Here is a 44,521-nt window from a genome sequence, read left to right on the forward strand (position 1 = left end):
CAAAAAAGCAAAATATCAGTCGAGCCATAAAGTGGTTCATCTCATGACGCCGTTCGGATGTTCCCCACTCCGGATTGTCTTTCAGTAGCTCAACATAGAGCCGGTTCAACCGACCTGTCGCACGGATATCAAAAGAACTGTCTCTTACCTGCTTAACTGTCGTGATGCCGGCAAGTGGCAAGAAAAAACCAAAGTGATTCGGGAAATCCTGATAGGCACAGACAAGTGGTGGCTCATCGGAATCAAGTTCCTCCGCCTGAAAATCCACTCCGTCAGTAGCAAGAATATATCGGGCTTTCCCCCTAGTTGTTGCCCTGCTTTTTTTCAGCAAAGCAAGGGTCTTGGAAACTTCGCCAGGTTGAGCGACCGCGATATGAATGTTATTCGTTTGCAGGACACCGCCAAGGTCCGACTTATTCGATTCGCCTGAGCGCAAGCGTTTGATTGTCGTTTCCTTGTTCCCGAACGCCCGCAGGAAGGCGAACGGAAACTCATCTTTATCAAACGGTTGGATTGCCAAATCGGAAACAGCTGCTTCGATCTCTACCGGGTTCATAATACCTTTCCTCCAGTCTAAGTACTGTGCCCGACATGAAGCCGTAGTGCATGCACTACGGCGATGGCAAGGCTATTAGAAAATGCTCTCTATGAACGAGAAAGAGCGTCTCCTCATCAATATAATATCAATTAAAATCCCATTACGTTCTTTGCACTTAATGCAAGTTCTCTGTAAATTATAACATACGAATCAAAAGGAGCGGTAAATATATGGATCAGCAATAGCAACTTATTATGAGCCCAATTTTTCGCCGTCACTTATGGTATGGTTCTCCTCGTATGAACTCAACCAATCCTATCTGTTAGTTGACTAACGGCAGTTTTTAAAACCACCACACTAAGTTAGGGAATAGCCCCCTCATCACTGAAGGGGTCCCTGCTGCTGCTCTTTACGTTCAAAATGATGATGCAGCCTATATAGGCAAATTTCCTTCGTCCACCGGTGCAAAATGGATCGATGCTCGGGAGCAGGTTCAATTCTTAGACTAAACACACCATCTTCGAAGCGGGTCATACTTCCTTTAGCCGAGCCCCATTTCGTCATTGGCATCCGCTCGATTAGCTGGCTAACTCCAGTCTCATTGTACTCCCAGAGTCGTTTCGAATCCTTATCGGAGAAATCGATTCTTCTCCGGTATTCCTTTTCCATTAGGTATTCGTGGAAGAATGGCGCTACTTCCTGAGGAGTAACTGATTCTGCCCAATGTTCGGGCCCACGCTCGAGCATATAAAGGAGCACGATCATTTTATAACTCTTGGTCATAGCGGTCTTCTCGACATCACGTATCCAAGCCTCATATTGATAATAAATCTCCTTTTCTTCCTTCGTTAAGCATTCGGCCCAGGGGAGAAAGCCGAAATAAGAACCGAATTCATTCCGATATTCCCAGCTGTTCGAGCTACCATGAAGGTGAAGTTCCAAATATGTAGGGATTCGACCGAACTCATTCTTGAGATCCAGGAAAGAACGGTGCAGACGCTCACAATGCGGCAGTTTCTTACGGCTTAGTTCATCCAGAAGGTTAACAACAGATGTCTCCAAATGGAGTTCGCATCCATCTGGCACAGTCGGGATGATCGGTTCCTTTGCCGTTTTCTTTCCTTCACCGTCATTTGCGAATAATCGAAGCTTCACGTCCGCATTACGATAATTTCCGATGAGGTCAATGATTGTGCAGTGCGTCTTTCGCTCCGATAACCGCAGCCCCCGGCCAACCTGCTGCTCGGCCTTTGCATTCATAGCCAGGTTCCACTCCATCCCCATTCTCATGGCGGACATGGAGAAGTTAGAGGAACCGACGATAAGGAGCCCTTCACCGTTTTCGTAGTCAAACAAATAGGCTTTGGGGTGAAAGGAAGTTCCCATACTGCGCCATAACCTTGCCTCCAGTCGGGTATCGATATCACGTAATGCCTGCAAACCTTCAGGCTGCGTAACGAATCCCCAGCGAGAACCTTTACTTCAGCTCCCCGTTCGATCGCACCTTTCAAATGCGGCGCCAATAAACGCGCTCCCGACTGCATAACGAACGAAGTCATAATATAGATTCCTGAAGCATTCTGCATCCCGGTAATTAAATCATCTGCTAAGTTTTCCGTAATCAGTTTGACATTAAGCGTTGTCGTCGACATCGATTAGATACACCCGTTCCTGGAATCCGCCTCGAGCTTCCGCCTTCTTCTCTCTCAAGGCTTCAAGCTCTTCCCATGTTGCTCCATGTACGACCACCAATGCCCGGATAACCTCAAGCATATCTGCAAGTTCTTCCAATGACTCCTTTGAACTATCAGCGGTAAAGTATTCCTCCGACTCTTCTTTAAGCTTTATGATCAATTCTTTCTTATACTCTTCCTCATCCAAGATCCGTGTGCGAAATTCTTTGCCTGTAGCTTCAATTACTTGGGGAATCAGATCCCGAACTAGCTTATTGTAAACCGGCATAGATTCTCATCCTTTACATGGTTAATTATGTATCTGTATTGTATCATATCAGAAAATCCCTTGAAGAAGGCTCCCTACGTGTAATGAGGAAAAACTCAAATCGTTACAAGCGCAATAAGTAAAACCACTCCTCTTAAGTAAGGAATGGTTACCGTGAATCAAGACACTAGTCTTGTAGAATCTATTTGGTTTATCATCTAAGGGCTCAGCCTTCTCACACACCTGGAGTCAACGAGCCTGAATCCTGCAGCAGCTCATCCAGCCACAATTCCTGATGCAATTTCACGCCAGAATACAGCATAGCATCCCCTAGCTCCTTATCCCATACTCCTATAGACTCCCGCAGTTTCGACAACTCCAAAATGTGAGCGATTCTTTGTTCCTGATATAAGATATAATCAAGATAATCTTCACATTTCACCCATCAAAGCGGAAATTACAATAAACGAATGGGAGTGATCACAATGCAATGGCGTGAGGTGCGTTCGATTTATCCCGATCAATATGTCTTGTTAGAAATCCTTAATTCACATACCGAAGACAACATACAGTACGTTGACGAGGTTGCTCTTGTTCGGGCCATTCAAGACCCTTCCGAGGCGACCAAAGAGCTTCTAGCGTGCAAAGACAACAACATCGTCTACCACACGGGCCAAGAAGAAATTGCTATCGAATTGAGAAAGCCCCCTTTCTATAGGAATCGCTAGCATGCTAATTGATTATGTCGCGAATCTGTTGCAAGCCTCTATGACGATTCGTTTTCACCTTATATAAAGCACACCACCAGTTCCTTCAATCATCTTTCGTTGCCCAGCCATCAAAAAAACGCACCTCCTTGTGGAGATGCGTTTTTCACTGGAATTTCATATGCAGCAAACCGCATGTGCTGCAACTTTTCAGATTATTCCGGGATATTCCCGCCAGCCACACGGTCCCCGGAATTGCCCGCCGGGTCGGTAACATTATCATCCTCGCCGGCATGAATGATCAACGAGCGTCCCAGCACCGAGTTCGGCTGGTTCTTTTCGAGCGTGCCATGCTGAATGATCGTCTCCGCTTCCACGGTGCCGTCTGCGCCCACGACCAGGTTCGGCATGTCGCCGACATGGCTTCCTTGCGGATTCTCTAGGCCATGATGCTTGTGGGTTGGATTAAAATGCCCTCCGGCAGATTTAAAATCCGTTCCCTGAATTGCATTCTCATGCACATGGAACCCATGCTTGCCTGGAGTGAGGCCGGATGCGGTAATCTTCACCCTCACCCCGTCATGGATCTGCTCCAAGGTAGCAGAGCCAACCGGCTCGCCCGCCGCATTGTACAGCTTGACTACAGGCTGCCCCAGGGATTCTTTCCTGGAAGCCTCGCCCCAGTACACGGGTTGGTTAACCGGATCTGAAACCATGCGAGCTGGCGCATCGCTGCTGTCGGTAGGAATCTTAGGATCCGAGGTCGCCGTCCCTTGTTTCTCAGATGGGCCGTCAGCGGTGGCGTTGTCCTTGCCGTTAACGAAGTGGCTTATTTTAGACATCGCGTGTTGAATCGTACCTAAGGTTCCTTCGGGATTCGCAGCAGCGAACATAATCCCTATAATCAGCAGGGCTCCGGCAAGAAACGCTCCAGCCATATATTTTAACTTGTTGGTCAACTTTTTCACTTCATCGCCTCCTGAATGATGATATCATTCATCTCCCAATCCCCTGATTTTATACATCCAAATCGTTATTTTATGGGATATGAGGCATTCAGTGTCGGTCAAAGAGAGGGGCTCGATGACGGCTTTAACGCCCCTCTGACAAAATAAGCTCTCTCATCCGATCCGTATGTTTGGCGGAAACCACATATACATCTTCTCCCCAATCTTTGAACCCGTAGCTGAACACACTTTCCTGACCCTCTTCCCCCAACCACAGCTTGATGGCATGGATCGGAGATTGCTGGGCATAGACGACCATCACATCGTAATCCGGGTCCGTACGTTTGGCATCATCCGGCTGCTTGCGGGCGGTACGGATCGCTTCCTCAAACGCTCTTACATCTTTCGCTTCCTTAAAGGACAACAGTGTATCCCCATTCATCTCGTCCCATGTCTCGAACGTTGAAATCCGAATCTCGGCAACCTTTTCATCAAGTAGCTGCATCGTCTCCCAACCGGGTTCCTTATCACAGCCTACCAATAGAGCCGTCATGTAAAGCATCATGATCATGAATAAGTGCTTCATTAAACCGTCCTTCCTTATCTATGAAAAATATTATGGGATGATCCCATGCAGCTTCAGCTTGTCTATTAGCATGGCTCTATAGTTCTCTTGGTCGTAAAGGGAGTTATTGATTAACTCCTTGTTCAGTCCGAGCTTGTTCAAGATCCTGTGCTCCAACTCGCGCCGGGCTTCCAATACTTGCAGAGTCCCTTCGACGCCTTCCAGACCGTGATGTTTGCCATAGCCCTGTCCAGTGTAGTAATGAACGAACCCTGTGGACCAATCCTCCGGGCGTTCCCGGATGGCCTTGCGGAATGCGTATTCCAGGTCGTTCTGCTCAATGTAGAACAGGAGGGGATTTAGCGGAAGGGCCGCTTTTTCCAGCCCCAGCACGTAGTCCGTCACTTGATCTTCCGGCGCATCATGCTTCACCATACCGACGGTCACCGGATTCTGAATGAAACAGCACTCAAAAATCGCGACGGTAGGCTCATGCAGCGCCTGCTCGGCAAATGCCTCCCACCGATCGGTGATGAGCCACCGGTTGAGGTCCAGCGGGAGCTCGTAAATATCCTTTTTAGCCAACGAATGATAAAGGTCATCCGGAAAAGAAGCGCCATATTCGTTCTTCAGCTTCTGGTAGGGCAAGAGGTTCCAGCTGCCTTTTTTGACAGCCCGTTCGATCCATATTTCTTTAAAAGGGCCTGCGACTTCCAGCAACTGCCCGAATTCCTCTTCCGTCAGACACGCGGTTCCCTCATAATCCGCCGGGTGGTCTGTATCCCCCTCCACCACCAGCCGGGACTCGATGTTGTGCTCGGAAAGAATGGCATGAATCATACGAGACGTCGTTGATTTCCCGAATCCCGGCAAGCCCTCAACCATGATTAATTTCGTCTTCATTTCAAATCCCCTTCAAATCTCAAAAATGATTGCAGCTTCATGTATTCTGTGGGAGCCTGTGAATATCCTTTTCTCTATCTATTGATTAGTCCCAAATTAAGGTATGATAATGTTACTACTTATAGAGAGGTGTTCATACATAAATGAAGAAGACTTTAGCCCTTTTGTTGATGCTCGCTATCTTAATTCTCCCGTCACAGGCTTATGCCGCCCCGCCCTCCATCAAAATGTCGATCTCCGAGGTTAATAAGATATACTTTGAGGAATACAACAAGAGGTTAAAGGAAGTTAAGTCTGCTATACGGAGATATAAAGCTCCTGTGTGCTCCGATGTAATCACCCTCACGAATCAATCCAAGCAGCTGACAACCAAGTACAACAACCTCAAGAAGTCCAAAACCAGCAAAACGGAACTGAGTCAGATGAAGGCAACACTTGACAAGGCCAAGAAAAGTCTTAGTGAAGCAAAGAAAGTCTGCAATAAGGAAACAGCGGAAACGAAAAAAGAACTCAATGGACAAGTTAAAGAAGTTTCTTTAGCCAAAACTTCCGGAGTCAAGCTGAACGTCGACTCTTATAATAAAGGAACAATTACCAGCTCAACGTTCGATAAGGAAATACGCAGTATCGTGAAGCTTGTAGACGATGTTTTCACATACATTCTAGAGGATCTGGAGTAGAGCAAGCGGCAGGGTATACCCTGCCGTTTTTTTATTGAATATCGTTGAGCAAAACAAAAGACCATAGACTGTACCATCTACGGCCTTTCCCACACTAAACCTAACACCCTACTCCAAACTATTAAACTCATTCATACGCGCAAGTTTTACAAGTTCAGACTTTGGCCATCCGATTTCTCTCGATTTGACTCTGCAATATTTGCAAGAGCAATGAATCTTCCCCTTAGCAAACTCACCTGTAAACTTGGCATGCCAACCAAGCTGTTTAGCAAGCCTGCTCTTACGCTGGATCACTCTCCGTCGATGATGACGGTAATACGAACGAGTACGATTGTTGCCTTTGCTTTTCATTCCATCACGCCCCTTGGGATAAGGCCCAGCCTGCAAAGGCGCCAAGAGGGTTACGTCATCCTTTACAGGCCGAGCGTGATGAAACTGCTACATTGCACGAACACCATGGATCACCTCAACTGGATGTGATTTAAACCTGTATACTTACTTACCAACTCCGCCACTCTCTCCACATGCACCGTATGCGGAAACCTCGTCTTGAACCTGCTCCAAGGTACCGAAACCCACAAACTCGCCATATCCTTCCCTTAAATCCCATTTATCTAATTTAACATCAATTCCATCTACAGCTCTAAGCCTCTCCGCTAAACTATATACCCATTCTCATGCTGGGGCGTTGTCCAATATATGATATAAAAACAGCGGGTGGTCTCTCATTAATTTTTGTATTCATTTGATCCCCCTCTATCTAGTTTTAAGTTTAGGGATAATTATACCATAAGGAATTCATAGAATTCATAGACTACTACTCAAAGAGAATTCAATTATCCGTTCACAACAACACTAAAAATGTTTGTATCTCACCCCTCTCTATTAGCCATAAACAAGAAGATCTTGCTAGTAACCAAAGTTCATATATGTTACTTTATACTTAACTACAATCCACTAATTCCGGAGGTAAATATGAAGAAAGCACTAATTTTTCCTATTATTCTATTAGCATCATTTTTTTCAATTTTAATTCCCAAAACAGAAGCTAATGCCGCTTCAAACGTTGTGCCAAACAATGCTTATATATCTGATGAAATTGCAGTTTTTTTAGATGGTGAAATTCTTGTAACACGCGAAAAATCCTATACTATCGATGGAATTAAAAATCATGGAACGTATGTTCCTGTAAAGATAATTTCTAAGTTTAAAGACATAACGATAAACTACGCCAAGCCAATAACAGTTAAATCAAAAAAAGGAACATATAAAATAAATAATAGTAACTCAGTTTTATTAGACGGGGTCACTTATATAAAACTAGATTACCTTTATAAGATAACAGGGTACTCTGGTAAACATGAATATGAGCCTAATACAATTTTCCTATGGAGCAATAATGAGGGTAAAGCTAAATCAGATAAATTAATCTCTCAGATAAAACAAGTAAAGAATGACAATCTAAAAACTTTCATGGGCAAAAAAGTGTACATATATGAGGGGGAACAAGTTGGGCGTGTAATCGAGATTCTTCCGTACAGTGGAAATAGTGTAGCGTTTAAGATATTGTTGAATAATGGAAAAGTGATTGAAGAAATAGTAATTGGCTCAGAGCCTGATTCCTTCTGTAGTTATTTCTTGTATGAAACAATCAACTACATCTACTCAGGAAAATATTATTGGGCAGATAAAAACTATCTACCCTCGTCTAATCCATTATTAAATATAGAGAAGGTTTATTTCAAATCTGTAAAGATGAAAGGAAAAACCCTTCTCGTTGAAGCGAAAAGATCAAGTGGAGCAGCTGTCACTTTTAAGCTACCCTTTTATGATGATCCTGGTATAGTGATTAGAAATGGGTTTTATACTGTTAACCCAAAAAGCATTTATCCTAAATGGAGCGATGCCACTTGGAATAGAATAGTACAGCAAAAAATTGCTATTGGTATGAATCAAGATCAGGTATTGTTATCATGGGGAAGACCAAATGATACATCTTCTTATTCAAGTAATACATTAACAATGGATCAATGGATATATGGTGATACTTATCTCCACTTCTATAACGGAATACTCGAATCATGGTCAGATTACTAATAGACAACAGGGCAGTTTATACACTGCTCTTTTTATATTTATCTCCTTATATTACCTCATATTTTTTCGATGATTCGCTTAAAGGTTGCAACTTTTTTTCGTGTTTATTGCGCTAATAATAAGAACTTTATAAAAAATCTTGGTGTGGAGATGGAAATGCTGTGGAATTTTTTTATACCATCCCCCGTACGCTGGATGCAGACGTTTGTCAAACTTTAGCGATTGTTCGTATACCATATTCTACATTTTAATCAATACACTGGTATATGTATATGATACATAAAAAAGACAATGTAGCTTCAAGCCACACCGCCAATTTACTCACTTTACTGTTTTTACATCCCTCTTCTCAATGACATGTCGTATACGTAACATATCTAAGCCGTCTTGAAGATAATCCAATAACGGCATCTTAGCAAGCATACTGTATAGTCGATTAAATCCACTTTCAGGCCGATGACGGCCATTTTTTTGTTTCATCATTTGTTCTCCTATTCCATTCGCGATTGAATTTTGCCATTGCATGCACGTCCCTTATTATAGATCAAGGTGCTGCAGCCCGTACACTTGGATTACCGGAAAAAGACACAGCAAAAGGGCTGCCCGAATGGGCAGCCTTTGAACTTGTCATCCAACGCGGGTTGATCCCCACTCCTGTCCCAACTCGAACAGCAGGTTAGCGATCATCTCATGATGTGCCGCATGTTCTCAGCATGATACTCCACGTACGGCACCGTCAGCATCTGTATCGCGAGCAGTTACTCCTTCATATCGCTACTCTCTACTACTTGTGGAAATACCATTCACTCCACACCCTTCAACGACTCGATCATGTGAATCCGCGTCACTTTTTTCCGAAGCATGAGGTTGGAGAGGAGAGTCAGGAAGAATGCCAGCGCAACCGATGCCAGCATAATCACAAGGTTTAATTGATCCGGAATTTGCTGATGCGTACTCGAAAGCGCCTGGATTATGATGGAATAGACATAACCGCTGATCGGCAGGGCAACAATGACCGCAAAAGCGGTTAACAGCATGTTCTCAGAGAAGATCAGCCTGTGGGTTTTACGTTTGGGATAGCCTAATACCTTCAGGGTGGCAAGCTCACGATTCCTTTCATAAATGTTGATGGAAGAGATCGTGTAGATGGCGCCGAAGGACAGAATGACGGCACAGATGATAAACATGATGAAAATAAAGCTGTTTTGCTTCAGCATATATTGTGCTGATTTCTTCAGATCATCCTTGTCCGCAATAGCTTCTACCTGCGGGTCTTGTTCGAAGAAGCTGCGAACGCCCGCCAGATCGGCAGCGCTATGGACGCTCACTAACATAGAGGAAGGATCGTAGTCGATACCCAAACTCTTCATATAGCCCGGTGTGCTGTAGAACGACGGATTCGAATACTGTGTGGAGATATCCGTAACCTTCATATCAACGATGGTTTGGTTAAGCTCGGGTGCGGTGAATTGTAGCTGGATCGTATCCCCTTCTGCTATATGATACTGATCCGCATAAGATTTCGGTACCAGCACGCCATGATCTTCTAACGATAGGCGATTGCCTTGTTCATCATAAAAGCGAATCAGCTCATTATCCTGCTCCGTAACCACAAGCGAAGCATTTTCTTTGTTTTCCCCTTGGATGAGTTCCACCGGGTAGGTGGACAACCTATAATGGTCTGCAATGCCGGAGGGCAGTGCTGCCGGATCCGGAAACGATCCCATTGCATAATCGACTCGTAAATCATACGTATTTACCTCTTCGATCTGGCCAGCTACCTTGAGCAGGGCTGTCTGCGTGCCGAAAGCCGTGATCAACAAAACCGTACTGACCACAACGCCAACGGAGCTTGCGAGTGCTTTTTGTTTATTTAAGAAGATATTTCTTAGAATGATCTTGTAACTGTAAGGGAGTCGACTCCACATCCCAGGAATTTTCTCGATGAGCAGCCTCTTCATCTTCTTGGGTGGCTTCGGACGCATTGCCTGCGCAGCACGTTCTTGCAAAATCGCTCTACCGCTGAAATAGCAGGACAGCATGCCAAACGCACTGGAGCAGATCATCGGAGGTAGGAGCGTAAAGAACGAAAGGGAGAACGTCAGGTCAGGTAGGGAGTAAGATCTTCCAATCGACGTTGTTATGAGTGGAATGAACAGGGCGGCAGCGATGGCATAGCCCAGGATGGAGCCGATGACGCCTGTCAGCACGGGGTAGCCCATGTAATGCAGCATGATGCTTCTTTTTTTCACGCCTAATGCCTTCATAATGCCCACTTGATTTCGCTGGGAATCGATAATCCTCGACATGATTAGAAACAGGATCACCGCTTCAATCAAAAAGAGTACGATCGGGATCACCCTGCTCATCAGCTTGTTATTATGAATCGTTTGCTGGGTCTGGGAATAGTTGAAGGTCCGTTCTTTGCTAACCTGGCTTACATAAGGGAGTGACTGGGAATGTGCTTCAATGGCCTGGCCTAACTGGTCCATGTCGTAACCGTCCTTGGCATCAATCAGGATCTCATTGTAGAACAAGCCGCCTGCGATTTCAGGAATGGTCTCTTCGGGGATATAAGCGATTCCATAAGCTTGGTGGTCCTGGGTTTCGTTCTTCTTGGCATGCTCCACGTTCTCATTCAAGCCGCTGATCGTGAACGTCTTGTCCTTGTCATTCACACGGAGGGTGATGGAATCACCGACACGGTAATGATGCGCCTCGGCATAGTGGGAGTCCAACAGGATCTCATTCGGCTCGGCTGGCATCCTGCCCTCCATCATCCTGGACGTGTTGATTTCATTCGGTACAGGGATCGAATGCACCGTTAATGCAGTTTTATCATCTTCAAAAGCCTGTTCGGCCTGGACGGTATAACGCCCTTCGATATGTTGAATGCCATCAATGCTTCGTAAATCCGCCACATCCTCTGCGGAAATTTGACTGTAATAAACATTCAAGTCGCTTAGATTATGCTCTTGAAAATACCCCTTCGTATAGCCGCTAAGATTGTCGCTCAAGGTAACCAGCCCCGTGTAGAAAAAAGCTCCCACCGCGATGACCAAAACTATGGCTATGAATTGTCCCACCGACTGTTTCATGTCCCGTAATAATTTCAACAATAAAATCTTCATCACCACTCGATCCCTTCAACGCTTTGTTTGTGCTCATTGATCGTGATGCTCTCGATTCTTCCGCTCTTGACGCGGATCACTTTATCCGCCATCGGCGCGATGGCCGAGTTATGGGTGACCAGCACGACGCATGTCTTCGTTTCCTGGTTCAAATCTTGCAGAAGCTTTAAGACGGACTTTCCTGTTACATAATCCAGAGCACCGGTGGGTTCGTCGCAGAGGAGCAGCGCGGGATTCTTGGCAACCGCTCTTGCGATCGCAACTCTTTGCTGTTCGCCGCCAGAGAGCTGGGAAGGGAAGTTCTTCAAACGATCCATTAGTCCAACCTTTTGTAAAATATCTCGTGCATCCAGATGGTCCTTACATACCTCTGTCGCAAATTCCACGTTCTCCAGCGCATTTAAATTCGGAATCAGGTTATAGAATTGAAATACGAAGCCAACCTGCTCGCCGCGGTATTCGGTTAATCTCTTCTCGCTCCATCCCGTAATCTCTTGATCTCCAACAAACACTTGTCCCGAGGTAGCCGTATCCATCCCGCCGAGAATGTTCAAAATCGTGCTTTTCCCTGCCCCGCTGGCCCCTAAAATCACGACGAATTCCCCCTCTAATATGGAGAAGTCAACACCCGCCAGGGCTTGAATCGTCACTTCGCCGATTGGATAGGCCTTGGTTACCTTTTTGAATTCGATTAACGTCGTCACTTCGTACATCTCCCCGTATTGGATTTTCGGAAATAGCTCCATCGCCACTCCCAGTCTCTTATCTAGAACCATCACTGCCAGCTAACGCTAGTTACACTTTATATCCATCATATCCCATCTTATAGATGCCGCTTCCTGCAGCCGATGTATTTACGTATCGGTCTTCGGAAGGGTCTTTATCGCCGCAGCGTTATCCGCTGCTTCTCCTTGGAATTCACAATGCATAGCTTTAATCAAGCACACGCTGAACTACAGGGTATAAAAAAAGAAACTTCGGTATATCTGAAGCTTCTCTTTTATTTGACTAATATTCTTTTTCTACACGTTCAATCAGTTGTTTTAACTTCGAATGATCCTCTGGAGTTTCAATTTTGAAAGTTCCAGTGTTCTCTACAGAAATTTGAGGACCATTACCGAGCATTAATATTAATGTCGAGCCATTCTTCATATGAATTTCAAGATCACGATAATTAGCCAATGTATGCGGATTTTCTTCTATCGTGTTTGAATTAAGAATATTGACTACAGTTTCAATGTCCTCTCGTCTACTTATGTCTGCAGATTCTTGTCTCTTTGCTTCATAACTATAAACGGTAATACTAGAAACCTCCTCGCTATCTATCTTGAAAGTTGGTTCATTAGTCTCTTGGGGATTTTCAGATGCACTAGGTTTTTTGTCTGTTGAATGACTACAGGAGATTATTAGAAGCGGGATACTTAACAGGATCATTATAATAAGCACCTTGCTATTTTTTCTCATTATAAACCTCCATTTTTACGTTATTATACATACTAACGCATTAACAACTCTTAAAATTACACTTTGAAGAAAAAAGGCAATTTTAGTAAATCCCTTTTTTTTCTCCTTAGCAACAATAACTTATGGATTTCGGAATCAGTTCTTCTTAAAAACATATAAAAAAATGGCTGCCGAAGTTATTTCGACAACCGTTTTATTATAATCAGTAGGATCTCCGTATGATTGATGTTTAGGCTTACTTCCCAGACAATACTTTGAATGAGTTTGTCCACATCAATTGCTGAATCTTATACGATGAACGAGTCTATAAAAGCGTCTCTGAAGCCAGCGTAAATCCTTCAATCGCGACATCTTCGTCGACTTCAATCATGATGCAGCGTTTACCTTGGAAATTCACCTGTTTGACATACCTTAAATCCTGCGGGCTCACCGAAATCGTAGCTACCTTGGTTTCGATCTTAATGGATTTGGTAGTATACTTCGGCATGACGCTGGTTGCTTTCATCTCATAGTTCTTGTTGTCCACGATGGTTTCGAATGCCCGCTCCACCTTCTCGGTTGTCACGTCTTCTACGCCGCTTGCGTTCAGCACGCGCTCCAGATCTTTATAATCCAGCTTCGGAGGTTCTTCCTCCTTCGTCTCTTCGTTTATTTCGATCACCCGGTTGATTTCCTCGTACACCTGGGCAATGGTGGCTGAATCGAGCTGTTCGCCGGCCACTTCCTTGACGATATCCTCGAAGATCGCTCGCTCTTCAAGTGCCGTCACGGATCTCTCCCCGTTCAAGACCTGCTCGACAAAATGCGGATCCGGAAAATTCGATTTTCCCGTACAATACAAAATACGATTCACATCGGAATAATTGTCCGTCACGCTAGGATACAGGAATCCTTGCTCTGGCGCACTTAACTTGATAATCGGATCTACAATGACATTGTACTTGAACTCCCGCTCCACATAATCGAACAAGAGCGTCTTCCGTTGTTTCTCCGTAGAATTCATGCTGCATAAAATGAACGGATGGGCGAACACCTCGTTCTTCTCGCTCTCTTCCGCTTCATCGTTTCTCGCCTTGGTCGGCAAATAATACTGTCCCCGTACGAACGTGACCACCATATCCCGCTCATATTGGGCATCCTTCAGCATTCGATCCACCAGCATCAGCATCAAGTCCTGCCATTCTTCCGGATCACCCGACACGAGCGCTTGGTGAAGCATGACCTGCGCCGGTTCCTCCGCTGCTTCCTGGAACCTCAATTCGAACAATTTTTGATCCAGCTCGCCGGTCAGCAGTTTTTTGAAATTCCCCATGTATAACTCTTGCTTCTCCCGATCCACCAGCTCGAACGGCAGGCGCTCCCAATGATAGATTTCATTCGTTTCCTTTGTAATATAGACATTGAGAATATCGTAAATATTCATTAAATCGTGATCCAGCTTAAATTGCTTGCGTATATTGGCGACTTCTTTTTTGTTCATATCCGATTCGGCAGCTCCTTCAATATAATCTGGCTTAATTAGTATAAATTATTGGAACGCAAATTGGTAAGTGATCTTGGCTTGCATTGTCGTGCCTAGGGTCCATTTCCCTGTGGCCCTGATCCTTTATTGTGGCATATTTAAATATCTGAGTCGAGGATGTTCCTTGAAAAAACATTTGACTTCACTGTGTGTATTTTCCTTATCTCGGACCGGCATCATCATGGAAAATATCAAAAAGAAGATGGTTGATTCATCAGGGGAGTCATACTCTCGGAATAAAAAAATGGTGATACGGCTTCGTTCCGTATCACCATTTCATGTTATTCTGTTCGCACGCCATTCGCCGCCGAGCACCATTAGATGGATGCCGGTCGCTATGCACACACTTCTCATGTGGCGCAAAGCTGCCGAGCGAAGCGCATGCCTAACGCGTTACAGCTTACCCGCGGCTTTCACTTTCACGAGCAGCGCATTGCCCGGCAAATACGCAATCGGAATGTCCTCGACGGATACGATCTGTACGGTCTCCGGATTCGCGCCAGCTGCCGTTGCCTCGTTCATGGCGCTCTCCTTCGCGTCGCGGATGACGTCGTCATAGCTCCAGTCGTCCAGCGAATAGATCCGCTCCGACTCGCCGCTAACCTCTCCCAGCGCTGCGCCGATTGCATTCGCCGCATCATAATTGTCCGGGCGGATGATACGGCTTGCCCCTGCCAGCGTATCCGGCACCAACAGACTGCCGCCGCCAACCAGAATGACATCGACCGGGTCGGCACTTGTTTTCATCCGGTCAATGGCATCCTCCAGAATCTGCTGCATGACCGCGTCCACTTTGCCGCATACAGCTTCGTCCACTGCATCCGCGTTTGTGCCCGGCCATGCGGCCCGTCCCATCTTCACGGCTACGTCCGTTGTCGTCAGCGTATCTCCGCCAAAGATGCGGGCCCGTGTCGTCAGCTTGTAGCCCACGCTGTCCGGGCCAACCGTTACGCCGCCTGCGTCGTCCAGCCGGACGATCGTGCCGCCGCCAAGGCCAATGGACAAAATGTCCGGCATCCGGAAATTCGTGCGAATGCCGCCGATATCCACCGCTGCCGACGACTGGCGCGGGAAGCCTTGCACGAGCACGCCGATATCCGTCGTCGTGCCGCCGATGTCAACGACCAGCGCGTCGCTCAGCCCGGACAAGTGCGCCGCGCCCCGAATCGAATTCGTCGGTCCGCACGCAATCGTCAGAATCGGGTAGCGGAGTGCATATTCGCTCTTCATCAACGTGCCGTCATTCTGGCAAATGTACAGCTGGGCATGGATGCCGAAGCCGTTCAGCGCTTCCTCAAATCCGCGCACCACGCCCGCAATGACTTGCAGCAGCGCCGCGTTCAGCACGGAAGCATTCTCCCGCTCCAGCAATCCGATGCTGCCGATCTCGCTGGAGTAGGTAACCGGCATGTCCGAACCCAACACCTCGCGCACGATCTCTCCAACGCGCTTCTCCTGCTCACGATTCACAGGAGCAAATACGCCGCATACCGCCACAGCGTCGACTTCGCCGCTCATCCGGCGGCACAGTTCGGCGATCTCCTCTTCATCCAAGTTGGCGATCTTGCGGCCGTCATACTCATAGCCGCCTGAGGCGACATAGCTATGCGGCCCAACTGCTGCGCGCAGCGATTCGTCCCAGCCGGCCAGCGGCGGAACCGCCGTCGTGGCCGGAGCGCCGATGCGAATCAGCCCGACCCGGCCGAGATGCTTGCGCTCCACGATGGCATTGGTGCAATGCGTGGTGCCGAGCATCGCATAGCGAATGTCTGCTCCATTCACGCCGCTTTCGTGCAGCAGCCGGCGAACGGCTTCCACAATGCCTTCGTTCACGTCGGCAGTTGTATGGACCTTCACCTTGTGCACGCAGCGCAAGTCGGAATCCAGCAGGGCGGCGTCCGTATTCGTCCCTCCCACATCAATGCCGATGCGGTAATTCCGGTTTGCATTAGAAGTTGTAGTCTTGGTCATTTCGCCGCACCTCCTTTCGAAGCCAACGTCTCGATCGGCACATAATCAAAGTCATAACCGAAATATCTCGGCCCGGCCGTCTCAATGCCTTTTGGCGTGCGCCATTTGTCGTCGCATGGCAACCCTGCTGCCGTCACCCGGGCACCATACTTCAAGTTCTCCGTGGTCACCGGCATGCCCGTATCCTGATCCAACAGCGTAATCAGATCAGGCGTAATGGCGAGCGGTTGATCGTCAACGGTGGCGAGCAGGAACTCATTCTGGAAAAACAGCCGCATCGTTGTTCCCTTGTTTTCGCCGGTACCTTCGAATACCGCTTCGCCGCGCGTAAAACCGCCGTCCATGCGGCGACGGATATCCACGGCCTTGCCATGGAACAAGGCATGGCCATTCAGCTTCGCGAGCAATTCGCGCACAGGATTCAGCTTCTGCTGCTTCGCTTCGAACAGCGTCCGCCCGATCTCATAGGCGAGCGTCAGCGTGCCGCCGATCGCGCTCTGCTTCACCTGCGCGCCGGATACCGGATAATCGCAGATGGAGGCAGAACCCCCCATCTCCACCGTCAGCGCACGCGCCATCCGTTCTTCCCACACGCCGTCAATCGTATGCATCAGCGCGCTGTTGCCGCGCTCGTCCGCCATCGCCACGGGGCTGCAGGGGATGCCTTCCAGATGGAATGTCACCATCTGCGATTCGGGAAACGCACGCCCCATCGCATCGGCATCGACGAGCGGAATTCCCCGCTGTGCCGCCGCAATGACCGGAACGAGCGAGTTGCCGCCGCCGACCTCGATCGGCATAACGGCATCCACCTTGCGGCCGAGCTCTTTTTCCATCAGGTCAAGCGGTTTGGTCAGCTGTTCAGCCGAAGGGATTTTCTCCAGCATCACCGTCGGTGCTCCGATCATCGATACCGGCACGATAAGCCCTTCATCGTCCAGCTCCTCGAGCTGGGCGATTCGGATCGGGCCAAACTTGCGGATCGCCTCCATAGCCATCAATTTTCCGACATGCGGATCTCCGCCGCCGCCCGTGCCAAGCACCGCAGCTCCGATCGCGATATATTCAATGGCTTGTTCATCCAATGTGGTTAATCTGGTTGCTTTGTTCATGCTTTCATCCCTTCTTTACTACCCATTTGCCTATGATTGCTTGTACGATAAATGCCATCAAGAAGCTGTCCAGCGCCGGAACCTGCGTCACCTGGAACCATCCGAGCCCATCCGGGGCCATCGTTGTCATGAAGCCGAAGAACGTGGCGATGACCCATACGACGATGGAGCGGGGAATCCAGCTCCGATTGCTGTCCAGTCCGTCAAACGAGAATCTATTTTTGTTCACCAACAAATACTCAGCCGTATAAATGCCGCCCAGCGGTGCGACAAGCATCGTAATGTACGTCAGGAACGTCATGAACCGGTCATAAATGCCAAAGCAAGCAAGTGCGGTCGCAATGAGACCTGCGATAATCGTGATCACGGATTTAGGTACCCGCTTGAAGACAACGGAGAAGCCCAGTCCCGCGGAATATAAATTGTTCGTATTGGTCGTCCATTGTGCCAGCGTCAGCACGATGATTGCCGGAATACCGAGTCCAAGCGTCAGCAGAATGCCCGTCAGATCGTCGGAATCCATCGTACGCGACAGGAAAATCGCAATGATGGTCATGAAGCTGTTGCCGACAAAGAAACCGATAAACGCTGCGGTAACGGCATGCTTTGGCGTTTTGGCCCAGCGCGCGATGTCAGGGGACAGCGCCGTTCCCAGGATAAAGATACCGATAACCAGCGAAATCGCCGTCCCCATCGGCAGAGCCTCACCCTCGAACGGTGCCCAGACGGTGCTTCCGCCTTCCCCGTTAAGCGCCATCACCAGCGCGATAATGATAAACACGACGAGCAGCGGTACCGACCAGACGCTTAGTTTTTCAATCGCCCTGTAGCCCCAGATCGCTGTGGACATCATGAGAAGTCCGCCAATGATCGACAGTACCCAGAGCGACCAATGCCAGCCCCATAGCTCGCTTAACGCCGTCTGGAAGTTGGAAGCGAAGAAGCCGACCTGAACGCCGAACCAGCCCAGCGATGAAATGCCGAGAATGATCGAGACGATTAGCGCCCCTTGGTTCCCAAACAGAAACCGGCTGATCATGGCCGTCGACAGGCCCGTTTTGGCTCCTACATATGCGCAGACAGCCCCGATCATGCCCAATATGGCTGAACCGACGATGACCGCCGTCAGCGAGTCGCCGATGCTCATACCCGCGCCGAGCTGCGCACCCAGGAACATCGCGGACAGGTCAATGCCGATCGCAATCCAGACGAATGCCATCGAGAGCCATGATTTCCGCAAATGCTGGGGTACGGGCTCCCGTTCGTAATCTTCTATTTTCGTATCGTTGCTCATGTTCCACCCTCTGCTTTCTGTACCATCTTGTTGATTGCCTAAGCTTCGACGGATCTCCAGAACATCTCAAAGGCATGTTTCAGTTTCCGTTCGAACAGCTCCGGCGATTTATAGTAGTAATATTGCATGCCCAGTCCGTCCATCAAGGTGAGGTACGAATCCACCAGCGTCTCCATCGGGACGATGGCCAGTTCGCCGCTTTCCAGACCTTCCTGCATGATCTCACTGATAATGCTGCTCAAAAGCGTATCGAAACGCCCAAACGCCTCCTGCATCCGATCCATTAGGAAATCCGGCGGGAAAACCAAGTACCGGAAGGCAAATACGGCAAGCTCCTGCTTGTCCCGGTGGAAATCGTATTGGCGAAGCAGCAGCGCATGCAATTTTTTCTTCGTGCTCATTCCTTTGCTGGTTTCTGCCATCGCTTGGATATATTCGTTATAGGCGCTCATCGATTCTTCGAAGACCGTCATGAACAGATCTTCCTTGCTTTCGAAAAAGGCGTAGATTGCCGGAGTTTTGACGCCAACCTCCTTCGCGATTTCCGATAATGCCGTTCCATCGTAGCCCTTCTGTCCGAATAACCTCAGCGCAGCCTCTTTCAGCTTCGATCTGGTCATGTTCATCCCCTTTTCGCCATTTAATTAACGTTAATTAAGTAGATTATACAACTTTTTGCATAAAAATCAATGTATTTGATGGCTCTGCCAAATTATCTTTCAATCCTTATACGTTCAACATTCAAGCAGGACCATGTACTAAGTAGATAAAGCCCCCATACCAAAAAGAGATATCCTTACTCGAAGGATACCTCTTCTGATACTTGAACCTATTCATTCAAACAATCTTTGATGTTTATGAAAAAACCGGTAAAAGAATTGGACATTGTCCAGCTCAAACCATTCGGCCGTTTGCAACATCTTGGCATCGAGGTTGTAAATCTTCGCATGAAGCGTACCCAGAACAAAGGGAGAGTGCGTAGCAATAATAAACTGACTGTCAAAATAACGCGCCAAATCGTTCATTTGCTCGGCCAGCTTGATTTGATTCGCCGGAGAAAGCGACGTTTCCGGTTCATCCAATAAATACAGTCGCCCGGGAAGCAAATATTCCTCGAAAAACTGCATCGAGCTTTCCCCGTTCGAATATTTCTCCTGAGCGAATTGAATGATGTCCATCTTCTTCTTGAATTCATACGACTGCTCCAGCTCTTCTACCTCGGCCTTGCTCTTTCCCTGAACGAGCTGCTCATGCAGCAGCCCTTCGCGAAGCACGCTTTCCTGCTGTATTTTCTTGATTTCATACAACAGATCCTCTGACTTGATGTAACGGCTCCCGTCGGGAAGCTTATATAGGGGACGCTCCTGTTCATCTTGCCCGAGTTGATAGCTGCTTTCCTCGATAAACCGCTGAACATAGATGCTGTGTCCATAAGTGGCCATTCGCTCAGCGCCCGCGATACCCAATTTATTGGCGATTAAATTCAGCAAGGTGGATTTGCCGGAGCCGTTACTGCCGTATAATACCGTGATTCGATCAAACAGCAGAACCTCCCCTGCCATGTGCCTGAACACATGATCGGGATAGATATTCGGGTTGCTCGAAATGGTAGAAGAGAGTTTGAAGTTACTTAAATATAGCATCGCCCTTGCTCCCCTCTCGGAAAATGAAATGATTCAAGTTTGATATTCATACCTGGCCATTCTATGGATGCAACCATCCGACCCAAACAGTCTTTCTATTCAAGAACGGTCCAAATATCCAGTGCCGTCAGACGAATCGCCTCAAACTCATGATTCCGGTACGCTCTTAAACGGTCGGTACAAGAGTCGCAAATTGTCCGCATTGCATCTTGTTTCTTCCTCAGGATAGAGCAATAGCGACAGGACCTATCCCAGCAATTCTTTAGCTCCGTTCATCACTAAGGGCATAGTCTGTTTAACGAATGATTCCGCACTTATTAGACGCCCCTCATTGTTCCAAGCGTAAGCCGCCCCATACATCCCCCAACTTAACATGTTAGTAGCTGTATTCATTAAGAATTGCGCGTTTGGACTCGACAGCATCTTGTCTTTGTCTATAAAGGAAAGAAGTATCGTTTGAATTTTTTCCTTTATTTGAATTTCGAATACAGCTCCAAGCGATGTATACCTTCTTTTGCACATAGTGCTTAGACTCTTGTGAAAATCGCATACACCCAGAAAAATACTCTGAATGGTTTCTTCATTTAATACTTCGTGACCGCTTATACGACGATTTATGATTGTCATAAAGGAATCCATTAGTCTGGCCTCTAGAATTTCGAATTTATCTACAAAGTGCGCATAAAAAGTCGCTCTGTTAACAGTAGCCCGCTCTGCAATATCCCTAACGGTTATCGATTCAAAGTCTTTTTCTTGAATTAACGAAGCAAAAGCGTCTTGAAGGAGTCGCCGTGTACGTATCACACGAGGATCAGCTTCATTCTTTTTAATTGCCATGGTTTTGATCTCCCCAATAAAACGACATTATAGAATTGGTGTTGTCTATACAACGGTTTATGGTTTTTGATGATTGCGCACCATTCTGTTGTTATCATAACATATAAATACAACAGGTGTTGTTCAAACAACTAATGTTGTATTGAACAAAATGCAGAATACCGCTTTTCCAAAAGGAGGAGAGAACCATGTCGGTTTCATATATTAGCTGAATGGTGTTAGATTCGATTTGGCGAACGCGCAGATTTGATCGAGACCCTGCCTGCAGATAGAGCCGCTGAACAATGCTATGAATTGGCAGAAGCAGCCAGAGGAGCCAGTCAACAAGCTAGGGGCTTCTTTGATTTGATGATCACAATTAACCTATATATGAGTATATGCTGATATATGCATTAATTGCGACTTTTATTTATTTCGATATTTTTAAAAACATCGTTATTTAAACACATCGGGAGAGTGAATTATGAAGAACACATGGAAAGTTTACGTCCTAGCCTTGGTCAGCTTTTTAGTTGGAACATCCAATTACATCATTTCCGGGATATTGGACCGGATCGCAGAGACGATGGGAACAAGCGTTGCGGCAGCAGGCCAGCTCATTACGGTGTATTCCCTGGCCTATGCGGTCGGCACGCCTATTTTAATGGCGCTGACGGCCAAAATGGACCGGCGTAAGCTCCTACTTTATTCGCTGGGCCTCTTTATTATCGCAAATCTGCTGACATTTATATTGTCCGGCTTCGGTCTCTTCATTGCCGCTAGAATCATTACGGCGTTAGGCGCAGGGCTGGTCACCGTTAACGCGCTCAGTATCGCCGCCAAAATCGCTCCGCCAGGCAAGCAAGCCAGCGCCATCGCCAACGTCACCATGGGCATTACCGCATCGCTCATCATCGGCGTCCCACTCGGCAGAATGGTAGCCTCGGCTTTTGGCTGGAAAGCGGTATTTCTGGCCATCGCAATTGTCGGGGGCATCGCCATGCTTGTCATTGCTGCGGTTTTTCCACGTATGCAGGGCGACAAGCCTGTCCCTTTGATCAAACAATTTGCTTTGTTAAAAAAACCTCAGGTTTTGGTTGCTTTAGCGATTACTTTTTTCTGGTTGGGCGGATATTCCCTTGCCTATACTTACATCTCCCCTTATCTGCTAGAGGTGACTCATTTAAATGAATCATTGATTAGCGCAGCTCTGTTCGTGTTCGGCATTGCCAGTTTGATTGGCTCGAAAGTCGGCGGCTACAGCGCGGATAAACAGGGCATTATATTCACGCTCGTGTCAGGGATGGCGCTTCACGTCATTTCGTTGATTTTGCTATCCTTAGTCGGACAGTCGGTCATTGCCGTATTCGCCATTTTGATCCTCTGGTCTTTTGCCGCCTGGTCATCCGCTCCTGCGCAGCAATTTAACCTGGTCAAGCTTGTTCCTGAATCCTCGGGCGTCATGCTGAGCTTGAACAGTTCCATGATGCAGTTTGCCATGGCTGTCGGCGCAGGAATCGGCGGGCTGATCGTTAACCGTGTTTCTTTGGCATCCATTACCTGGTTCGGGGTATTCGGCGTTCTCATCGCCATCATTGCCGTGTTTGTATTGTCCAGCATGGCATCACGGCATTCGGCGGTGCAGACAGCGGATTAACGGTATGCAAACATGGAATATTTGATAAAGGACTCTGCTCACTAAGTTGATCTTGGAGGTATGACTCATGCAAAGACCAGAAATGATCGTTTGATCACATTGAACAACTAGGGACCATCCAAAAAAACACGGCGACCTCTCCCCTGATTGAATTCCAGGAAAAGGTCGCCGTTTATATTAATATCTCGTTTTATTGTCTAGCTACCCCAATATTGCTTGGCAATCTGTTGGCCTTGATCGATTTTCGCCCATTGCTCGGCCTCGCTTAGCTCGTTACCGCCATCGCAGGATGCAAAGCCGCATTGATGCGAGAGCAGCAGACGATCCTTATCAATGATTTTCGATGCTTCGTCAAGCAGACGGATGACGCGTGCTTCATCATCCAGCGTATTGGTTTTGGAAGACAGCAAGCCCAGAACAATCTCCGTTTCCGGTCTGTCCTTGAATACCTCCAGTGCTTCAATCGAACCCGCACGATCATCATCCCACTCCAGGAAGAAGCGATCATATTTCAACTGCTTCAGGAACAGGTTGGCGATTTTCGCATAAGATCCACCGCCCATATTGCGGGAATCATAGTTACCGCGGCAGTTATGCGTCCACATTTTCAAGCCGAGGCTATGACCGAAGTCAATCACCGTATTGTTAATCTCAATAAATTCGGTGGCGAGACCCTGTACTTCCGCTTGATTAATATGCTCCCCTGTAAACGGAGAGTTCGGGTTGTCGTCTGCAAACAGCTCCCATAAGCAATCATCGAACTGCAGGATTTTGCCGCCTGCCGCAGCGAATTCCGCCACGAATTCCTTATACGCGCTCACCAGGCCCGCTTTGAGCTCCTGTTTGTTCTGATAAACCGCATCCGTGCCGCCAATGTTATCCGACCAGGAGAGTTCACCGTAGATATGAGAAGGAGATGGTACGCAAAGCTTCGTTTGCTGGTCGCCAGCCGTTTCTTGCAGCTGTTTGAACAACTTAATGAAGTGATGATTCTTTCCGCTCAGTTTGCCTGTAATGCGCAGGCCAATATCTTTGCGTGTTTCATATTTCGAGGTTCCGTCCACATCCCGGAAAAAGTAGCCATGGTCCGCGATATAACGCTGGGCTCCGCCAAAACCCCATACAAAATCCAGATGCCACATCGATTTGGAGAATTCGCCGTCCGTAACAACCGACAGGTTATGCTCGATTTCCTTTTTCACGACCTGTTTGATCGCCTCGGTCTCGCACTCGGCATACCCTTCGAAGTTTTCATAGAACGGATACCGGATATCATCCCGATGTTCAATTTGCGTTTTATATTTCAGCAGCTCTTCGGGCCGCAACAAACTTCCTACGATCTGAAACTTATCAGTCATGTACATAACCCCCTCGTTGTATAGCGATATCATATCACGACGAGCAGAGTTATAAGGCATACCAAAATCTCATAACTAGTTATAGCTAAAAGCTATAGCAAGCATGACGGCTGAGATTGTCCAAAAGAAAAAACACAGCCAAAACGGCCATGTTTTCCAAAAATAATATTTGTTCTCCTGAAGCGCGCGCTGGTGTTCTCCAGCCTGTCCATTTAATTTCCTCGTTCATCTGCCTCATCAGAATGCTTGCTTCCAAACTCATCGAGGAGCGCACGTACTTCACTTGTTGACTTTGCGTTCATTAATTGATTTCGGAGTTCACCTGCCCCTCGGAATCCACGGACATAGATTTTGAAGAAGCGGACAAGTGCGCTGAAGGAGCGCCGCATCTGTGCCGAATATTGATCATGGAGATCCAGATGCAGCCGCAGCAGACCAAGCAATTCCTCACTGCTATGATCCTTCGGCTCCTTCTCAAAAGCGAATGGATTATGAAAAATCCCGCGCCCAATCATGATGCCATCCACACCGTATTGTTCAGCGAGCTTCAGACCGGTCTGGCGGTCAGGAATATCCCCGTTAATGGTCAGCAGCGTATCGGGCGCCACCTCATCGCGAAGCTTCTTAATCTCCGGAATCAGTTCCCAATGCGCGTCGACTTTGCTCATTTCCTCTCTTGTCCGCAGATGAATCGACAGATTCACAATGTCTTGCTTCAAAATATGGGTCAACCAGTCGCGCCATTCGTCTACCGCGGTGAAACCGAGCCTTGTTTTTACACTGACCGGCAGTCCCCCGGCTTTGGCTGCCTGGATAATGTCCGCTGCAATGTCGGGACGGCAGATCAGTCCGCTTCCCTTCCCATTCTCGGCTACATTCGCTACAGGACAACCCATATTAATATCGATGCCTTTAAACCCTTCTTTCGCCATGCCGATACTCATCTGACGAAAGAATTCCGGCTTATCTCCCCAGATATGGGCTACCATCGGCTGTTCATCCTCCGTAAAAGTCAAACGTCCGCGCACACTGTGGTTCCCTTCCGGGTGACAATAGCTCTCTGTATTCGCAAACTCCGTAAAAAACACATCCGGTCTGGCTGCTTCACTTACGACATGGCGAAACACAACATCCGTCACATCTTCCATGGGCGCCAGTATAAAGAAAGGCCGCGGTAAATCACGCCAAAAATGATCTGTCATATCCAATACTCCTCTATACATACCAGGACAAATCTTTATCCCGAAATTAGTAAGTACAACCTGTTCATGTCCTTGCTTTTTCTTCACTTATAGCATGTTTAAGCAGCGTAAATCAAACGGCAGTTTATGTTATATCGCAGACACTTCAATGACTATATCATAATCCAGAGAGGAGCATACTCCCCATAGATTCGAAAAAAGGAGGGGCGATCGCTAGAAGAAGGGGCTTTAATTTAGTCCGGTTCCGTTGGCAACGAACTAAAAAGCCGTCCCGCACTGATTATTAGGGTTCGATTGCCATGACCGCTCCCCCTCCATGATGCTTTAGAACAGCCAGTTGCAACTTTGGTAGAATGATGATCGTCTATTCTATGTGCTTCCCCTAAGGGGCATGAACTTGAATCGGTTTTTGGATTCGATAACCACTTAAAAATCAATATATTCATAAAATTCCCATACGTTTCAACTGATGGATACTGTAATATGGATAAGTGCTTTAAGAGATAAGTATTTTTGGCAACTCGGATGGTGGATACGGAAAATTATGATGTATACGGATTGGTTTTATTGGCTGTTCGTGTTCGTGGCTGTCGTCACGTATCACCTCATGCCGCATCGTCTCAGACCCTGGGTACTCTTTGCCTCAGGCGTCGCATTTTACTACAATTATGCAGGTGCTTACCTGTTCCTGTTGCTTGCGGAAGTTATCATCGCGATTATTGTCGTGAAATCTGCAGCGAAATGGAGCAGGCGATGGATTTATCCCGCAGGTATCGTTACCGCCATTCTGGTCCTTGGTTATTTCAAGTACACGAATATGATGCTGGATACACTACATAATCTATTTGGTTTTATTCATCAGCCCTTCTTGCCTAAGGCAGAACAGATTGTGCTCCCGCTCGGCATTTCCTACTTCACGTTCGAGCTGATTCATTACTTGGTTGAACGCAAACGCGGAACGCTGCCGGAGCATCGGCCGGAAGGTCTGTTGTCGTTCATTTTCTTCTTCCCGTCGATGGTGGCGGGCCCAATTAAGCAATTTCAGATGTTTAATCCGCAGCTATCATCGAGATTTCACTTGGACCACATGCTGATCGGAGTCGCCCGAATCGGGTGCGGCCTTTTCAAAAAGCTCGTCCTCGCCGGATCCATTGATATGCTGGCGCAGCCCGTCTACTCGGCGTCCGGCATAGCTGAGGCAGATACCGCCAGACTCTGGATTTCGCTTGTCTCCTATACGTTCGTCATCTATTTTGATTTTTCTGGCTATTCAGACATTGCCATTGGGACAGCTCGCTTGTTCGGCATTGTCATCCCGGAGAACTTCCGCTTCCCTTATTTGGCCCGCAGCATAGCCGAGTTCTGGAACCGTTGGCACATTTCGCTCGGTTCATGGCTGACCCGCTATGTGTATTTCCCCCTCGGGGGAAGCCGTGTCCCTGCTCCCCGGGTCTATTTCAATCTGATGGCGACGATGACTGTCTCCGGCCTCTGGCACGGAGCCGCCTGGAATTTCGTCATTTGGGGCATGTTCCATGGCGTGATGCTGTGCATTCATCGCTATTATGTGAAGCAGCTAAAGCCTGCATTAAAGCCTGTTCCGAAATGGCTGAAGCCGGTAACGGTCACTGTCGCGATGTTGATCACATTCTTCGGTGTAACGATCAGCCGCGTATTTTTCATTTTGCCGATCGCAGACGGATGGGATTTAATGCTCCGGCTGCTTGGTATGCGATAAGTTACCGATCCCCGAATATGGATGGAAATGGAAGTGTAAGATATCTTGCGTAAATTAGTTTTGAATAAAACCGTGTCCGTCATGCTGATCTCCTTTGCCTTGGTCGGATTGCTTGGCTTGAGCATTGAAGCCGATCAAGTGGTCGATCAAATGAGACAAGAAGTCGTGACGCATGCGGAAAAAGAGCTTCGCGTTCCGACATACGATGCCATTGTCTTTACGCCGTTATGGGTCGAATACTTGAAGGAGCATCCGGATGACGGCACAAAGGTGATTGGCATGTTCGGGCCCTCCACGGTCTTCGGCACGACCGTACAAAAGGGGGAGAATACCTCGGCCGGCGTCCTTCAAGCTCATTTGAAAGACAGCCGCGTGATCAACCTGGGGATTTCCGGCGGAAGATTTACGGAGACTTACGCCCTGCTCGCCTCGATGATTGACGAGATTGATTATGTCGTCTATGAGATCAATTATGGGATCGTCGTCGTCTCGGATAATGATCCGAACGTTGTCGTCTATCCGTCGCTGGTGGAGAAGCTGGGTCAACCTATCCCGCGCAGCTGGCTGGTTGATTTCCCGGACAAAAACCGCGAATCGCTCCCAAGCAACGCCCACAATTGGGTAACGTCCCATTTTCTGAATAAGTGGGCCCTCTATCATGATCGCGATGCGATCAGCTACCGTCTGTTCATGACTCGTACGCCGATGGAGAAAATCCGCCAGGAAGTCCACAAGAACGAAAATGAAAGAAAAGGGATAGAAGAAAGCTATACGCCGATGTATACCGCTTATGACAAAATGAATGACGCTCAACAGGAAGGCATCGACAAGCACTATGCAGAGCTTTATCGGTGGAGTAAGCCTTTTGATCAAGATCACAGCTTCGGGTTGTTCATGATTGAAAAAACGCTTGAACTGCTGCAGGAGCACCATAAGAAAGCCGTGTTCTATTCGGCTCCGCTGGATAAAGAGCATATTGCCAACAAGAAGCTTTTCCATTGGAGCGAATATACCGAAGCGATGGGCGCTTATCAGAAGTTGGTAGAGTCGAGAGGATACCCCTATATCGAATTTAATCAAGAGGAGAACAATACAATCCCGCATGAATATTATCGCGACTCGGCCCATCTTATCGACAAAGGGAATAACATGTTTGGCGAAATCTTGTATATGAGGATGAAAGATTATGGAATTACAGCCCCATAGCACCACATCGGCCGAAACGAAAACCCGCAGCCTCACTCATCATGTCGTAAGGGCACTGATGATGGTGGGAGTGGCACTTGGCGGAGCCATCGTCCTGATCGCCATCGTACTTGGTATTTTGTTCTTTTCCGGAGAAACGCAGGAATTTATTTATATGAACTTCTAATGTACATGAAAGCGGCGTGCAATGACTGATTTCCTGTCCTGCATGCCGTTTTGCAATTCATCGTAACGATTGGAACGAAGACGCGATTGCCGCGCATCCCCATCTCGTCCCCAACTATTTTTAGCATCCTACATATTTGCGTTTGGACCCAAGCTGATCTCTATCTACCGCCTTTTGATATCATCGGAAGCGAGTAACGAAAATATTTATGCTCGTCACGCACGGCGCCGCAGTTCATAAAAATACTGCACAATCGGATGCTTTAACTTCATCTTCTCGGCCATGTTTACAATCCGCTTTTTGCCAACTCGTCTGTCTACCAAAGCTAGAATATTCAATAAGATATCATCGCTCTCCATGCTTTCTTCTATAGAAGTAGATAAGAACTTATTCGCTGTAGCGACAAAATTGGATTTACTTAATGCAGCCTGTGCTGACAAAAGCTCCTTTGCAAGTACGGACACTTTTCTATTTCTTGCAATGACGTTTAGACGATCCTCTGGAACGGTCCCTTTGGTTTCCTTTCTGACGGCTTCCAATTCATCATCGCTGATCGGAATTTGGATATGGGGATCATTCTTAATTTCCAGCTCCGTCTGATACCATCGGATGGAGCTGGTCTTATCACTCATATTAAGTACGTTCTTTTTATCTACCGAAATATAACAAAGCCCTGCTTTATCAGGTAAATAACGATAACCGGTTGCGCGATATTCAACTCTTCCAGCTAATGTTGGACTGAGAAAGCTCTCCAGCTGTTGCTTCAATTTGCTCCAGGACATGGTTCCTCCTATATTTTCAAACCCTGAGGGGCGCGGTATTCATCTGCACATCTTATTCAGTATGAATAAACCCCTGCCAAAAAACAACCCATAACATGTCCCGCATATTGAATGGAATATCCGCTTCAAGGTTCGTTTTGACAGCTCATCAAGGCTTCCTTCTCTGCCGTTCTCCTTATGTCCGCACCGTTTTTTTCCAAACAATGCATATGAAAGGGCGTAAACTCAAGATACCCAGGCCGTATTTTCTAAGCTCCACTTAAGAAATATAGACGAAGTACCAAATACCAAGAACAGACTGCCGTGGCAGTCTGTTCTTGGTTTTACTCATTTCATTCCACGTGATATGCAGCCAAATTGCGGATCAAAGGCTGCTCCACGCTGGAAAGAATACGAACCCGCAATTGATCGGTTTCGACGGTGTCGAACCGGTCGATTTTTTTATGCCCGATCGCACTTCCACGTACAAGCTCTTTCCATTCGCCATGGCTGAATGCTTCGAGCACATATTCACGCACACGCTCCCCATGGGCAATGTCTTCCATGATGATGACGTGATTGACTGGCTGAATATGCTCCAGCTTCAGAAGCAGCTCGGTTCCTTCTCCACTCGTTTGGACAACCGGCTGCCCGAATCTGCGGCGGATTTCATCTCCGAATTCGATGACGCGCTCCACATCCACTTCAGGCAGCAGCCCGCGGTTGTCCGGGGATATATTCAAGAGCAGCGTAGCGCCATGGCCGACCGAGCGGTAATAAATATCCAATACTTCCTCCAAGCTTCTTAAGCTTGCTTCATCGTCAGGATGCCAGAACCAGTGACGCTTGCGGATCGGAACATCGCATTCAGCCGGTACCCAAGACGGAGTCCCTTCCATCCAGGTCATCATATCGCTGGTGAACATGCTCTCCTTCGCCGTGGTGGCCGTATTCCAGCACGGATAAGGCGCAACGCCGTCTTCATTCCCTACCCAGCGAATCGTTGGGCGCCCCATATTAAAGACTATCGCATCCGGCTGGTATTTATCAATCAGACCGATGATTCTGTTCCAATCGTATTCCCTGCCTTGGGAACCGGCTCCGTCGAACCACACTTCGACCAACGGTCCATACCCGGTCAGAAGCTCCGTTAATTGTTCCGCATAAAAATCGTCATAAGCCTCTTTATCGGGATAACAAGGTTCATGACGATCCCAGGGGGACAGATATAATCCGAACTGGAGCCCTTCCTCTCTGCAGGCATCGGCAACCTCACGGACGACATCCCCTTTGCCGCCTTTCCATGGGCTGGACTTCACGGAGTAATCAGTCGTTTTCGTCGGCCACAGACAGAATCCGTCATGATGCTTTGCGGTCAATACCAGATACTTGAAGCCTGCTCGTTTTGCGGTCCTGGCCCACTGCCGTGCATCCAACTGCTCCGGATTAAAGATTTCCGCTGAATCCGTTCCGTCTCCCCACTCCTGATCGCAAAACGTATTCATACCGAAATGGCAGAACATACCCAGCTCCATATCCTGCCATGCCAGCTGCTGCGGAGATGGCTTTGCAAGTTCATTCATTGAATCATACACCTGCTTTCTATGAAAATGATGATCCCCTGCGCAAGGGAGACCCGTGCGCAGGGAACCGATTTAGCATTATTTCCCGGCATCCAATGCCTTTTGATAGATTTCCAGGTACTGGCTCAGCTGCATGCCATCCAGCCCTTTCACATATGCATCCCATTCTTTGTTAATATCTTTGGAGCCTGTAATAAACTGGGCCATATTGGATTTCACGTAGTCGACAAGCGTTGTCTTGATCTGAGCTACGAGCTCGGCATCTTCAAGCGCTATGAACAATCCCGATGGATATTGCTCCTTGGATTGATACGGTTCATATTCCTCGGAGACTTGATTCAGACGGGTACCGTATCCATCGGAAGCGAGCGGATCCTGAGGAGCTGTCCAGGACGCGCGATAAGCGTAGGTTCTCAGTGACGGACCGATCTGCTCCCAACCGTCATTATGCGTCGGCTTTTTGTCGGGGATAGGAATAGCTGTATATTTAGCCTGCTTTCCATCCATACCCTTTTCTCCGGATTCAGCTTTCCGCCACCCTTTGCCTTCAGGGCCATGTTCCTGCAACACGATCGCTTCTTCCGTATACAGATAATCCGCTAACCGGATGGCGGCAATCTGCTGCTCTTTCGTCGCTTTATTCGTAATCGCAAATTGCGAGACAGCGATTCCCGCAAAATTCAGCGTCTGCTGCACACCATTCGGACCTTTTAGCGGAGGCAGGGCAACATAATCTTTATGACGCGGCGCCTTATCATCCATGCTGTAAGCATAACTGATTAATGCAGTTGAAAGCGTACCCATAATATTGTCCGGTTCCCGGTTGGCCATTTGCTGAACAGCATCGGCATTCTGGGTAAAGGCTGCGGGATCAATTAATCCCTCTTTGTACAATTGATTCAGATAAAGGAGGCCTTGCTTCCACTCTTCTTTGTTTGCCGTAAAATCAACTTTGCCATCCATGACGCGGAGGAACGTACCCGAGCCCTTGTCGACGTAATCATCAAGGATAAACGAGTTCATCAGGAAGGCGGAGACGTTGCCTGCCCACATTTCATCCGAGCCTGTCAGCGGGAGTTCATCTTGTTTCCCGTTGCCGTTCGGATCCTTCTCTTTGAATGCCTTCAGCACCGTATAAAATTCGTCAGTTGTCGTTGGAACAGGCAGTCCCACTTGATCGAGCCATTTTTTATTGATCCACATTTTGAGCGCATTGTCACAATGGTAGCATTCATTGACCTGCGGCAATGCATAGATGTTGCCGTCCGGAGTCGTGATGGAGGCTTTCATGTAAGGGATATCCTCCATCGCTTTCTTGATATTGGGTGCATATTGGTCTATCAAATCATTCAGAGGGATAAACACGCCCTGCGACCCATACTTCATTTGCTCTTCCTTGGTCAAATTCCCTTGGAGAATGACTTCAGGATAATCGCCGCCAGCCAGCATGAGCTGCTTGCGGTCGTTCAAAGCATTTTCCGGTACTAGGTCCCAAGCGATATTGATGTTCGTCTTCTCTTCAAGATGTTTGGTAAATAGGTTGGTATCCATGTTTTCGATTGACGCAAACTGAGGCGCGAACATTTTAATGGTCATCGGCTCCTTCACGATCGGATAGGAACCAACAGCATTAAATAAATCTTCATTGGCAGCACCGTTGTCGGCCGTCTTGCCAGTTGACTGATTGCCGGAATTGGTTCCGCCGCAGGCACTAAGCAGCAGCATGCCAGCCATTAGGCAGCTAATGATACCTAGCCAGTTTTTCTTCTTCATGCTCTTTTCCATCGAATATACCCCCGTTTATCATCCGTATTTCGGGCGTTTGGCCCTTTCCTAAGCTTTTGCCTCCACCAGCTTTTGCCGTATCTGAATAATGTACAGCCTCACCTCCTTGAAACCATGATCGCTCTGTCATGATCAGCCCTTTAGCGAGCCGATCATGACGCCTTTGACAAAATGTTTCTGGACGAAAGGATATATGATAAGCACAGGCAAGCTGGCAACAACGATCAAGGAATATTTTAGCAAGTCCTTGAGCCCCTGCTGCGCCTGCATCTGGCTCACATCCGCCATCATGGAAGCATCGACTGAATTCAGAATTAGAATGTTTCTGAGAATGATTTGAAGCGGGAACAAGTCAGGATTCCTTAAGAAGATCAGTGCATCAAAATAAGCATTCCAATGCCCGACTGCATACATCAATGTCATGACCGCAATAATGGGTTTGGACAGCGGCAGGACAATGCTGAATATGAACCGGATGTCACTGCATCCGTCCAGCTCCGCGGCTTCCGCCAATTCATCGGGAATCGTGGTTTGGAAAAACGTCCTTGCGACGATAACCTGGAATACCCCCAGTGCCCCCGGTAAAATCATGGCCCACCGCGTATCCAGCAGATGCAGATTCTTAACGACGAGGTAATAAGGAATCAGTCCTCCTTCGAACATCATCGTGATCACCAGCAGAACCATGAAGAAATTGCGGCCGTAAAGCGACTTCTTCGCCAGCGGATAAGCCAGCATAATCGTGAGCGTTACATTGATGAGGGTGCCGACAACGGTATAAAAGAGGGAATTCAGATAGCCGACGCCGATCTGCGGATTATTGAATACCGCCTTGTAGCCGTCCAGCGTAAAATCTACGGGAAACAGCCAAACCTTGCCCGATGTAACCGCCTGAGGCGAGCTGAAGGACGAGCTTACGATGTAGATTAATGGTACAGCTACGGCAATAAGAACCAGGGTCAAGAACAGATAGATCAAGAACATGAATAGGCGGTCGCCTTTCGATTCACGTATAGCGGCTTTTTTGAACATGGGGTCTCCTCTCTTTCCAAAGTTGCTATTGTTTACTGGCTGCGTAGAACAGGCCTACCACAAGCTGCTGTTCGACAGCTTTCTGGCGATGTAATTGACGGACACCAGCAGAATAAGATTGATGACCGAGTTGAAGAGACCGATCGCCGTTGAGAAGCTGAAGCTGGAGCCCAGCAAACCAACCTTGTACACATAAGTGGATATGACTTCCGATGTGCTTAAGTTAAGCGGATTTTGCATCAGGTATATTTTTTCAAAGCCTAGTTTCATGATGTTGCCCAGATTGAGAATGAGCAGAATGACCGATACGGGAATAAGGCTTGGTATATCGATGTTCAGAATCTTCTGGATGCGGGACGCGCCATCTACTTTGGCTGATTCGTACAGCTCCGGGTTAACGCCGGACAGTGCCGCGATATAGATAATCGCTCCGTAACCTGTAAATTGCCAAACATCGGACCAGACGTAAATGGACTTAAACAGGCCCGGTATACCCATAAAATTCGTATTGCTCATACCTAACATCTCGAAAAATTTACTGATCATCCCCACATTTGGCGTCAAGTTGACGATAATGATCGAAACCATAATCACCGTAGATATGAAATAAGGGGCATATGAAACCATCTGTACCGTCTTCTTGAATAGACCGTTGCGGATTTCATTCAGCGCGAGTGCCAGCAGGATCGGTGCGGGAAAGCCTACAATCAATCCGTAGAAGCTAATGCCAAGCGTATTCTTAATGTAGAGCCAGAAGTTCGGCGAATCGAAGAACTGGCGAAAATATTTCAGCCCGACCCAGTCGCTGCCCCAGATTCCCTGGATGACGTTATAATTCTTGAATGCGATTACAATACCGGCCATCGGTATGTATTTGAAAATAATCAAATAAAGAACGGGTAACAAGAGAACGAGATACAACTGCCAATGACGCTTAATTTGTTTTCCTCTGGACCTTCCTTTCTTCACTTCTGGCAACGCTTTCAATATTATGGGAGGTTTCGGTTCCAGGCTTGGTTCGGTTTGAAGCCTAGCGTTCAGTCTCGGCATGCGGGTTAGCTCCTTTCGTCCATTCCTACTTTCAGGTCCTTGCGATGTAAACCGAGTGTATACAACAACGACGCCCGGCAACAAGAAACAAAAATAAAAACGACTAACCATTTTCGCCTGGGCCTCCTCATAGAAAGCGAATCAGGGTTCATTCCAGGCGGATAGAACGCCTTAACAGCGGGTTCGTTCTCAATCAAAAAAGGCAGCGATCCATGATCGCCGCCTTAACCGTTTTCTACTGCTGAATCATTTTCTCCCCGTTCCTTGGCCTTCCGGCCATTCCGGTATTCGCCCGGGGTAACTCCAGCCGTCCTCTTGAAAACGCGGGTAAACGAAATAGCATGGGCATATCCGACCCGCTCTGCGATCTCCTGCACGGAATAATCGGTTTCCGTCAGCAGCCGCTTCGCTTCCTTCATACGGATATCAATCAGGAAATCAACGAACCTTTGTCCGGTATTTTCCTTAAACAATTTGCTCACATATTTGGCGTTCAGCTGATACCGATCGCCCAGCATTTCAAGGGACAGCTCCGGATTCGCATAGTCACGCTCAATTAAATCGCATATGTTTCTAATGATGCTGGAGTATTGGTTGTCATGATGAATCTGCTTCATCTGTTCATAATGCTCCGTCAGCACTTGTTTAATTTCCTGTCTCAGCTGTTCCAGGGAATAGGAATTGTCTACCTTTACCGTCAGCTTCGGCAATTCCTCCTGTATCCACTTGTTGTAAATTTCCTTGCCTAGTCCCGACATTTCGCGGCCGGTGTAATAAACCAGATAATTCATCAGGCTGAATATTTCATCATTGGTCAAGAGGCTGTTCTTCAGCTGTTCAAACCATTTATCGTAATCGTCGCTCCACTGCTCCTTCTGCATTCTGAAGGACTGGATGATTGCACGAATCTCACCTAAATGCGTATAAACCTCGACAATGCCATGGCTCGAAATATCCTCGCTGCGGATCAAACGATTCTCACCGAGCACGATTTTATACTTTAAGGCTTGCATCGCATCTTTATAGGATTGCGGAATATCGCCAATCTGATCCGTCGACCGACCCATTCCCATCGTAATTGTAAATTTCAAGTTTTGGTGCGTCCATGCCAGGATTTGTTCCGCAATCGGAACCAGTACGGCCTCCTCAAACTTGTCCTGATCCCGTTCTTCAAACAGAATAATGGACAGGTTGGAAGGTGATGTCCATTCCGACCACAGCCGGCAGTCCCATTTCGAAGCGATCTCATCCACGACCGTCCGCAGAGTGAATTTAAGCAGATCTTGATCGGTCTTGGAATAATCCCGACAGAAATCCCCGTACTTATCAATCTCCAGGATGAGCATACGATATCGGTCCAGTGGCAGCGGCAAATTCAGTCGATCCGCTTCAGACTTCCATTCGGATACAGATAGAGGCGAGTCCCCTTCGATCAGCTGGCGGAACATAAACCGGGTCCTGACATGGAGATCCTCCCGGTATTTCTCCTGATATTCCTTGGATTGTTCCAGTATACTGTCAAAGGCGGATTCGATAAATGCGAATTCATCCAGCTTCCCCTTACGTCGGCCACTGCTCACCACCGGAAGCGAATAGCTGCTGAAACGGGCAGCGATTTCCTCAATGGGCTTGGAATTTCGCCTGGAAACATAAATCATCCATAGGAAGCCGATGGCAATCATGCCAAGACCTATGATAAACCAAAGATTATAGAGATAAGAGATAGCGCTTACAAAACCATTGTTCAACAAACCGCTTCCATAGTTCCAATTCGTATAGCTTGATACATACTGGGAATTGACTTGGGATGGCGGACGATCCGCTTTGGTGCCGAACAAATGGTTTCCGGAGGTATCCTGAACCTGAATGAAGCTCATGTTGGAATCCAGCATCTCTTCGGTAAGCTTGTTCAAGGATTCCGTGCTCACATTGACAACGATCATGCCTAAGTCGTTTTTCATGTAAGGCGATCCTCTGACCAGGCTGACCACCTGCTTGCCGCCTTTCATTTTAAATTGTTCGAAATTTCTCGCGCCTGTCCATTTCGGTGTTTTCGATACTTGATATTGTTCAATAAATTCATGGTCCGGATATGTACTTACGTATCCATTCGTGGCATTGCTGAGCACATAGCCGTCCGAATTCCTCACCAGATAAATCGAGTCGATCAAGGGATAATAATTAATAATCTCCTTGAGCTTCTGAACAGCTTGAATATTAATATATGGATCGCCAACGGCAGATGATTTGAAGAAATCATTCAAAGCCTTGCTGTTGATGCTCTCGAGGACGATCATATTGTCGATCACCTTCAGAGACGTGTCCACCATGCGCATCGCCTGCAAGGAGAGCGACTTATTGGCGTTAAGCGCCTCCCGCCGGCTCTGTTCGCTGAACAGCTGAAAGAAAACAAAAAATATAAAGGTAATCACAATAACAAAAATGGGCATATAGGAGAGCAATAGACGCTTGTACCAGGATCTCTGCATGATCAACCCTCCCACCGTTTTTTCGCAAATTTTTAATTATTATAACTTAAAAAGCACCTTTTGGGTTATAGTTCTCCATAGTCATAACGATACGTCCATACCTAAACAAAAAAAGAAGCGGGACAATGCCCGCTCCGTTGTTGTAATCCTGGTATGCTGAATTGAATATTTTATAGCAGCGGGTTCTCGTGTTTCGCTTTCAGAATCGACCAGCGCCGCTCCACTTCTTTTTCAAATTCGCCAAGCATTTCTTTGTTTTCTTCCTTGAGCAGATGTCTTGATTTGCCCATGTATTTCAGCCAATCGCTGAGCGGCACCCGTTTCTTCTTCGCTTCAGGATCGTACGTAATGTTCGTTTCTCCCTGCTCCACTTCATACAGTGGGAAGAAGTTTGAATTCACGGCCGCGCGGACGATGTTCTCCCCATCCTTGTCGCTCGATTTCCAGTTCAGCGGGCATGTGATCAGCAGCTTGCCGTAGACGGTACCTACATTCTGAGCGTACCACTGCGCTTTTGCCGCCTTTTTCACAAGGTCCTGCGGAAATGCTTCCGTCCCCGTGAATACGTACGGAATATGTGCCGCCGCCATCATTTGTACCGTATCTTTATGATGGAACGCTTTGCCCTGCTGCTGTTTGCCGACACCGGACGTACTGGTCATGTGTCCTAATGGCGTGGAGTACGAAAGCTGCGCACCGGTGTTCATATAGCCTTCATTATCATATTCCAGAATGATCAGGTTATGGCCCCGCAGCGCCGTCCCGATGGCCGAACCCATCCCGATGTCCATGCCGCCGTCGCCGGTCACCATCACAAAAGTGAAATCCTCAGGAACCTCGATTTCCCCGCGGCGTTTCTTCTCAAGGAACGCTTCTACCGTGCCGGATAAAGTAGCCGGTCCGTTCTGGAACAAATTATGAATGAAGCTCTGCTTATGCGAGTTATATGGATAACCCGTTGTTGTGATATAAGCGCAGCCGGTATGGAATAAAGTAACGACATCGCCTTCAATCCCTTTGAAAAAGAGCTCCAGCGCCGGGAAAATACCGCAGCCCGGGCAGGCTCCGTGACCGGAAGCAAACCGTTTCGGTTTCGCGGCAAGCGCCCGCATCGGCGGCACTTTGACGGCTAATTTACTTGTCTCTTCATCCACCTTTACGGTGATCAGGCCAGATTTAAAGCTGTCTCCATTCATCGGGGCAATGACCGGCTGCAGCCTCTGCTCCTCAGCTCCCGGGGTTTGGCCGTAATAATCAAACGGCACTTTGGCATAACCGAGCTCCATGGCCTCGATCGTCAAGGCAAAAAAAGCTTCCGCGTCATCCGCGTAATAGTCTTTCCCGCCAAGTCCAAATATGCGGGACAGCACAATAGGCTGCGGACCACGGATTTCCTGCAGGGCCGCTTTGACCTCATGGGTCAGATTGGCCCCGTGTGCACCGTAAGAATCTGCACGTTCGCCAACCAGCAGTGCTTTGACACCTATAAGCGCTTCGCGAATTTCTCTTGCCGGGAACGGCCGGAGAATATTCGGGCTGATTATGCCCGCTTTAATTCCTTTCGCCCGCAGCCGATCCACGACGTCTTTGGAGGATTCGGCCGCCGAATTGAGGAGGAATAAAGCCACCTCTGCGTCTTCCATTCGGTAAAGATCAAGCGGCGAATAGGATCTTCCGGATAAAGCCGCATATTCCTCGGCCACTTCCTTGAATACTTCCCCCGCACGGTACATGGCGTTTGACTGTTGGAAGTGGTTGTTCATCAAATCGTCGCCGTTCATATAAGCCCCAACAACGATCGGGTTGTTCTCGTCCAGCACATGTGGATATTCAGGAGCCTTTTCCCCTACAAACTCTTGAACGGTTTCCCGGTTCGTAAATATGTGTACCCGGCGTTTCTGGTGCGATGTAAAAAATCCGTCATAAGCTACAATGACCGGCAGGCGTACGTCTTCATGTTCAGCGATTCGCAGCGCCATGATATTCATGTCATACACGGCCTGCGGTGAACGGGCGGTCAAAATCACCCAGCCGGTATTCAGGCCGTAGTAAAGATCCGAATGGTCACCGCGAATATCCAGCGGTCCGCTGACTGCACGCGTCACCAGATTCATGACCATCGGGAAACGTGTGCCCGCCTGCACAGGAAGCTGTTCGATCATATACAGGAAACCATTCGCGCTGGTAGCATTGAATACCCGTGCTCCGGCTGCGGCCGCACCGTAGCAAATCCCCGCTGATCCATGTTCGCCGTCAGCTGGAATCAGCTTGATGTCGTGTTCGCCGCGTGTACGCATCATATCAAGATATTGGGCGATTTCCGTAGAAGGCGTAATCGGAAAATAACCCATAATGTGATAGTTAATCTGGGCAGCTGCCATGGCAGCCATTTCGTTGCCCGATTCGAAGACTTCCGTTTGAGCGGACGCCAGCTTGTTCTCCGTTGTTTCTTGAATTTGCATATTCATGATCAGACTCCCTCCCCAGTTAAATAGGGAAATGATTGCGGCACACGGTGCTGCTCCGCATAATGCGGCTCTTCTAACATGGCAGCCAAAGCGGTGGTCGGACAAGCTTCGATACACTTCAAGCAGCCTTTGCAATACTGATAATCGATACCTTTCATAAACATCTGCATATTCCCGCGTTTATCCGGCTTCTTCTCCCACACGATGCAGAAATCCGGACATACCGTATCGCAAGCGGCACAGTGAATGCAGTCCTCGATCTTGTACTCTGGCAAATATCCCTGCCGGGAGCCGCCAAGATCCTTCAGGACACTGTTCGCCGTAACGTTCAAAATCCCGCCCAGCTCCTGCGTTTCATATCCAAGCATCGGCTGCGGCCTTGCAAAAGCGATTGGGTCTATAAGCTCTGAGCCGTTTCCCAAGGAAAGGAACCGGACTTCGTTATATCCTCTGTCAAAGGTCCGCACATTCGCTTCCACCAGGTGGGGCAGCTTTTTCTCAAAAGTCGTGCGGATTACCTGCCGCATATCGTCCGGGTTTAGGAAGCTGCAAATCCGGAACAAAGCCCCCAGCATGGCCGTATTCACTTTGGTTTTTTCCTCAACGGAAATTTTCAGCGCATCCACTACGGCCAGCGTTCCCTGCGTCATGTGCAGATCCACGGCCACTTCGGAAAGGTCTCGCGCCGTATTCACAAGCACCGTTCCGTCAGGCTGTAATCCGCTTATGACATCGATCGTCTTATACAAGGCTTCATGAAATACGCCGACGACATGCGGCTGCTCAATGGGACTGTGATCGCGGATTTCCACCTCGGGATCGCAGAACCTTACGAAACTCTTCACGGGCGACCCTTTTTTCTCCGAACCATAGCTGGAAAAATTCGAACCGTTAAGTCCGGAGCCGGTGACCCCGGCTTCGGCCAGCATTTTTCCGGCCAGATTGGCGCCGAGCCCGCCGATGGATTCGAGACGGATCTCGAAAAATCCCAGTCCATTCTTTTGAGGTAAAATCGACATGTTCTCTCCTCATTTCTTCTTAGGTCATTAATTCCAGTTTAAAAGAAGAAACGGACGGGGTTTGTGATTAAACTCACTACTTAAAAAAATTGTGATTCCAATCACTATGTCGGTTGTGGGAGCGAAGTATACTGTCTTCAACAGTCCAATTGCGAGGCAATCTTATACTGACCTTACGACTAATAATCACGAAATTGGAGGAGAAATAATGAATAACAACGCGACAGAACAGACCTTAAAGCATCAGCCGTCCATGTTCTGCTTTCAATGTCAGGAAGCATCCAAAGGAACAGGCTGCACCATTGTCGGCGTATGCGGCAAACCGCATGATGTGGCAAACCTGCAGGATTTGCTGATTTATCTGCTGAAAGGCATCTCTTTTCTCAGTCTGGATATCCGGCTGCCGGAGGTGCTTGAACAGCGCATATCGCTGTTTATGATGGACTCCTTGTTTGCAACGATTACGAACGCCAACTTTGACCGCGAGGTGTTTGTGGGAAGAATCCGGGAAGCGATCGAGCTCCGCGGCGAGGTGCGCACCTATTATAACGAACAATATCCGGAAGGAACCGCAAATCTCCCTGATGCCGCCGTCTGGCAGGCGGATAACGAAGCTGCTTTTGATGAAAAAGCACGTACGGTGGGTGTCCTCTCAACCCGCAATGAAGACATTCGCTCGCTGCGCGAATTGATCACGTACGGCTTGAAGGGGATGGCTGCTTATACGTACCACGCGCTTCATCTGGAGAAGGATGATCACGAATTAAACCGTTTTATGCGCCGTGCGCTTGCCGCCACGCTTGACGACAGCCTTGAAGTGCAGGATCTGGTCGCTTTGACGATGGAAACCGGCAAATACGGCGTAAACGCCATGGCGATGCTGGATGAAGCGAACACCTCGGCTTACGGAAATCCGGAAATGACGAAGGTCAATATCGGGGTAAGCAACCGGCCCGGCATTCTCATCAGCGGCCATGATCTGAAGGATTTGGAGGAGCTGCTGAAGCAGACGGAAGGAACCGGCGTGGACGTATACACGCACAGCGAAATGCTGCCTGCCCACTATTATCCGGCATTCAAGAAATATGAGCATTTTGTAGGCAATTACGGGAATGCCTGGTGGAAGCAGAATAGCGAATTCGCAGCCTTTAATGGACCGATATTAATGACAACCAACTGTATCGTTCCGCCGAAAGACAGTTATAAGGACCGTATATATACAACAGGCAATACTGGGTTTCCGGGTGTCCGCCATATTCCAGAAGGAACAGACGGTGCTCCCAAAGACTTCTCCGCATTGATCGAGCAAGCGAAAGGATGCCCACCTCCAACGGAGCTTGAAACGGGTGAGATCATCGGCGGTTTCGCTCATGCCGCTGTGATGAACGTGGCCGATCAAGTCGTCGATGCCGTGAAATCCGGGGCGATCCGCCGCTTCTTCGTCATGGCCGGCTGCGATGGACGGATGAAATCCCGCAACTATTACACCGATTTTGCGGCAGAGCTTCCAACAGACACGGTCATTCTAACGGCTGGCTGTGCCAAATACAAATACAATAAACTGGATCTAGGTGAAATCGGCAGTATCCCGCGGGTCCTGGACGCTGGTCAATGCAATGATTCTTACTCCCTCGTCGTGATTGCATTGAAGCTGAAGGAAGTATTCGGCCTTGAGGATATTAATGATCTGCCGATTTCCTATAACATTGCCTGGTATGAGCAAAAAGCGGTGATCGTGCTGCTTGCCCTGCTTTATCTTGGTGTCAAAAATATTCATCTGGGCCCTACGCTCCCTGCATTCCTGTCGCCTAACGTTGCCAAAGTCCTCGTGGAAAACTTCGGCATCGGCGGCATTACCAATGTGGAAGATGACATGAAGATGTTCCTTGGTGCCTAATTAGTAGTCGAAGAAAACCTGATAAAGAAAAAAGGGCATGGGTTATGCAAGCAATGATCTGCTTGGTAACTCATGCCCTTTCAAATTAAATAAGCCGCTTCCACTCAACAAGCAAATCCTTTCACGTCTCGCTATTTTTCAATTTACCTATCAATGTAACACCTTAATTCTTACCACCATAGCCCTTGTAAGTAGCGTAAACTGCATCTGCATATTGATCTGCCAGAATCGGACGGCCATAAGAATCCGTAGCTCCCGGATACCAGTTATCTCCACCGTTGTAGTGTAATAATCCGTTGTAGATATTTCCAAACTTCGTAATCTTCTCATTTAAAATTAATGCCCCCAGATATACCTGATCTTGTTCACTACTATGATTATACGCACGGCCAAATTTTGAGCTGAATTGAGATAAATACGCATTGCGTGTGTTTGGTTCTACCTGCATCAATCCGTCGCCGGCCGATGGACTACCTGGTAAACCCGCTCCAAAGCTGCTTTCCTTTTTGATAACAGCACTTAGCAATAAAGCAAAATCTCCGCCTTTCCCATAGGTATTGTCGGCATTCATGACATATGTCCATATATGGCTTGGAACCTCGGCAGGCTTTGTTACTGTAGGAGGCGGTGAACCCGTATAAATCTTGACCGATGACATTTTGTCATTGATCGTGCTGCCAACCCAGGAAGAATCTGAAGTAAAGGTCCACTTGGTTCCTCCAAAATTATCATTCTCATATACTTCAACCGTCCAACCGCTTGGAACCTTAAGAGACGACATCCAGTCATTCGGAATTCCGTTTGCGTTCAACTGAGACAGTGTATAATTCCCTATCCCGAGTGTCACTGCTTTTCCTCCATAGTTTATATCTGCATAGAATGTTACTCCGTTCGTTGTCGGTGGTGTTGTTGGTGGCGTAGTTCCGCCGCTACCTCCTTTCTGCCATAAAGCAGGGACATTGGACGGTTCCCAACCTACGAGAGAAGTATGCGCCTGAAGACAGGTATAAGTGCTTCCACTATAGGTTACTGTGTCATTTACTGCATATGCGGTATTTGGAGCCCATGCTCCTCTAGCGGCTGCGCTCACTGACGGTAAGGCTACGCAAAATGTGGATAGAAATACTGCTAAAACAACCAAAAGTGATAAGGGCTTAAAAGGAAACCTTTTATTTGTCATTTTCAAACCTCCTTGTTTCTTTATGTATCTTTAGCGCTCCCATGAGACATGCTACAGGTTTTTAATGTACTATTATCTTACTTTATTTCCATTTTCTAAATTAATTCCACAAAAACAGAAGAAAGACTATGGAAAAATGAAGGGGGAAGGATTCAATAAAAAACCGAGGAAAAACAGGAGTGAATACCTGAATTTCGCCCGGCTTGTAACACAACTTTAGGCTTTAACACGACTTTATAGGCTTTGAGATGACTTTAATTGCTATTTACAACTAATCCCTCACTAACACCGCCACACTCTCCACATGCACCGTATGCGGAAACATATCCACCGGTGTGACCTCCACCGTACTGTATCCTCCATCTTCGAGCATCCTTAAATCTCTCGCCAGCGTGGAAGGATTACAACTCACATACACAACCCGCTCCGGTTTCATCTCAAGAATCGTCTCTAGCAGGCGCGGATCGCACCCTTTACGCGGTGGATCGACCACGATGACATCCGCCTCGATGCCCTGCTCTTTCCAGCGTGGAATCACATCTTCGGACGCGCCGACTTCAAACTCCACATGCTTCATACCATTGAGCTCCGCATTCGCA

The 44,521-nt window shown here is 47.8% G+C and carries 36 protein-coding genes and 1 pseudogene; 8 read left to right on the top strand and 29 right to left on the bottom strand.

Translation table 11 applies throughout. The annotated features are described in order from the left end of the window. The 4 genes from HMPREF9412_RS19335 to HMPREF9412_RS32980 all read right to left on the bottom strand — a co-directional run. Positions 1-556: type IIL restriction-modification enzyme MmeI (locus tag HMPREF9412_RS19335; protein ID WP_009593412.1), on the bottom strand; the 556-nt coding region annotated here is incomplete at its 3' end. Positions 557-919: 363 nt separating this feature from the next. Further along, the gene (locus HMPREF9412_RS19340) at positions 920-1,978 is read right to left on the bottom strand and encodes an RNA helicase (protein WP_009593408.1); all 1,059 of its coding nucleotides are present in this window, start codon (positions 1,976-1,978) and stop codon (positions 920-922) included. Positions 1,979-2,170: 192 nt separating this feature from the next. Then, positions 2,171-2,500: a nucleoside triphosphate pyrophosphohydrolase gene (locus tag HMPREF9412_RS19345; RefSeq protein WP_009593400.1), complete on the bottom strand. Its 330-nt coding sequence runs from the start codon at positions 2,498-2,500 to the stop codon at positions 2,171-2,173. 214 nt (positions 2,501-2,714) lie between these two features. Beyond that, positions 2,715-2,861, bottom strand: coding sequence for a hypothetical protein (locus HMPREF9412_RS32980; protein ID WP_175320783.1), 147 nt, complete (start codon positions 2,859-2,861; stop codon positions 2,715-2,717). A 103-nt stretch (positions 2,862-2,964) separates the two neighbouring features. Here HMPREF9412_RS32980 and HMPREF9412_RS19350 point away from each other — a divergent pair, with 103 nt between their 5' ends. Then, positions 2,965-3,207: a hypothetical protein gene (locus HMPREF9412_RS19350; protein ID WP_036672778.1), complete on the top strand. Its 243-nt coding sequence runs from the start codon at positions 2,965-2,967 to the stop codon at positions 3,205-3,207. A gap of 194 nt (positions 3,208-3,401) precedes the next feature. On the opposite strand, the gene HMPREF9412_RS19355 is transcribed toward HMPREF9412_RS19350, so the two are convergent. From HMPREF9412_RS19355 to HMPREF9412_RS19365, 3 genes are all read right to left on the bottom strand, one after another. After that, positions 3,402-4,154, bottom strand: coding sequence for a superoxide dismutase family protein (locus tag HMPREF9412_RS19355; RefSeq protein WP_009593416.1), 753 nt, complete (start codon positions 4,152-4,154; stop codon positions 3,402-3,404). Between the two features lie 124 nt (positions 4,155-4,278). Continuing rightward, positions 4,279-4,719, bottom strand: coding sequence for a hypothetical protein (locus HMPREF9412_RS19360; RefSeq protein WP_009593405.1), 441 nt, complete (start codon positions 4,717-4,719; stop codon positions 4,279-4,281). A gap of 30 nt (positions 4,720-4,749) precedes the next feature. Further along, the gene (locus HMPREF9412_RS19365) at positions 4,750-5,601 is read right to left on the bottom strand and encodes a hypothetical protein (protein WP_009593398.1); all 852 of its coding nucleotides are present in this window, start codon (positions 5,599-5,601) and stop codon (positions 4,750-4,752) included. Between the two features lie 143 nt (positions 5,602-5,744). On the opposite strand from HMPREF9412_RS19365, the gene HMPREF9412_RS19370 reads away from it, so the two are divergent. Continuing rightward, positions 5,745-6,281: a hypothetical protein gene (locus HMPREF9412_RS19370; protein WP_009593424.1), complete on the top strand. Its 537-nt coding sequence runs from the start codon at positions 5,745-5,747 to the stop codon at positions 6,279-6,281. 975 nt (positions 6,282-7,256) lie between these two features. Then, positions 7,257-8,378, top strand: coding sequence for a hypothetical protein (locus tag HMPREF9412_RS19375; RefSeq protein ID WP_009593410.1), 1,122 nt, complete (start codon positions 7,257-7,259; stop codon positions 8,376-8,378). An 803-nt stretch (positions 8,379-9,181) separates the two neighbouring features. On the opposite strand, the gene HMPREF9412_RS19380 is transcribed toward HMPREF9412_RS19375, so the two are convergent. From HMPREF9412_RS19380 to HMPREF9412_RS19425, 10 genes are all read right to left on the bottom strand, one after another. Further along, entirely contained in the window at positions 9,182-11,509 is a 2,328-nt protein-coding gene (locus HMPREF9412_RS19380; protein WP_036672781.1) for an ABC transporter permease, read from the bottom strand. Continuing rightward, complete coding sequence (locus tag HMPREF9412_RS19385; protein ID WP_085981273.1) at positions 11,509-12,213, bottom strand: ABC transporter ATP-binding protein; 705 nt, start codon at positions 12,211-12,213, stop codon at positions 11,509-11,511. Before HMPREF9412_RS19385 ends, HMPREF9412_RS19380 begins: the two co-directional genes overlap by 1 nt. 304 nt (positions 12,214-12,517) lie before the next feature. Next, positions 12,518-12,973, bottom strand: a complete 456-nt coding sequence (locus HMPREF9412_RS19390; protein ID WP_036672783.1) for a hypothetical protein — start codon at positions 12,971-12,973, stop codon at positions 12,518-12,520. Between the two features lie 304 nt (positions 12,974-13,277). Continuing rightward, positions 13,278-14,453: a DUF4317 domain-containing protein gene (locus HMPREF9412_RS19395; protein ID WP_009593422.1), complete on the bottom strand. Its 1,176-nt coding sequence runs from the start codon at positions 14,451-14,453 to the stop codon at positions 13,278-13,280. Between the two features lie 435 nt (positions 14,454-14,888). Next, entirely contained in the window at positions 14,889-16,466 is a 1,578-nt protein-coding gene (locus HMPREF9412_RS19400; RefSeq protein ID WP_009593418.1) for a hydantoinase/oxoprolinase N-terminal domain-containing protein, read from the bottom strand. Continuing rightward, positions 16,463-17,578, bottom strand: a complete 1,116-nt coding sequence (locus HMPREF9412_RS19405; RefSeq protein WP_009593419.1) for a DUF917 domain-containing protein — start codon at positions 17,576-17,578, stop codon at positions 16,463-16,465. The genes HMPREF9412_RS19400 and HMPREF9412_RS19405 overlap by 4 nt, the downstream gene beginning before the upstream one ends. A 4-nt stretch (positions 17,579-17,582) precedes the next feature. Then, positions 17,583-18,872, bottom strand: coding sequence for a cytosine permease (locus HMPREF9412_RS19410; RefSeq protein ID WP_009593406.1), 1,290 nt, complete (start codon positions 18,870-18,872; stop codon positions 17,583-17,585). A 38-nt stretch (positions 18,873-18,910) separates the two neighbouring features. Further along, positions 18,911-19,492 carry a TetR/AcrR family transcriptional regulator gene (locus HMPREF9412_RS19415; RefSeq protein ID WP_009593429.1) on the bottom strand — a complete coding sequence of 194 codons (582 nt, stop codon included), beginning with the start codon at positions 19,490-19,492 and terminating at the stop codon, positions 18,911-18,913. A 213-nt stretch (positions 19,493-19,705) separates the two neighbouring features. Next, positions 19,706-20,515 (bottom strand): AAA family ATPase, encoded by an 810-nt coding sequence (locus tag HMPREF9412_RS19420; RefSeq protein ID WP_009593426.1) that lies wholly within the window; start codon positions 20,513-20,515, stop codon positions 19,706-19,708. 246 nt (positions 20,516-20,761) lie between these two features. Then, a complete protein-coding gene (locus tag HMPREF9412_RS19425; protein WP_009593414.1) occupies positions 20,762-21,352 on the bottom strand; it encodes a TetR/AcrR family transcriptional regulator in 591 nt (196 codons plus the stop codon). Between the two features lie 463 nt (positions 21,353-21,815). On the opposite strand from HMPREF9412_RS19425, the gene HMPREF9412_RS19430 reads away from it, so the two are divergent. Further along, positions 21,816-22,988 (top strand): MFS transporter, encoded by a 1,173-nt coding sequence (locus HMPREF9412_RS19430; RefSeq protein WP_009593404.1) that lies wholly within the window; start codon positions 21,816-21,818, stop codon positions 22,986-22,988. Positions 22,989-23,185: 197 nt separating this feature from the next. On the opposite strand, the gene HMPREF9412_RS19435 is transcribed toward HMPREF9412_RS19430, so the two are convergent. Further along, positions 23,186-24,346 carry a cobalamin-independent methionine synthase II family protein gene (locus tag HMPREF9412_RS19435; RefSeq protein WP_036672785.1) on the bottom strand — a complete coding sequence of 387 codons (1,161 nt, stop codon included), beginning with the start codon at positions 24,344-24,346 and terminating at the stop codon, positions 23,186-23,188. Between the two features lie 212 nt (positions 24,347-24,558). After that, positions 24,559-25,548, bottom strand: a complete 990-nt coding sequence (locus HMPREF9412_RS19440; protein ID WP_009593401.1) for a tRNA dihydrouridine synthase — start codon at positions 25,546-25,548, stop codon at positions 24,559-24,561. 544 nt (positions 25,549-26,092) lie between these two features. Between HMPREF9412_RS19440 and HMPREF9412_RS19445 the strand changes: the two genes are divergently transcribed. The 3 genes from HMPREF9412_RS19445 to HMPREF9412_RS19455 are packed head-to-tail and all read left to right on the top strand — an operon-like array spanning position 26,093 to position 28,658. Next, positions 26,093-27,286 carry an MBOAT family O-acyltransferase gene (locus HMPREF9412_RS19445; RefSeq protein ID WP_009593421.1) on the top strand — a complete coding sequence of 398 codons (1,194 nt, stop codon included), beginning with the start codon at positions 26,093-26,095 and terminating at the stop codon, positions 27,284-27,286. A gap of 45 nt (positions 27,287-27,331) precedes the next feature. Next, positions 27,332-28,492: a hypothetical protein gene (locus HMPREF9412_RS19450; RefSeq protein ID WP_009593430.1), complete on the top strand. Its 1,161-nt coding sequence runs from the start codon at positions 27,332-27,334 to the stop codon at positions 28,490-28,492. Then, on the top strand, positions 28,473-28,658 hold the full coding sequence (locus tag HMPREF9412_RS19455; protein ID WP_009593411.1) for a hypothetical protein: 186 nt from the start codon (positions 28,473-28,475) through the stop codon (positions 28,656-28,658). Before HMPREF9412_RS19450 ends, HMPREF9412_RS19455 begins: the two co-directional genes overlap by 20 nt. Before the next feature lie 215 nt (positions 28,659-28,873). Here HMPREF9412_RS19455 and HMPREF9412_RS19460 read toward each other — a convergent pair whose 3' ends face one another. The 8 genes from HMPREF9412_RS19460 to HMPREF9412_RS19495 all read right to left on the bottom strand — a co-directional run bounded on the left by HMPREF9412_RS19460 (position 28,874) and on the right by HMPREF9412_RS19495 (position 40,845). Next, positions 28,874-29,440 carry an SF0329 family protein gene (locus tag HMPREF9412_RS19460; protein ID WP_009593407.1) on the bottom strand — a complete coding sequence of 189 codons (567 nt, stop codon included), beginning with the start codon at positions 29,438-29,440 and terminating at the stop codon, positions 28,874-28,876. 332 nt (positions 29,441-29,772) lie between these two features. Beyond that, the gene (locus HMPREF9412_RS19465; RefSeq protein ID WP_009593433.1) at positions 29,773-31,002 is read right to left on the bottom strand and encodes an alpha-L-fucosidase; all 1,230 of its coding nucleotides are present in this window, start codon (positions 31,000-31,002) and stop codon (positions 29,773-29,775) included. Between the two features lie 78 nt (positions 31,003-31,080). Beyond that, positions 31,081-32,787, bottom strand: coding sequence for an ABC transporter substrate-binding protein (locus HMPREF9412_RS19470; RefSeq protein ID WP_009593423.1), 1,707 nt, complete (start codon positions 32,785-32,787; stop codon positions 31,081-31,083). Positions 32,788-32,919: 132 nt separating this feature from the next. Beyond that, the gene (locus HMPREF9412_RS19475; protein ID WP_009593409.1) at positions 32,920-33,819 is read right to left on the bottom strand and encodes a carbohydrate ABC transporter permease; all 900 of its coding nucleotides are present in this window, start codon (positions 33,817-33,819) and stop codon (positions 32,920-32,922) included. 54 nt (positions 33,820-33,873) lie between these two features. Continuing rightward, complete coding sequence (locus HMPREF9412_RS19480; RefSeq protein ID WP_009593427.1) at positions 33,874-34,869, bottom strand: ABC transporter permease; 996 nt, start codon at positions 34,867-34,869, stop codon at positions 33,874-33,876. 224 nt (positions 34,870-35,093) lie between these two features. Then, entirely contained in the window at positions 35,094-37,358 is a 2,265-nt protein-coding gene (locus HMPREF9412_RS19485) for a helix-turn-helix domain-containing protein (protein ID WP_009593403.1), read from the bottom strand. Between the two features lie 170 nt (positions 37,359-37,528). Further along, positions 37,529-39,826 carry a thiamine pyrophosphate-dependent enzyme gene (locus tag HMPREF9412_RS19490; RefSeq protein WP_009593432.1) on the bottom strand — a complete coding sequence of 766 codons (2,298 nt, stop codon included), beginning with the start codon at positions 39,824-39,826 and terminating at the stop codon, positions 37,529-37,531. 2 nt (positions 39,827-39,828) lie between these two features. Further along, positions 39,829-40,845, bottom strand: coding sequence for a 2-oxoacid:acceptor oxidoreductase family protein (locus HMPREF9412_RS19495; protein WP_009593420.1), 1,017 nt, complete (start codon positions 40,843-40,845; stop codon positions 39,829-39,831). A 208-nt stretch (positions 40,846-41,053) separates the two neighbouring features. Between HMPREF9412_RS19495 and hcp the strand changes: the two genes are divergently transcribed. Then, complete coding sequence (hcp, locus tag HMPREF9412_RS19500) at positions 41,054-42,742, top strand: hydroxylamine reductase (RefSeq protein ID WP_009593399.1); 1,689 nt, start codon at positions 41,054-41,056, stop codon at positions 42,740-42,742. A gap of 163 nt (positions 42,743-42,905) precedes the next feature. On the opposite strand, the gene HMPREF9412_RS19505 is transcribed toward hcp, so the two are convergent. Both HMPREF9412_RS19505 and HMPREF9412_RS19510 read right to left on the bottom strand, forming a co-directional pair. Next, positions 42,906-43,922: a carbohydrate-binding protein gene (locus HMPREF9412_RS19505; RefSeq protein WP_009593431.1), complete on the bottom strand. Its 1,017-nt coding sequence runs from the start codon at positions 43,920-43,922 to the stop codon at positions 42,906-42,908. A gap of 271 nt (positions 43,923-44,193) precedes the next feature. Next, positions 44,194-44,521, bottom strand: a pseudogene (locus tag HMPREF9412_RS19510) (23S rRNA (uracil(1939)-C(5))-methyltransferase RlmD); the annotation flags it as partial.

The organism is Paenibacillus sp. HGF5 (assembly GCF_000204455.1).
Lineage (GTDB): Bacteria > Bacillota > Bacilli > Paenibacillales > Paenibacillaceae > Paenibacillus_AQ > Paenibacillus_AQ lautus_A.

What these genes read in the sequence shown, in the direction of transcription:
- HMPREF9412_RS19345 (WP_009593400.1), bottom strand. Translation starts at nt 2,500, where the DNA reads ATGCCGGTTTACAATAAGCTAGTTCGGGATCTGATTCCCCAAGTAATT.
- HMPREF9412_RS19350 (WP_036672778.1), top strand. Translation starts at nt 2,965, where the DNA reads ATGCAATGGCGTGAGGTGCGTTCGATTTATCCCGATCAATATGTCTTG.
- HMPREF9412_RS19360 (WP_009593405.1), bottom strand. Translation starts at nt 4,719, where the DNA reads ATGAAGCACTTATTCATGATCATGATGCTTTACATGACGGCTCTATTG.
- HMPREF9412_RS19365 (WP_009593398.1), bottom strand. Translation starts at nt 5,601, where the DNA reads ATGAAGACGAAATTAATCATGGTTGAGGGCTTGCCGGGATTCGGGAAA.
- HMPREF9412_RS19370 (WP_009593424.1), top strand. Translation starts at nt 5,745, where the DNA reads ATGAAGAAGACTTTAGCCCTTTTGTTGATGCTCGCTATCTTAATTCTC.
- HMPREF9412_RS19375 (WP_009593410.1), top strand. Translation starts at nt 7,257, where the DNA reads ATGAAGAAAGCACTAATTTTTCCTATTATTCTATTAGCATCATTTTTT.
- HMPREF9412_RS19380 (WP_036672781.1), bottom strand. Translation starts at nt 11,509, where the DNA reads ATGAAGATTTTATTGTTGAAATTATTACGGGACATGAAACAGTCGGTG.
- HMPREF9412_RS19390 (WP_036672783.1), bottom strand. Translation starts at nt 12,973, where the DNA reads ATGAGAAAAAATAGCAAGGTGCTTATTATAATGATCCTGTTAAGTATC.
- HMPREF9412_RS19395 (WP_009593422.1), bottom strand. Translation starts at nt 14,453, where the DNA reads ATGAACAAAAAAGAAGTCGCCAATATACGCAAGCAATTTAAGCTGGAT.
- HMPREF9412_RS19400 (WP_009593418.1), bottom strand. Translation starts at nt 16,466, where the DNA reads ATGACCAAGACTACAACTTCTAATGCAAACCGGAATTACCGCATCGGC.
- HMPREF9412_RS19405 (WP_009593419.1), bottom strand. Translation starts at nt 17,578, where the DNA reads ATGAACAAAGCAACCAGATTAACCACATTGGATGAACAAGCCATTGAA.
- HMPREF9412_RS19410 (WP_009593406.1), bottom strand. Translation starts at nt 18,872, where the DNA reads ATGAGCAACGATACGAAAATAGAAGATTACGAACGGGAGCCCGTACCC.
- HMPREF9412_RS19415 (WP_009593429.1), bottom strand. Translation starts at nt 19,492, where the DNA reads ATGACCAGATCGAAGCTGAAAGAGGCTGCGCTGAGGTTATTCGGACAG.
- HMPREF9412_RS19420 (WP_009593426.1), bottom strand. Translation starts at nt 20,515, where the DNA reads ATGCTATATTTAAGTAACTTCAAACTCTCTTCTACCATTTCGAGCAAC.
- HMPREF9412_RS19425 (WP_009593414.1), bottom strand. Translation starts at nt 21,352, where the DNA reads ATGGCAATTAAAAAGAATGAAGCTGATCCTCGTGTGATACGTACACGG.
- HMPREF9412_RS19430 (WP_009593404.1), top strand. Translation starts at nt 21,816, where the DNA reads ATGAAGAACACATGGAAAGTTTACGTCCTAGCCTTGGTCAGCTTTTTA.
- HMPREF9412_RS19435 (WP_036672785.1), bottom strand. Translation starts at nt 24,346, where the DNA reads ATGACTGATAAGTTTCAGATCGTAGGAAGTTTGTTGCGGCCCGAAGAG.
- HMPREF9412_RS19440 (WP_009593401.1), bottom strand. Translation starts at nt 25,548, where the DNA reads ATGACAGATCATTTTTGGCGTGATTTACCGCGGCCTTTCTTTATACTG.
- HMPREF9412_RS19445 (WP_009593421.1), top strand. Translation starts at nt 26,093, where the DNA reads ATGATGTATACGGATTGGTTTTATTGGCTGTTCGTGTTCGTGGCTGTC.
- HMPREF9412_RS19455 (WP_009593411.1), top strand. Translation starts at nt 28,473, where the DNA reads ATGGAATTACAGCCCCATAGCACCACATCGGCCGAAACGAAAACCCGC.
- HMPREF9412_RS19460 (WP_009593407.1), bottom strand. Translation starts at nt 29,440, where the DNA reads ATGTCCTGGAGCAAATTGAAGCAACAGCTGGAGAGCTTTCTCAGTCCA.
- HMPREF9412_RS19465 (WP_009593433.1), bottom strand. Translation starts at nt 31,002, where the DNA reads ATGAATGAACTTGCAAAGCCATCTCCGCAGCAGCTGGCATGGCAGGAT.
- HMPREF9412_RS19470 (WP_009593423.1), bottom strand. Translation starts at nt 32,787, where the DNA reads ATGGAAAAGAGCATGAAGAAGAAAAACTGGCTAGGTATCATTAGCTGC.
- HMPREF9412_RS19475 (WP_009593409.1), bottom strand. Translation starts at nt 33,819, where the DNA reads ATGTTCAAAAAAGCCGCTATACGTGAATCGAAAGGCGACCGCCTATTC.
- HMPREF9412_RS19480 (WP_009593427.1), bottom strand. Translation starts at nt 34,869, where the DNA reads ATGCCGAGACTGAACGCTAGGCTTCAAACCGAACCAAGCCTGGAACCG.
- HMPREF9412_RS19485 (WP_009593403.1), bottom strand. Translation starts at nt 37,358, where the DNA reads ATGCAGAGATCCTGGTACAAGCGTCTATTGCTCTCCTATATGCCCATT.
- HMPREF9412_RS19490 (WP_009593432.1), bottom strand. Translation starts at nt 39,826, where the DNA reads ATGAATATGCAAATTCAAGAAACAACGGAGAACAAGCTGGCGTCCGCT.
- HMPREF9412_RS19495 (WP_009593420.1), bottom strand. Translation starts at nt 40,845, where the DNA reads ATGTCGATTTTACCTCAAAAGAATGGACTGGGATTTTTCGAGATCCGT.
- hcp (WP_009593399.1), top strand. Translation starts at nt 41,054, where the DNA reads ATGAATAACAACGCGACAGAACAGACCTTAAAGCATCAGCCGTCCATG.
- HMPREF9412_RS19505 (WP_009593431.1), bottom strand. Translation starts at nt 43,922, where the DNA reads ATGACAAATAAAAGGTTTCCTTTTAAGCCCTTATCACTTTTGGTTGTT.